The sequence below is a fragment of the Patulibacter americanus DSM 16676 genome (assembly GCF_000420025.1).
GTDB lineage: Bacteria > Actinomycetota > Thermoleophilia > Solirubrobacterales > Solirubrobacteraceae > Patulibacter > Patulibacter americanus.
On the sequence record NZ_ATUD01000009.1, the window covers coordinates 114,093 to 171,763 of the forward strand.

General features: G+C 75.6%; 47 protein-coding genes and 2 pseudogenes (2 of these 49 cut by a window edge). 23 read left to right on the top strand and 26 right to left on the bottom strand.

Annotation, left to right across the window (positions count from 1 at the left end):
- On the top strand, positions 1-87 hold the 3' end of the coding sequence (locus tag F593_RS25670) for a hypothetical protein (RefSeq protein WP_157251849.1). The gene continues 1,968 nt to the left of window position 1, outside the view; only the last 87 of its 2,055 coding nucleotides appear in the window; its start codon lies beyond the left edge, outside the window; the stop codon is at positions 85-87.
- Positions 88-138: 51 nt separating this feature from the next.
- Here the strand turns inward: F593_RS25670 and F593_RS0115075 are convergent, their stop codons facing one another.
- Genes F593_RS0115075 through F593_RS28550 form a run of 3 tightly spaced genes read right to left on the bottom strand, consistent with a single transcriptional unit; the run spans position 139 to position 4,407 of the window.
- Positions 139-1,647 (bottom strand): glycosyltransferase family 2 protein, encoded by a 1,509-nt coding sequence (locus F593_RS0115075; protein ID WP_022929584.1) that lies wholly within the window; start codon positions 1,645-1,647, stop codon positions 139-141.
- Between the two features lies 1 nt (position 1,648).
- Entirely contained in the window at positions 1,649-2,686 is a 1,038-nt protein-coding gene (locus F593_RS0115080; RefSeq protein WP_028721707.1) for a HEAT repeat domain-containing protein, read from the bottom strand.
- A complete protein-coding gene (locus tag F593_RS28550) occupies positions 2,683-4,407 on the bottom strand; it encodes a response regulator (protein ID WP_051160552.1) in 1,725 nt (574 codons plus the stop codon). Before F593_RS28550 ends, F593_RS0115080 begins: the two co-directional genes overlap by 4 nt.
- A 169-nt stretch (positions 4,408-4,576) precedes the next feature.
- On the opposite strand from F593_RS28550, the gene F593_RS0115090 reads away from it, so the two are divergent.
- Complete coding sequence (locus tag F593_RS0115090) at positions 4,577-4,954, top strand: FKBP-type peptidyl-prolyl cis-trans isomerase (RefSeq protein WP_022929586.1); 378 nt, start codon at positions 4,577-4,579, stop codon at positions 4,952-4,954.
- 215 nt (positions 4,955-5,169) lie between these two features.
- Here the strand turns inward: F593_RS0115090 and F593_RS0115095 are convergent, their stop codons facing one another.
- Positions 5,170-6,114, bottom strand: coding sequence for a quinone oxidoreductase family protein (locus tag F593_RS0115095; RefSeq protein ID WP_022929587.1), 945 nt, complete (start codon positions 6,112-6,114; stop codon positions 5,170-5,172).
- Between the two features lie 75 nt (positions 6,115-6,189).
- Between F593_RS0115095 and F593_RS0115100 the strand changes: the two genes are divergently transcribed.
- From F593_RS0115100 to F593_RS0115125, 6 genes are all read left to right on the top strand, one after another.
- A complete protein-coding gene (locus F593_RS0115100) occupies positions 6,190-7,074 on the top strand; it encodes a class I SAM-dependent methyltransferase (protein ID WP_084630098.1) in 885 nt (294 codons plus the stop codon).
- A complete protein-coding gene (locus tag F593_RS0115105; protein WP_022929589.1) occupies positions 7,071-8,060 on the top strand; it encodes a phytanoyl-CoA dioxygenase family protein in 990 nt (329 codons plus the stop codon). The genes F593_RS0115100 and F593_RS0115105 overlap by 4 nt, the downstream gene beginning before the upstream one ends.
- The gene (locus tag F593_RS28555) at positions 8,057-8,767 is read left to right on the top strand and encodes a class I SAM-dependent methyltransferase (protein WP_022929590.1); all 711 of its coding nucleotides are present in this window, start codon (positions 8,057-8,059) and stop codon (positions 8,765-8,767) included. The genes F593_RS0115105 and F593_RS28555 overlap by 4 nt, the downstream gene beginning before the upstream one ends.
- Before the next feature lie 761 nt (positions 8,768-9,528).
- Complete coding sequence (locus F593_RS0115115; RefSeq protein WP_028721708.1) at positions 9,529-11,208, top strand: DEAD/DEAH box helicase; 1,680 nt, start codon at positions 9,529-9,531, stop codon at positions 11,206-11,208.
- A 207-nt stretch (positions 11,209-11,415) separates the two neighbouring features.
- Positions 11,416-12,591, top strand: a complete 1,176-nt coding sequence (locus F593_RS0115120; protein WP_022929592.1) for an acyl-CoA dehydrogenase family protein — start codon at positions 11,416-11,418, stop codon at positions 12,589-12,591.
- A gap of 97 nt (positions 12,592-12,688) precedes the next feature.
- Positions 12,689-13,942: a hypothetical protein gene (locus F593_RS0115125; RefSeq protein WP_022929593.1), complete on the top strand. Its 1,254-nt coding sequence runs from the start codon at positions 12,689-12,691 to the stop codon at positions 13,940-13,942.
- A 76-nt stretch (positions 13,943-14,018) separates the two neighbouring features.
- On the opposite strand, the gene F593_RS0115130 is transcribed toward F593_RS0115125, so the two are convergent.
- From F593_RS0115130 to F593_RS25700, 10 genes are all read right to left on the bottom strand, one after another.
- Positions 14,019-15,464 carry a glycosyltransferase family 2 protein gene (locus F593_RS0115130; protein WP_022929594.1) on the bottom strand — a complete coding sequence of 482 codons (1,446 nt, stop codon included), beginning with the start codon at positions 15,462-15,464 and terminating at the stop codon, positions 14,019-14,021.
- Positions 15,464-16,507 (bottom strand): HEAT repeat domain-containing protein, encoded by a 1,044-nt coding sequence (locus F593_RS0115135; RefSeq protein ID WP_022929595.1) that lies wholly within the window; start codon positions 16,505-16,507, stop codon positions 15,464-15,466. Before F593_RS0115135 ends, F593_RS0115130 begins: the two co-directional genes overlap by 1 nt.
- Positions 16,504-18,741, bottom strand: coding sequence for a response regulator (locus tag F593_RS0115140; RefSeq protein WP_022929596.1), 2,238 nt, complete (start codon positions 18,739-18,741; stop codon positions 16,504-16,506). Before F593_RS0115140 ends, F593_RS0115135 begins: the two co-directional genes overlap by 4 nt.
- Complete coding sequence (locus tag F593_RS0115145) at positions 18,738-19,094, bottom strand: response regulator transcription factor (RefSeq protein ID WP_022929597.1); 357 nt, start codon at positions 19,092-19,094, stop codon at positions 18,738-18,740. Before F593_RS0115145 ends, F593_RS0115140 begins: the two co-directional genes overlap by 4 nt.
- Before the next feature lie 10 nt (positions 19,095-19,104).
- Positions 19,105-20,385 carry a CheR family methyltransferase gene (locus F593_RS28560; protein ID WP_022929598.1) on the bottom strand — a complete coding sequence of 427 codons (1,281 nt, stop codon included), beginning with the start codon at positions 20,383-20,385 and terminating at the stop codon, positions 19,105-19,107.
- A complete protein-coding gene (locus F593_RS28565; protein ID WP_022929599.1) occupies positions 20,378-21,541 on the bottom strand; it encodes a chemotaxis protein CheB in 1,164 nt (387 codons plus the stop codon). The genes F593_RS28560 and F593_RS28565 overlap by 8 nt, the downstream gene beginning before the upstream one ends.
- Positions 21,538-23,658, bottom strand: coding sequence for a hybrid sensor histidine kinase/response regulator (locus F593_RS0115160; protein WP_022929600.1), 2,121 nt, complete (start codon positions 23,656-23,658; stop codon positions 21,538-21,540). Before F593_RS0115160 ends, F593_RS28565 begins: the two co-directional genes overlap by 4 nt.
- Before the next feature lie 3 nt (positions 23,659-23,661).
- Positions 23,662-24,063 (bottom strand): chemotaxis protein CheW, encoded by a 402-nt coding sequence (locus F593_RS28570; protein WP_022929601.1) that lies wholly within the window; start codon positions 24,061-24,063, stop codon positions 23,662-23,664.
- Positions 24,060-25,463 carry a methyl-accepting chemotaxis protein gene (locus tag F593_RS0115170; RefSeq protein WP_022929602.1) on the bottom strand — a complete coding sequence of 468 codons (1,404 nt, stop codon included), beginning with the start codon at positions 25,461-25,463 and terminating at the stop codon, positions 24,060-24,062. Before F593_RS0115170 ends, F593_RS28570 begins: the two co-directional genes overlap by 4 nt.
- Positions 25,464-25,570: 107 nt before the next feature.
- A complete protein-coding gene (locus F593_RS25700) occupies positions 25,571-26,308 on the bottom strand; it encodes a DUF1707 SHOCT-like domain-containing protein (RefSeq protein WP_022929603.1) in 738 nt (245 codons plus the stop codon).
- A gap of 157 nt (positions 26,309-26,465) precedes the next feature.
- Between F593_RS25700 and F593_RS31220 the strand changes: the two genes are divergently transcribed.
- From F593_RS31220 to F593_RS25710, 4 genes are all read left to right on the top strand, one after another.
- Positions 26,466-28,016, top strand: a complete 1,551-nt coding sequence (locus F593_RS31220; protein ID WP_022929604.1) for a fatty acid desaturase — start codon at positions 26,466-26,468, stop codon at positions 28,014-28,016.
- Positions 28,017-28,026: 10 nt separating this feature from the next.
- Positions 28,027-28,647 (top strand): TetR/AcrR family transcriptional regulator, encoded by a 621-nt coding sequence (locus tag F593_RS0115185; protein WP_022929605.1) that lies wholly within the window; start codon positions 28,027-28,029, stop codon positions 28,645-28,647.
- Positions 28,640-29,638: an alpha/beta fold hydrolase gene (locus F593_RS25705; RefSeq protein WP_022929606.1), complete on the top strand. Its 999-nt coding sequence runs from the start codon at positions 28,640-28,642 to the stop codon at positions 29,636-29,638. Before F593_RS0115185 ends, F593_RS25705 begins: the two co-directional genes overlap by 8 nt.
- Positions 29,639-29,825: 187 nt before the next feature.
- Positions 29,826-32,945: an alpha/beta fold hydrolase gene (locus F593_RS25710; protein ID WP_022929607.1), complete on the top strand. Its 3,120-nt coding sequence runs from the start codon at positions 29,826-29,828 to the stop codon at positions 32,943-32,945.
- Positions 32,946-32,962: 17 nt separating this feature from the next.
- Here the strand turns inward: F593_RS25710 and F593_RS0115200 are convergent, their stop codons facing one another.
- Genes F593_RS0115200 through F593_RS25715 form a run of 3 tightly spaced genes read right to left on the bottom strand, consistent with a single transcriptional unit; the run spans position 32,963 to position 36,289 of the window.
- Positions 32,963-33,889 carry an alpha/beta fold hydrolase gene (locus F593_RS0115200; protein WP_022929608.1) on the bottom strand — a complete coding sequence of 309 codons (927 nt, stop codon included), beginning with the start codon at positions 33,887-33,889 and terminating at the stop codon, positions 32,963-32,965.
- 10 nt (positions 33,890-33,899) lie between these two features.
- Positions 33,900-34,592 carry a response regulator gene (locus F593_RS29385; RefSeq protein ID WP_028721713.1) on the bottom strand — a complete coding sequence of 231 codons (693 nt, stop codon included), beginning with the start codon at positions 34,590-34,592 and terminating at the stop codon, positions 33,900-33,902.
- Positions 34,592-36,289, bottom strand: a complete 1,698-nt coding sequence (locus tag F593_RS25715) for an ATP-binding protein (RefSeq protein ID WP_022929610.1) — start codon at positions 36,287-36,289, stop codon at positions 34,592-34,594. Before F593_RS25715 ends, F593_RS29385 begins: the two co-directional genes overlap by 1 nt.
- Before the next feature lie 174 nt (positions 36,290-36,463).
- Between F593_RS25715 and F593_RS0115215 the strand changes: the two genes are divergently transcribed.
- The 4 genes from F593_RS0115215 (at position 36,464) to F593_RS25720 (ending at position 41,323) form a co-directional block, all read left to right on the top strand.
- Positions 36,464-37,471, top strand: a complete 1,008-nt coding sequence (locus F593_RS0115215) for a Bug family tripartite tricarboxylate transporter substrate binding protein (RefSeq protein ID WP_022929611.1) — start codon at positions 36,464-36,466, stop codon at positions 37,469-37,471.
- The gene (locus tag F593_RS0115220; RefSeq protein WP_022929612.1) at positions 37,472-38,023 is read left to right on the top strand and encodes a tripartite tricarboxylate transporter TctB family protein; all 552 of its coding nucleotides are present in this window, start codon (positions 37,472-37,474) and stop codon (positions 38,021-38,023) included.
- A gap of 1 nt (position 38,024) precedes the next feature.
- Complete coding sequence (locus tag F593_RS0115225; protein ID WP_022929613.1) at positions 38,025-39,650, top strand: tripartite tricarboxylate transporter permease; 1,626 nt, start codon at positions 38,025-38,027, stop codon at positions 39,648-39,650.
- A gap of 197 nt (positions 39,651-39,847) precedes the next feature.
- Entirely contained in the window at positions 39,848-41,323 is a 1,476-nt protein-coding gene (locus F593_RS25720) for an MFS transporter (RefSeq protein ID WP_245540812.1), read from the top strand.
- 178 nt (positions 41,324-41,501) lie between these two features.
- Here the strand turns inward: F593_RS25720 and F593_RS0115235 are convergent, their stop codons facing one another.
- Together F593_RS0115235 and F593_RS31290 are read right to left on the bottom strand one after the other, a co-directional pair.
- The gene (locus tag F593_RS0115235; RefSeq protein WP_425415785.1) at positions 41,502-42,386 is read right to left on the bottom strand and encodes a helicase-related protein; all 885 of its coding nucleotides are present in this window, start codon (positions 42,384-42,386) and stop codon (positions 41,502-41,504) included.
- Positions 42,363-42,860: pseudogene (locus F593_RS31290) on the bottom strand (DEAD/DEAH box helicase); the annotation flags it as partial. The pseudogene F593_RS31290 and the gene F593_RS0115235, both read right to left, overlap by 24 nt.
- Positions 42,861-43,195: 335 nt before the next feature.
- Here F593_RS31290 and F593_RS25725 point away from each other — a divergent pair.
- Together F593_RS25725 and F593_RS28575 are read left to right on the top strand one after the other, a co-directional pair.
- Positions 43,196-44,290 carry a mechanosensitive ion channel family protein gene (locus F593_RS25725; RefSeq protein WP_022929616.1) on the top strand — a complete coding sequence of 365 codons (1,095 nt, stop codon included), beginning with the start codon at positions 43,196-43,198 and terminating at the stop codon, positions 44,288-44,290.
- Between the two features lie 133 nt (positions 44,291-44,423).
- Positions 44,424-46,772 (top strand): putative bifunctional diguanylate cyclase/phosphodiesterase, encoded by a 2,349-nt coding sequence (locus F593_RS28575; RefSeq protein ID WP_022929617.1) that lies wholly within the window; start codon positions 44,424-44,426, stop codon positions 46,770-46,772.
- A 358-nt stretch (positions 46,773-47,130) separates the two neighbouring features.
- Here the strand turns inward: F593_RS28575 and F593_RS0115250 are convergent, their stop codons facing one another.
- Positions 47,131-47,331, bottom strand: a complete 201-nt coding sequence (locus F593_RS0115250) for a hypothetical protein (RefSeq protein WP_022929618.1) — start codon at positions 47,329-47,331, stop codon at positions 47,131-47,133.
- A gap of 173 nt (positions 47,332-47,504) precedes the next feature.
- Between F593_RS0115250 and F593_RS0115255 the strand changes: the two genes are divergently transcribed.
- The 5 genes from F593_RS0115255 (at position 47,505) to F593_RS0115275 (ending at position 51,760) form a co-directional block, all read left to right on the top strand.
- Positions 47,505-48,002: an RrF2 family transcriptional regulator gene (locus F593_RS0115255; RefSeq protein WP_028721717.1), complete on the top strand. Its 498-nt coding sequence runs from the start codon at positions 47,505-47,507 to the stop codon at positions 48,000-48,002.
- Between the two features lie 115 nt (positions 48,003-48,117).
- A complete protein-coding gene (sufC, locus tag F593_RS0115260) occupies positions 48,118-48,906 on the top strand; it encodes a Fe-S cluster assembly ATPase SufC (RefSeq protein WP_022929620.1) in 789 nt (262 codons plus the stop codon).
- A gap of 175 nt (positions 48,907-49,081) precedes the next feature.
- Positions 49,082-49,918, top strand: a complete 837-nt coding sequence (locus F593_RS0115265) for an undecaprenyl-diphosphate phosphatase (protein ID WP_022929621.1) — start codon at positions 49,082-49,084, stop codon at positions 49,916-49,918.
- 12 nt (positions 49,919-49,930) lie between these two features.
- The gene (locus F593_RS25735) at positions 49,931-50,443 is read left to right on the top strand and encodes a MarR family winged helix-turn-helix transcriptional regulator (RefSeq protein ID WP_022929622.1); all 513 of its coding nucleotides are present in this window, start codon (positions 49,931-49,933) and stop codon (positions 50,441-50,443) included.
- Positions 50,444-50,509: 66 nt separating this feature from the next.
- Positions 50,510-51,760 (top strand): aminotransferase class V-fold PLP-dependent enzyme, encoded by a 1,251-nt coding sequence (locus F593_RS0115275; protein WP_022929623.1) that lies wholly within the window; start codon positions 50,510-50,512, stop codon positions 51,758-51,760.
- Between the two features lie 100 nt (positions 51,761-51,860).
- Here F593_RS0115275 and F593_RS25740 read toward each other — a convergent pair whose 3' ends face one another.
- The 6 genes and pseudogenes from F593_RS25740 to F593_RS31230 form a co-directional block, all read right to left on the bottom strand.
- A complete protein-coding gene (locus F593_RS25740) occupies positions 51,861-53,168 on the bottom strand; it encodes an esterase-like activity of phytase family protein (RefSeq protein WP_022929624.1) in 1,308 nt (435 codons plus the stop codon).
- 157 nt (positions 53,169-53,325) lie between these two features.
- Positions 53,326-54,498 carry an HtaA domain-containing protein gene (locus tag F593_RS28580; protein WP_022929625.1) on the bottom strand — a complete coding sequence of 391 codons (1,173 nt, stop codon included), beginning with the start codon at positions 54,496-54,498 and terminating at the stop codon, positions 53,326-53,328.
- Between the two features lie 71 nt (positions 54,499-54,569).
- The gene (locus tag F593_RS25750; RefSeq protein ID WP_022929626.1) at positions 54,570-55,427 is read right to left on the bottom strand and encodes an ABC transporter ATP-binding protein; all 858 of its coding nucleotides are present in this window, start codon (positions 55,425-55,427) and stop codon (positions 54,570-54,572) included.
- Positions 55,427-56,422, bottom strand: coding sequence for a FecCD family ABC transporter permease (locus F593_RS0115295; RefSeq protein ID WP_022929627.1), 996 nt, complete (start codon positions 56,420-56,422; stop codon positions 55,427-55,429). The genes F593_RS25750 and F593_RS0115295 overlap by 1 nt, the downstream gene beginning before the upstream one ends.
- Before the next feature lie 7 nt (positions 56,423-56,429).
- Positions 56,430-57,314 (bottom strand): ABC transporter substrate-binding protein, encoded by an 885-nt coding sequence (locus tag F593_RS31225; protein ID WP_342672897.1) that lies wholly within the window; start codon positions 57,312-57,314, stop codon positions 56,430-56,432.
- Positions 57,315-57,329: 15 nt separating this feature from the next.
- Positions 57,330-57,671: pseudogene (locus F593_RS31230) on the bottom strand (HugZ family pyridoxamine 5'-phosphate oxidase); its annotated part runs 462 nt beyond the window's last position; the annotation flags it as partial.

Consider the following 57,671-nt stretch of genomic DNA (forward strand, 5'->3'; position numbering starts at 1 on the left):
TTCCACGAGCGCCGCAAGGCCGGCTGGGGCGCCGTCCGGCGGGAGATGGCGACGGGCGCGGCGAAGGGCCCGGCCTCCGGAGACTGACGGCCCGGGCCCGAGAGGCCGATGGCCGTGGGCGGCTGCGCCGACCGGGCGTTACGGCCCCGCGGGTCCGGGCGGCTCCTCCTCGGTGGCGAACCCCTTGCGGGTCATGACGCCCCACTCCGTGTTGCCGCGGGCGTACTTCCACAGGCCCTTCAGGCGCCAGACGACCGTCAGCTGCCGGTAGCCGAGCGGTTCGATCAGCGCCCAACCGAGCAGCACGAGCGTCTCGCGGCCCCGCCCGTAGCCGCGGTACGTCCACTCCTCGAGCGCGATGGTCAGCACCGTCATGATCAGGCCGAGGCCGTAGGCGACGAGCAGGAACAGCGCGGCGAAGGGCCAGTTCACGGTGTCCGTCGCCAGGCCGATGACCAGGCCGATCAGGCCGATCGCCTCCACGACGGGGCCCAGCAGCTCGACGAGGACGAAGTACGGGTAGGCGACGAACCCCAGGCTGCCGTAGCGGGGGCGCAGGGCCACGCCGCGGTAGCGCCAGAGGACGTCGGCCAGTCCGCGGTGCCAGCGGTCGCGCTGGCGGCCCAGGACCTTCAGGGACTCCGGGACCTCGGTCCAGGCGACGGGGTCGGGAACGAACTCCACCCGGCCCGGGCCGCCGTCCTCGTACGCACGGCGGCGCAGGCGGGCCACGAGCTCCATGTCCTCGCCGACCGTCGCGTGCTCGTAGCCCTGGGCCGCCAGCACGGAGGACCGGCGGAAGAGGCCGAACGCCCCGGAGATGATGAGGTTGCCGCCCATCCGGTTCCAGCCCAGGCGGCCCGTGAGGTAGGCGCGGAGGTACTCCACGGACTGCACGCCCGCCAGGAAGCCCCGGGGCGTGCGCGGGGTCACCACGCGGCCGTGGTCGACGCTCGAGCCGTTCACCGCGCGGATCGTGCCGCCGGCCGCCACGATGTCGGAGCGCATGAGGAACGGCTGCACCATCCGCAGCAGCGCCTCCGGCTCGATCAGCGTGTCGGCGTCGATGGCGCACACGAGCTCGCCCGACGCCACGTTCAGGGCCGCGTTGAGGGCGTCGGCCTTGCCGCCGTTCTCCTTGTCGACCACGACGAGGTTCGGTGCGATCGAGGAGCGCTCCACGCCGACGATGGGTTGGTGCTCGACGGCGTGGCGGTGGATGGGGTGCTGGGGCTCGAGCGAGAACGCCCGGCGCAGCACGCCCATCGTGTCGTCCTTCGAGCCGTCGTTGACGAGGACGATCTCGAGGTCGGGGTAGCGCAGCGTGAGCAGGGAACGGACGCTCTCCACCACGGTCGCGGCCTCGTTGTAGGCCGGGGCGAGGATGGAGACCCGCGGCGCGACGTCCGAGCCGAGCACCCGCCAGCGGGACGCGAGGACCTCGGCGGCGCGCTGGCGGCGCAGCTCGACGGCCGCCATCGTCAGCAGGACGAGCAGGAACCCGTTCAGGGCGAGGAAGTAGCCGAGGATCACCCACTGCGAGTCGACCAGGATCCTGCGCCCGATCTCGCCGGCGGAGGCGGCCAGCGGGCCGAGGGCGAGCAGGGGGTGGTCCGGGAGCAGCGCGAGCGGTGGGACGGGCGGCACGTCAGACGCCCGCCGGGCGGCCGAGCACGAGGCGCGCCATGTCGCGCGCGTCGGGGTTCTCGTCCTCGAGCGCTCGGCGCAGGAGCAGGCCACCCGCCGGCCCGAAGCCCTCCAGGGCCAGGGCCGCGGCGCGGCGCACGTCCCACTCGGCGTCGCGCAGCAGGACGCGCAGGCGCGGCCCGGCCGGCCAGTGCTGCGCGCGGCCGAGCGCCGAGGCCGCGGAGGCGCGCACGCCCGGGTCGGGATCGTCGAGCAGCCCCGCGATCTCGTCCATGGCGTCGGCCCCGGCGGTGCGGCCGGCGAGGTCGGCCGCGAGCGCCCGCGTCGGCGGATGCGGGTCGTGCAGCAGCCGCAGCGCGGCCGGGCCGAACATGCTGTCGCCCGAGGGCGCGCAGACCTCGAGCAGCCGGGCGGCCGACGGGCCTTCGGCGTGGTCCAGCGCGTCCCGAAGAGCCGGCAGCGCGGTGCGCCCGGAACGCAGGAGCGCGTCCTGCACGGAGAAGCGGGACACGAGCTCGGGATCGTCGAGGTGGGCCACGAGACGGCGGGAGACGGCCTCGCCCGGCTCACGCGCAGCCCAGCCCGCCGCCTGGGCGCGGACCTCGGCACGCGGGTCGTCCAGCAGCCTCGGCATCGCGTCGGCGCCGCCGCCGACGGTCGAGAGCACCTGGGCGCCCCGGAGCCGGCGGGTCCAGCGGCGGCTGCGGGTGTCGCGCTCGGCCCGGGCGGTCACGCCGGCGTCGGCGGCGGCCCGCGAGAGCACGCCCCGGCCCGATCCGCCCAGGACCGGGGCGTAGGCGGCGAGGACGGCGACGGTGTCGCGGACCGGCAGGCCGCGCAGCGCGCCGGCCACGGCGGGCGCCGCTGCACCGTCGGCGAGGGCCTCCGCGAACGCCTCGCGGGCGCCGTCGAGCCGCCGCGAACGGCGGCCGTCGGCGGCGACGTGCCAGGCCACGTGGCCCAGCACGAGCGCGAGCGCGACGAAGAGCACCACCGCCTCGGCCAGGAGCGACCAGCGGAGCACCTCGAGCGCGCTCACCGCAGCATCGCCCCGCGGACGCGCTGCAGCAGCACGGGCAGGCTGAACGGCTTCGCGACGTGGTCGGTGGCGCCGGCCTCGAGCGCCTCGAGCACCTCGCGCTCGCCCGCGCGGGCGGTGAGCATGATCACCCGGCTGTGCTCGAGCGCGCCGTTGCGGCCCATCGCACGCAGGACCCGCAGGCCGTCGATGCCGGGGAGGTCCCAGTCCAGCAGGACGACGCGTCCGACCACGGTGGGGGCGTCGCCGGCCAGCGCCGTCGCGGCCTGCAGGCCGTCGCCGAGGTGCCGCACGGTCAGGCCCCGGCCGTCCAGGGCGTGCTCGAGGAGCGCGACGATCGAGGGGTCATCCTCCACGAGTACGACGTCGACGGTCGGTCGGACGCCGTCGTCGGCACCCGTCCCCTCGGCGTCGGCCGGGACCGCGGCACCGCCGAGGGCGGCCTCCTGCCCGGTACCGCCCGCCCGGGTGAGCGTGCGGACGCGGACCAGCCGGTTGCGCACGCGCCCGACGAGGGCCCCGGCCGGACCGGCGGGCGCCGTGGCGCTCCCGTCGAGGTGGTCGTCGGCCCCGGCGGCGAACGCCTCCTCCGCCGACGGCACACCGTCCCCCGCGACGGCGAGCACCGGCAGAGCGGACCAGCGCGGGTCGTTGCGCACCGTGCGGCAGCCGGCGAGGACCGCCTCGGCGGCGCCGGCGAGGACGAGCAGCTCGGGGCGGGCGCGGGCGAGGAGCGGACGGACGTCGCCGTCGTCGGCCTCGACGGTCAGCCCGGCCCGGCGCAGTCCGGCGACGATCGCCTCGCGGGCCTCCCCTGCGGGGGCGGACACGGCGACGGGCGTGCCCGCGATCCGCAGACGGTCGAGGAGGGCGCTGAGGGCCGCGGCGGTGGCCGGCACGTCGGCGTCCGACGGTAGGGGCCCGTGCGCCCGCCGGTGCGTCACGTCGTCGCGGACGAGCTCCTCGTCCTGGTCGACGACGAGGACGGGCAGCTCGTCCGCGAACTCGTCCAGCAGCTCGAGAACCGCCGTGGGACCGCCCGGGATGTGCGCGTCGAGCAGCAGGCCTCCCGGGACACGGTGATGGAGCGCATCGCGCGCCTCGGCCGGCCCGGCCAGTGCTTCGGCCCGCAGTCCGAGGGCGAGGAGCGCGTCGGCCAGCCTTGCGGCGCGACCCGGGTCGCCGCCCACGACCAGGACGTCGGCCGGGCCCGCGGCGGCCGACGGGGCGGAGGCCCCGGACGTGGCGCTGGGGGCGTCCGCGGTGGCCGTCGCCGACGGGGTCCCGCGCCCGGGGGACGCGGCCTGGTCGCTCGTCCCGGCCGGGGCCGACGCCGCCGAGCCCGGTGCGCCCCCGTCCTGCGGGGCCGGGTCGGCGTCGTCGTCCGGCGGACCCTGCACGTCGTCGCGCTCGAGCTCCGCACGCAGGTCCTGCGCGAGACCGGCGAGGCGCGGGAGGTCGCCGATCTGCGGCGGGCCGTCGCGCAACGCATGCTCCAGGGCCCGGGCGTGGACGGACGCGCTGTCGAAGCCGAAGGTGCCCGCCGACCCCGCGATCTGGTGGGCGGCGCGCTCGGCCTCCCCGCGCCCGGCGTCGTCCAGGGTGCCCTCGAGCGCGTCCGTTATCGCCCCCTCGACGACGGACAGGCGCTCGAAGATGCTGGGCCGCCGGCGGGCCCAGACGGCGCGGAGGGCGTTTTCGAGGTCGTCGTCCTGAGACATGCGCGTGCCACGGGTGGGGGATCCGGCCCGGCGGGGGCCGGGCGGTACCCGAGACCGTACCGCCCGCGCCCTGAGCCGGTGGGCGATCGCGACCTGCGACCCGGACGGCCGCGGGGCGTCGAGGCCCGCGGAGGACAGGGGCGCACCGCGACCGGCTAGCGTCCCCGGCATGAGCACGAGCGAGAAGCCGACCGTCGAGATCCCCGACGGCGCCCCCTCCTACCAGCTCGAGGTCGAGGACCTCGTCGTCGGCGAGGGCGAGGAGGCCAAGGCCGGCCACACCGTCGAAGTGCACTACGTCGGCCACTCCTGGTCGACGAAGGAGCAGTTCGACGCCTCGTGGGACCGCGGCGACACCTTCAAGTTCGGCCTGGGCAAGGGCATGGTCATCCAGGGCTGGGACCAGGGCGTCGAGGGCATGAAGGTCGGCGGCCGCCGCCGGATCACCATCCCGCCGATGCTCGGGTACGGCAAGCGCGGCGCCGGCGGCGTCATCGGCCCGGACGAGACCCTCGTCTTCGTGGTCGACCTCCTGGGCGTCCGCTAGGCGGCAGACCGGGTCCCGCCCCGAGCGTCCCGGGCCGGGCCGCGCAGGAGTGCGGCGCGGTTCGGGGCACCCGGAGGGGCCGGACCGGCGTCGCCCGCGAGCGGCGCTCCGGTCGTGCGCTGGCGGTCGCGGTCGACGGACCGGAGCGGGAGCGATGCGGCAAACCTCGGACGCAGCACCGGCCGGGAACCGCTGCCGGCGCCCGCCCCCCTCCCTCAGAACACGATGAGCAGGCGGCCGCGGACGCCGCCCGCCTCCATCCGCCGGTGCGCTTCGCCGACCTCCTCGGGCGGAAAGGTCGCCGACACGGGCAGGGGCAGGCGGCCGGCGCCGGCCAGCTCGCGGAGGTGCAGGAGCGCCTTCGTGTCTTCCAGGCGCTCGGCGACCCAGACCGCGTGGGGGACGATGCCGCGCTCCGTCTCGCCGCGGAACCCGCGGACGGCCGCGTAGCCGCCGCCGTCGCGGACCGCCGCGTAGATCGCGGGGCCGAGCAGCGCGGCGTCGAGCACGGCGTCCACGCCGTCCGGGACGAGCTCGCGCACACGGGCGGCCAGCCCGTCGCCGCGCTCGAGCACGTCGTCTGCGCCGTACCCGGCAACGAGGTCGCGCTCGTCGGCGCGGGCATCCGCCAACACCCGCAGGCCGCGCTCCTTCGCGAGCGGGATCGTCAGCGCCGACAGGTGGCCGGCGCCCCCCGTGATCAGCAGCGTGCCGCCGGACGGGATCGACAGCAGGTCGAGGGCATGGATCGCCGTCAGCCCGTTCATGGGCAGGGTGGCGGCCTCCTGCAGCGTGGCGCCCTCCGGGAGCGGCACGGCCGACGCCTCGGGGACCACGATGAGCTCTGCCTGCGCTCCCCCGTCGGGGCCGGGGCGCCGCGGCAGCACGGCGGCCATGACCTCGTCGCCGACCGCCAGTCGGGTCACGCCGGGGCCGACGGCGTCGATCGTCCCCGCGGCGTCCATCCCGGGGACGATCGGGAAGGGGATGTCGCGGTAGGCCGCCGCGGCCGTCCCGTCGCGGGTCGTGATGTCCGTCGGGTTGACCGCCGCGGCCGCGACCCGGATGCGGACCTCGCCCTCCCGCGGCTCGCGCGGCTCGCGGTCGAACACCTCCAGGACGTCGGGTCCACCGAACTCCGGGATGCCGATCGCGCGCATCCGACGACGCTAGCGGCTCGGCGGATCGTCGGCCGGCGGCATCCGATCGCCCTTCCGGCTACGTACTGAGAGGGAATGCCTCAGAACGACACCGCCGCTCGCAGCCTCGAGCACTGGAGCGAGGACGGTCGGCGCGGGATGGACGCGTTCTACGCCCTCGCGCACCTCGACTACCGCCTGCTGGCCAAGGCGCTCGACCACCCGCGGCTGTTCCGAGAGGTCCGTGAGCGCGCAGGGAACCCCGAGTCGCTGAGCCTGCTCGACGTCGCGTGCGGCTCGGGCAAGTTCCCCGCCGCCCTCCTGCGCGACACCGCGGTGCCCGCGCTCGCCGACGAGGGCCTACGGGTGGACTACGCGCTGCTCGACCCCTCCGCGTTCTCGATCGCGGAGGCCGCGGCGGAGCTCCGCCCCCCGTTCCACGAGGCCCAGCGGCTCGAGACGACGCTGGAGGACCTCGACCCGTCCGTCGGCCCGTTCGACGTCGTCTGGGCCACCCACGCGCTCTACGCGCTGGAGCCCGCGCACCTGCAGGCCGCGGCGCGCCGGCTCGTGGCGGCGACGGCGCCCCACGGCGTGGCGCTCATCGCCCAGGGCACCGCCGACGGTCACTACCTCGCCTTCTACCGCGCGTTCCTGGAGGGGGTGCGCGGCGGCGAGGGCACCCCGTACGTCTCGTGCGAGGAGCTCGTCGAGGCGATCGGGATCGCGGTCAAGGACGGGCCGCACGAGATCGTCGTGCGCCGGCTCTCCTACGACCACGTCGTCGCGCAGGACGACCGCGACGTCGTCGAGGGGTTCCTGCAGCGCTGCGCGTTCGACGACTCCGTCTCGCTGGAGCAGATGCTCGACGCGCCGGTCCTGGGCGACTACCTCGCGGGCTGCCGCGACGACGCCGCCGGCGTCTGGCGGTTCCACCAGGAGGTCGACCTCGTCCTCCTCACCCCGGGGGAGACCCGATGAGCACCACCGACCCGACCGCCGAGAACAGCCGCATCCTCTCCGCCGAGCACGCGCGGGAGTCGGGCGTCGACCAGCCGTGGGAGGCGTCGAACGAGGCGTGGTGGGACTGGTACCTGTCCCTCGCCGCGACGGACGGCACACCGGCCGAGCTCGTCCCCGTCGAGCCTCCGGAGGACGTCGAGCCGCTGACCGTCGCGGAGCTGGCCGAGGAGCTGCGCGAGCCCTACGTGCTGAGCGACGCCCAGGCCGCCGGGTTCGCCGCCGATCTCTACGCCAAGCTGCCCGGCGTCCTCAGCCCGCGCGCGCTGGCGACGGGACGTCGCGAGGTCGAGCGGCTCGCCGCCGCGGGCGAGGGCCCCGGATCCTCCGGATTCCTCAGCCTCGACCTCATGTGGCGCACGGACTCCGCGGTCCTGCGGCTCTTCGCCCTCTCGCCGCGCCTGGGCCGCCTGGCCGCCGACCTGCTCGGCGTCGCCGACGCCCGGATCTACCACGACAACGTGCTGAGCAAGCAGCCCGGCTGCGGCCGCACGCCGTGGCACTTCGACGCGCACCACTTCCCGATCGCCTCCCGCGACATCGTCACGAGCTGGATCCCCCTGCAGGCGATCCCGGAGCCGATGGGCCCGCTCGCCTTCGCGCCCGGCAAGGACACCTGGCGGCTGGCCGAGGACGTGGACTTCGACCGCGCGGGCGACGGCTACGACCGCGGGGTGGAGGCGGCGTTCCGCGAGGCCGGGGTGCGGGTCGACGACGCCCCGTTCGCCCTCGGCGAGGTCTCGTTCCACCACGCGTGGGCGTTCCACTGCGCGCGCGGCAACGGCACCACGCAGCCGCGGCAGGTGATGGCGACGACGTACTTCGCCGACGGCGCGCGGCTCGTGGACCAGCCCACGATGGTCTCGGGCGACTACGAGAAGTTCCTGCCCGGCGCGCAGCCCGGCGGGATCATCGACACGCCCCTGAACCCGGTGGTGTCGCGGTGAGCACGGCGGGAGAGCGCGCCCCCGGGAACGACACGACGTTCGTGGCCGGCGCGACGGCGGACGGCCTCGCGGTCGTGCCCGTCCCCGGCGTGGACTACTGGCGGCGGCGGGCGATCGCCCTGGGCGACCGCGCCGTCGTCAACCTCGACCACCCCGTCGACGGTGACCTCGACGCGGTCGCGGACGGGCACCGGGCGCAGCTCTTCCCGCTCCTGCGCGCCGAGCTGACGGGCGCGGAGCGGACCGTGCTCGACCTCGGATGCGGCACGGGGCGCCTGACCCCGGGCCTGGCCGCGCTGCTCGGCGGCCGCGCGATCGGGGTCGACCCGGTCGCGGAGCTCCTGGCCCTGGCACCCCCGCACCCCGACGTGGAGTACCGCCGGATGGACGAGGCGGTGCTGCCCGTGGGCGACGGCGAGGTCGACGTCGTCTTCACCTCGCTCGTCCTCGGCGGCATCCCGATGCCCGCGCTCGGCCGGACGATGGCCGAGATCCGGCGGGTGCTGGCCCCGGGCGGCCTGGTGTTCCTCTCGGAGTCGGTCTCGGACGGCGACGACGCCGCGCACTGGGCGACCCGCACCGCCGCCGACTACCGCGCGCTGTTGCCGTGGGCCGGGCTCCGCGAGACCGGCGGGTTCGACGACGCGGGCGACGCCATCGCCGTGCTCGTCGGCCGCGCGCCCGCGGACGGGGCGCCCGACCGCTAGGTCGGGTGCGCACACACGGGTCGTCCGCGGTGTGGCACGATTCGTCGTCGCCGCGGCGCACCGCGGCGCGTGATCGGAGCGACCCGCTCCCGTCGTACCCAGGACTCGATCAGTCGGACGCGAGCACCCGCCGGACCCTCGACCGCCGTTTGCGGGAGGGCCTCACCGGCGAGGGTGGGCAGGCCGTCACCGAGGCCGCCACCACCGAAGGACCCACCGTGAGCGAGAACGCTCCCGACGGCACGCCCGTCACCGATGACACGACGACCGCCCCCGCGCTCGTCGACTCCCCCGTGAGCGAGGCCCCCGAGGCCCCCGCCACCGACAGCACGACGATCTCGGCCGGCGACGCCGTCGAGGCGCCGGACGCCCCGGCCGCCGAGGCCGAGACCGCGGAGACCGAGGTCGACGCCCCGGCCGAGGTCGAGACCCCCGAGGTCGCGCCCGAGACCTCGGAGGCCGAGGTCGAGACCCCGGCCGTCGAGGCCCCCGAGGCTGCCGCCTCCGCCGACGCCGACGCTGAGACGCCCGACGCCGAGACCCCCGAGGTCGCCACCGCCGACGCGGCCCAGGCCATCGCGGACGACGCCGACGCCGAGGCCGCTCGCGCCGAGGCCGTCGCCCAGAAGGTCGCCGCCGACGCCGAGAAGGCCGAGCGCGAGCGGGCCGCGAAGTCCGAGGCCCGCAAGGCCGCCGACATCCAGCGCCTCGCCGACCAGGCCGCCGCCAGCACGGCCGCCGCGTCCGCCCGCGCGGCCGACATCAAGGCCGAGGGCGGCGTCACGTTCGCCGACCTGAACCTGCGTCCCGAGCTGCTCAAGGCCCTGACCGGCCTGGGCTACGAGGAGCCGACGCCGATCCAGCGCGAGGCCATCGGGCCGATCATCGCCGGCAAGGACCTCCTCGGCCAGGCCGCCACGGGCACCGGCAAGACGGCGGCGTTCGCGCTGCCGCTGCTGCACCGCCTGGAGCGCTCGAACCGCCAGGGTCCCCGCGGGCTCGTCCTCGTGCCGACGCGCGAGCTGGCGATGCAGGTCTCCGAGGCCATGTACTCCTACGGCAAGGCGCTCGGCATCCAGGTGCTGCCCGTCTTCGGCGGCCAGCCCATCGTGCGTCAGCTCAAGGCCCTGAGCCGCGGGGTCGACATCGTCGTCGCCACGCCGGGCCGCGCCATGGACCTCATCGCCCGCAAGGCGCTGAACCTCGGCACGATCGAGATGGTCGTCCTCGACGAGGCCGACGAGATGCTCGACATGGGCTTCCAGGAGGACATCGAGGGCATCCTCGGCGCCACGCCGAGCGAGCGCCAGACGGTGCTGTTCTCCGCCACGATGCCCTCCCGCATCGACAAGCTCGCCCGCAAGCATCAGCGGGACGCGGTCCGGGTGCAGCTCGCCCGCGAGGAGACGCCGGACGGCGAGGCCCCGAAGGTCCGCCAGAGCGCCTACGTCGTCGCCCGCCAGCACAAGGCCGCCGCGCTCTGCCGCGTGCTGGACCAGGAGCAGCCGTCCGCGGCGATCGTCTTCTGCCGCACGCGCGCCGAGGTCGACGAGGTCGCCCAGACGCTCAACGGCCGCGGCTACACCGCCGAGGCCCTGCACGGCGGCATGGACCAGACCCAGCGCTCGCGCACGATCGACCGCCTGAAGGCCGGGACGACCGAGCTCATCGTCGCCACCGACGTCGCGGCCCGTGGCCTGGACATCGACACGCTGACCCACGTCGTCAACTACGACGTCCCGTCGGCCCCCGAGGCGTACGTGCACCGCATCGGCCGCGTCGGCCGCGCGGGCCGCGAGGGCGTCGCGATCACGTTCGCCCAGCCGCGCGAGCACCGCAACCTGAAGAACATCGAGCGGCTCACGAAGCAGCAGATCACGGTCGAGCGCGTCCCGACGGTCGCCGACCTGCGCGCCCGCCGTCTCGACATGACGAAGGCCGCCCTGCGCGAGAGCCTCCTCGAGGACGACCTGTCGCTGCTGCGGCGCGTCGTCGAGGAGCTCGCGGACGAGTTCGACGTCATGGACGTGGCCGCGGCCGCGGTCAAGCTCTCCCACGAGGCCGGCGGCGCGCCGGTCGACGAGGAGGACATCCCCGAGGTGGCCGCCGGCCGCCAGAAGGAGCACCGCGGCACCGGGTTCCGCGAGGCCCGCGAGGGCTCGGCCGGTGCGGGTGGCAACCGCCGCGAGCGCCGCGGCAGCGGCGACGGCACCACGCGGATCTTCGTCGGCGCCGGCCGCGCGGCGCGGATGCGCCCGCAGGACCTCGTCGGCGCGATCGCGGGCGAGTCGTCCCTGAGCGGCCGCGACATCGGCTCGATCCAGATCAACGAGCGGTTCTCGCTCGTCGAGGTCCCCGACGCGGCGGCCGACGACGTCATCGAGGCCCTTCGCGGCACCACGATCAAGGGTCGCAAGCCCAAGATCCGCCGCGAGGTCTGAGCGGGGCCCGCCGCCCTGCGGCGGCGGTGACCGGCCTCCCGCTGGCGGCAGTCTGAATATGGAAGGTCTTCTTGCCATATTCAGAGCGCCGGTCGCGGAAGGTGGCGGTCGGGGTGCCGGACACGGGCCAGGTGGAGCCCCGGCCGGGGTCCGCGGTCGAGGCCGGGCGGTCGGCGGCCCGGAGCGGCAATTCGGCAGGATGCGGCCATGACCGCCCTGCCGACGCTCCGGTCCTCCTCCGACGCCGAGGCGCTGCGCGCGGCGGTGCAGGCGTTCGTCGACGACACGGTGCTGCCCGGCGTGGGGGAGTGGGACCGCGAGGACGTCCTGCCCGACGCCGTGTGGGACCGGCTCGTCGCCCTCGGGTTGCCGGGCGCGATGGTGGCGCCGCGGTTCGGGGGGCAGGGGCGCACCGTCTCCGAGCTCGTGCCCGCGTGGCGCGCGCTCTCCCGCGGCTGGATCTCACTCACGGGCGCCGTCAACCCGACGGGGCTGGCCACGGCGCTGCTGAGCACCCACGGCACGCCGGAGCAGCAGGAGCGGTGGCTGCCGCAGCTCGCGTCGGGCGCGACCCACGCCGCGTTCTCGATCACGGAGCCCGGCGCCGGCAGCGACCTCACCCAGATCACGACGACGGCCACGCGGATCGACGGCGGCCTGCGCATGGACGGCCGCAAGCGCTGGGTCGCTGGCGGGGTCACGGCCGGGGTCGTCTGCACGATGGCGCTCGTCGACGGGGCGCTCTCCTGCGTGCTGCTCCCCGCCGACGGTCGCGACTCGCCGACCTGGCGGGTCGAGGAGCTCGACAAGGTCGGGTACCGCGGGGTGGAGTCCGCCGCCTACGTCTTCGACGGCCACGAGGCGCCCGGGGCCGAGGTGCTCGGCGGGCCGGAGCAGGCGGGGAAGGGCGCGCGGCAGATGCTCGGGGCGCTCGGCGTCGGGCGCGTGAACGTCGCCTGCCGGGCGCTCGGGATCGTCGACCGGGCGCTCGAGGCCGCGCTCGAGGAGGCCACGCACCGCGAGGTCGGCGGCGGGGCGCTGGGGGAGCACACCCACGCGCAGCTGCGGATCGGCGAGATGCGGGCCCGGCTGCTGGCCGCCGAGGCGCTGACGCTCCGTGCCGCCGCGGCCGTCGACGCGGGGGCCGAGGAGGAACGCGACCTGACGTCGGCGGCGAAGGTCGTGGCGTCCGAGACCGCCGTGTGGGCCGTGGACCAGGCCGCCCGCCTGGCCGCCAGCCGCTCCTACCGGGCCGGCGACGAGCTCGCCCGCCTGCGCCGCGACGCCCCCCAGACGCAGATCGGCGAGGGGGCCAACGACGCGCTGCTGCTGGCGCTCGGACGCGGCCCCGTCGAGGCCGCGGGGGACGACGACGCGGGGTGAGCGCCGCGTCCCGGGCGGGGGGTGCGGCCCACGACCGCGGTCGCCTTTATGCTCGCCGTTCCAGGAGACCGCCCCACGGGGCCGAAGTCGAGGGTGAATGCAGAGGATCGTGCGGGACACGTGGGCGTGGCGGGGGGCTCTGGCCGCCGACGAGCTGCGCTACACGCCGGTCCTCGCCGACGCCATGTCCGGGCCGATCACCACGCCGGCACGGACCGGGTGGCCCGTCCTCACGTCGCAGCTCGAGGCCGCGTGGGCCGTGCCCGGGGCCGAGGGCCACGGCATCCACGCGCTGACGGGGCCCGCGGCGGCGCACCTCTCCCTCGTCGCGCGCACCGGCGGCTACCACGCGGTGATCCCACGCGACGCGCCCGAGATCCGGGCCCCGTTCGAGGTCATCCGCGGCCAGGACGAGGACGTCCCGACGCTCGAGGAGGCCCTGACGCTGCTGGAGTCCGGGGGCGTCATCGAGCGCACCGCGACCCGGCTGGCGCTCCTGCGTCCCACGCCGCCGTCCGTCGAGCGGATGCGCCTCATGCGCGACCGGCTCGACGACCACGACCACGACGCCCCGGACGACCCCGTGACCAACCGGCTGCTGCGCGCGGTGTGGCGGCAGACGTACTCCGGGATCGGGACGGGCCGCTTCCGCGAGCTGGCCCGGCACGGGCGCCTGCGGGCCAGCCTCGACCTGCGGCCGCGCGACGAGCCCGCGGACCCGTTCTTCGAGGTCGGGGTCGCATCGCTGCCGGCGCTGCACGGCGAGCTCACCGTCGACCGCGACCAGCCCTACCCCGAGCGCAGCTGGATCCCGCTCTCCCACATCGCGCTGGAGGCCCCGGACGGCGCTCCGGTGCCGCTGCTCTCCACGCGGGTCGAGGTCGGCGCGCTGCTGCTCGGCCGCGGCGAGGGGGCCAACGCGGTCCGGCGCGCGGTCCGCGGCACGATGGTGTGGCAGGCCCTCGCCCGGCGCACGAGGTGGATGACGGGCCCCGTCCGGGTCTCGACCGCCACGCTGGCGGAGGAGCTGGCGGGGGTGCTCGGCCTGAAGGCCGGAGCGGACCACCGCAAGCTCGTGCGGGCGCTGCTCGGCGACCTCGAGCGCGCGGGCCTCCTCGGCCGCGACCGCGAGACGGACGGCCCCGTGCTGCTGCGTCCGCCGGCACCCGACGCCGCGCTGGCCCGGCACGCGTTCGACGCCTACGCACTGTGGCGGCCCAGCATCTCGGTGGATCCGCCCGCGCCCTTCAGCGAGCTGCTCCGCGAGCACCGCGACGACGGCGTCCGCGCCCCCTGGGCCCGGGCGTTGGAGGAGCGGCGCGTGCGGGTCGAGGTCCTGCCGGAGGAGTGACCGGGCCGGCGCCGGTCCGTCTGCCCGCCGGCTGCGCACCCAGGCCGCCTGCGGCCCTCCAGGGTTCCCGCGAGGCTCAGGCGCCCTTCGTCGCGAAGCCCTTGCGGGTCATGACGCCCCAGTCCGAGCGGCCGCGGAGGAACCGCCAGATGCCCCGCAGCCGCCAGAGCACCGTGAGCTGCCGGTAGCCGAACGGCTCGAGCAGCGCCCAGCCGACGAGGACGAGCGTGTCGCGCCCACGGCCGTAGCCGCGGTAGGTGAACTGCTCGAGAGCGATGGTCGCGAGCGTGAGGAGCAGCCCGAGCCCGTACGCGACGAGGAAGAAGAGGATCGCGAACGAGCCGTTCAGGGCCCCGACGGCGAGGCCCAGCCCCAACCCGACCAGCCCGAGGACCTCGACCACGGGCCCGAGCAGCTCGACGAGCAGGAAGTACGGGTAGGCCACGAAGCCGAGGCTGCCGTAGCGGCGCCGGAACGCCATCCCGCCGTGACGCCGCAGCACGTCGGCGAGCCCGCGGTGCCAGCGGTCGCGCTGCCGTCCGAGCACGCGCAGGCTGTCGGGGACCTCGGTCCACGCCACGGGGTCGGGCACGAACTCGACGCGGCCGGGTCCGCCCTGCTCGTACGCGCGCCGGCGCAGGTGCGCCACGAGCTCCATGTCCTCGCCGACCGTGTCGTGCACGTAGCCGCCCGAGGCGAGCACGGCGTCGCGCCGGAAGAGCCCGAACGCGCCCGAGATGATGAGGTTGCCGCCCAGCCGGTTCCAGCCCAGGCGGCCGGTCAGGAACGCGCGCAGGTACTCCACGGCCTGCATCCCCGCGACGAGCTGCCGCGGGGCGCGCGCCTCCACCACGCGGCCGCGCTCCACGCGGGAGCCGTTGGCCACCCGGATGGTGCCGCCGGCGGCAACGGTGTCGGAGTGCAGCAGGAACGGGCGGACCATCCGCAGCAGCGCCTCCGGCTCGATGACCGTGTCGGCGTCGATCGCGCAGACGAGGTCGCCGGTGGCGACGTTCAGGCCGGCGTTCAGCGCGTCGGCCTTCCCGCCGTTGCGCTTGTCCACGACCACGAGGTTCGGCGCCGTCTCGGAGCGGTAGAGCGCCCCGATCGGCTGGTGGTCGAGCACGTGGTGGTAGACCGGGTGCAGGCCGCGCAGGGCGAAGTCCCGGTGCAGGACCGCCATCGTGTCGTCCGTCGAGCCGTCGTTGACGACCACCAGCTCGAGGTTGGGATAGCTCATCGTCAGCAGCGAGCGCAGGCTCTCCGTGACGGTCAGCGCCTCGTTGTAGGCGGGGGCCACCACGCTGATCCGCGGCGCGACGGCGGAGCCCAGCAGGCGCCAGCGCGACTCGAGAGCGGCGGCGCGGCGCTGGGCCTTCAGCTCGAGCGCGGCGGCGCCGAGCAGCGTGAGCAGGAACCCGTTCATCACGACGAAGTACGCGAGCACGGCGACCTGCGAGGCGAGCAGCCCGTCGCGGATCGTGTCCGCGACCGCGGAGAGGGGGAGGAGGACCGGGGGCATCACGCGAGCCCGCCCGTCGGCAGCTCGAGCATCCGGCGGGCCATGTCGCGGGCGACGAGGGCGTCGTCGTCGAGCGCCCGCTTGAGCAAGAGCGTCCCGGGGGGTCCGAGTCGCTCGAGCGCGACGGCCGCGGCGTGGCGGACCTCCCACGCGTCGTCGCGCAGCGCCCGGCGCAGGGCACCGCCGGCCGGCCAGTGCTGCGCCACGCCGAGCGCCTCGCACGCCGCCGCACGGACCGCGTCGGACGGGTCCTCCAGCAGCGCCAGCAGCTGCTCGGCGCCCTCGTCGGCGGCGGTGCGGGCGACGAGGGGCGCGGCGAGCACGCGGACGGCGGGGGAGGGGTCCTGCAGCAGGCGCAGGGCCGCGGGGCCGAACGCCCGGTCGGCGAGGGCGACGCACACGGCGAGCAGGCGCTCGGCGTCCTGGCCCTCCGCGCGATCGAGCGCCTCGCGCAGCGCGGGCACCGCCGCGGGCCCCATCCGGATGAGCGCGTCCTGCACGGAGAAGCGCGACGCCGGCCGGAGGTCGGTGGCGTGGTCGACGAGGCGGGCGATGACGTGGTCGGACGGATGGTCCATCGCCCACGCGGACGCCTGGGAGCGGACCCGGGAGGACCGGTCGTCGAGCAGCGCCGGCATGACGCTCTCGCCGCCCCCGACGACCGTGAGCACCCGCGCGCCCTCGAGCCGGCGGCCCAGACGGCGGGACCCGACCCGTCGCACCGCGTCGGCGGTGAGGCCGGCGGCCGCCGCCGCGTGCGTCAGCACGGTGCGGTCCGCGCCGGCGAGCAGCGGGGCGTACTCGGCGAGGATCGACAGCGATTCGCGGCGCCGCAGACCGCGCAGCGCGGCGGCCACGGACTCCGGGTCCGCGCCGTCGGCGAGCGCCATCGCGAGCCGCTCCCGGGCGGCGGCGAGCCGCCGCGACCGCCGCGGGCTCAGGACGGCGCCGCGGAGGACGTCACCGCCGATCGCCAGGAGCACGAGCGCCACGAGCACGGCCTCGAGGAGGACCGCCCAGACCAGGGCCTCGCGCGGGATCACGCGTCGAGTGCCCGTCGGACGCGGCCCAGCAGCACGGGGACGCTGAACGGCTTGGCGACGTGGTCGCTGGCGCCGGCCTCGAGGGCCTGGAGGATCTCGTCCTCGCCGGCACGGGCGGTGAGCATGATGACCTTCGTGCGCTCGAGCGCCCCGTGCTCGCGCATGGCCCGCAGCACCGCGAGTCCGTCCACGCCCGGCAGGTCCCAGTCCAGGAGCACGACCCGGGCCGCCACGTCCGGTGCCCCGCCGCCGAGCATCGTGCGCGCGGCGTCGCCGTCGTCGACGTGGAGGTAGCTGTAGCCGCGGGCCTCGAGCGCGTAGCGCAGGAGGGCGGCCAGGGTCTGGTCGTCCTCCACGAGCACGACGTCGGTGGTGGAGACGTCGAGGTCGGCCCCGCCGGCCGAGACGATCCGCCCGCCGCCCGCGTCGGACGCCTCGCGGCTCGCGCGCTCCGCGGCGCGCAGGAGCGCGTCGACGGTGTCCCCGTCCCGGCCCGCGACGGCCAGGCCGACGCTCAGGGAGCGCGGCGCCGTGTCGCCGGGGACGACGGACCCACCGCCCCGCACGGCGTCGAGCACCCGGGCCAGGCGCTCCCGGGCGTCCGCCGGCGTGGTGCCGGCCATCGCGACGACGAACTCGTCGCCGCGCCAGCGCACGACGACGTCCTCGCCACGGAACGCCCGGCGCAGCACGTCGGCGCTGGCCCGCAGCGCCGTGTCGCCCGCCGCGTAGCCGTGGCGGGCGTTCAGGCTCTGGACGTCGTCGGAGTCCAGGTAGGCCAGGCAGTAGGGCGCACCGTCGCGGATCGCGAGCGCGTGCAGGTCCTGCAGCAGCGCCTGCCCGCGGTCGGGGCCGACGAGCCCGGTGAGGGCGTCGCGCTCGTGGATCTCGCGCAGCAGCCGTGCACGCTCCAGCCGGTTCTGGATGCGGACGACGAGCTCGGGCCCGACGAACGGCTTGGCGACGTAGTCGTCGGCGCCCGCGCGGAAGACGGAGAGCACGGTGTCCGGATCGGTGGCGGCGGACAGCACGATGACCGGGAGCGCACCGCGCCGGGGATCGGCGCGCACCGCGCGGCAGAGGTCGATGCCGCTGTGGCCCCACGGCAGGTCGATGTCGACGAGCAGCAGGTCCGGCTCGAAGCGGTCCAGCAGCATCCAGAGGTCCTCGGACCCGTCGGAGACGGCGACCTCGAGGCCGGCGTGCTCGAGCACCAGCCGCACGGCGGCGCGCATGGCGACGTCGTCGTCGATCGCCAGGACGCGGGTGCCCGAGGCACGGGTGCGCTCCCGCAGCTCGAGGACGGCGTCGACCGTGTCGGGCACCGCGCGGTCCGCGCCCACGACGGAGCGCACGCCGGCCTGGGCGATCTCGAGGCGGTCGATCCCGGCGCCCTCGTCGACGATGGCCACGGTGGTGGCGTGGGCGGCGGCCTCGGCGAGGAAGGCGAGCGCGGGGCCGGGGCCGTCGGGGCCGGAGAGGTCGACGAGCACGAGCCGGGCGCCGTCGGCGCCGAGGTACGCGCGCGCCGTGTCGAAGCGGTCGTGGGCGCGGGCGCGCAGGCCGCGGCCGAGGGCCTCGTCGGCCAGCCGGCCGGCGCGGCCGGCGGGGCCGCCGACGACGAGCAGCTCGGGGCGGGCGAGTCCGGTGGCGGGCGCGACGGGGGCCGGAGACGACGCGGGCGCGGGAGGCGTGGCGAGGGCGGCGGCGGAAGCGGCGCCGACGGCGCGAGCGGCGCCGGCGGTCGGCGCGGAGTCGACGGCGGGACCGACGGAGGACGACTCGGGCGGGGCGGCGGCGTGGCCGCCGCCGGAGAACGCGAGGACGGCCGGGGCCGGGGTGGCCGCGTCGGCGTCGAGGACCGCCGGCTGTGGTGCCGTCGGCGTGGCGGGACCGGCGTCGGGGGGCACGTCGCCCCGCTCGAGCTCGGAACGCAGGTCGACGACCAGGCCGGCCAGGCGGGGCGGCTCGTCGGCCGGGAGCGGGACGACCGCGAGGGCGTGCTCCAGCTCGCGGGCGTGGGCGGACGCGGCCAGGAACCCGAAGGTGCCGGCGGAGCCCGAGATGGCGTGGGCCGCACGCTTGGCGGCGAGCTGGACGTCCTCGGCGAGCGTGCCCTCGAGGGCGTCCGTCAGCGCCGACTCGATCACGAGCACGCGCGCTTCGATCTCCGGCCGCCGCTCACGCCAGATCTCGGCCATCGCCTCCAGCAGCTCGGCGTCCGGGTCGGTCACGGTGCCCAACCGAGCTCCCCGCGCACCAGGTCGGCGATGGCCAGCGGGGAGAACGGCTTGGCGATGACGCCGTCGGCGGGCTGCTGGGCGGCCTCCTCCGTGCTGGCGGTCATGAGCACGACGGGGACGGCGGACGCGGTGTCGGCGCGCAGGCGGCGCAGCACCTCGATGCCGTCGATGCCCGGCATGGTGAGGTCCAGGAGGATCGCGTCGGGTGGATCGGCGGCGACGGCGGCGAGGCCGGTCTCGCCGTCCACGGCGGTGTCGACGGCGAAACCGCCGCGGGCGAGGCCGAGGCGGGCGGCCTCGCGGATGAGCTCTGAGTCGTCGATGACGAGGATGCGCTGGGGCATGGTCGGGGTCCTAGGTCTCGGGGAGGGCATGGAGCCGGGCCTCGCAGGCCGCGGCGACGTCGGTGGTGGCGGCACGGCCGCGCAGGATCTCGGGGCGCCCGCCGGTGATCTGGTGCAGCACGCCCTGGTAGGCGCTGCGGGCGCCGCGCACGTCGCCGGCGGCCTCGTGGGCGCGGCCCAGGTGCAGGCCGGCCTCGACGAGGTCGGCGTCGAGGTAGCGGGCGCGGCGGAACGCGGCGACGGCGGCGGGCAGATCGCGACGCCGCAGGGCTTCCAGGCCGGATTCCAGCGCGACGACGGCGGCCTCGGCCGGCGTCTCGGAGGCGTCTACCGCGCCGGGGGGCCCGGGCGAGGGAGCACCGACGGTGGACGACATCTTCGTCCCGGCGGCGCCGGACGTCGCGGCCACCGCACGCGCGGGCGCGGCGGGGGCCGCGGGCGCCGCCGCATCCCGCGGGGCAGTGGCCCGCGGCGTGACGGCGGCAGCCCGGACGGCGCGGCGGACCGCGGCGTGCGGGACCGCTGGGCGTCCGCCGCCGGGCGGCAGCGCCCCGCGCAGGGCCAGGCGGTCCGCGGCGCCGACGATGAGCGTGCCGCCGGGGCGCAGCGCGCCCTGCAGCCGATCGAGGACGCGCGCCGCCGTCGCGGGGGCGAAGTAGATGAGGACGTTGCGGCAGAGGACGACGTCGAACCCGGGCGGTGCGACCGCGGGCGCCGCATCACGCACGAGGTTCTGCTCCGCGAACGTCACCGCCGAGCGCAGGGTCGCGCCGGCCCGCAGACCGGCGGGGTCACGCACGAACCAGCGGCTGCGCTGTTCGGCGGACAGGTGGCGCACCGCCCGGGCGCCGTAGACGCCCTCGCGGGCGCGGGCCAGCGCGTCGGGTGCGAGGTCGGTGCCGATCACCCGCAGGGGCGGGTCGGGCGTCCCGAGGGCCTCGGCGGCGCCGATCACGAGCGAGTAGGCCTCCTCGCCCGTCGAACAGCCGGCGCTCCAGGCGGTGAGACCCGTCCGGCCGGCGTCGCGGGCACCCAGCAGTAGCCTGGCCCAGTCGATGCGCGCGAGCTCGTCGGGGTGGCGCAGGAAGAAGGTCTCGTGGACGAGCACCTCGCGGGCGAGCGCGTCGACGAGCAGGCGGCGCCGCCGGAGGTCGGAGACGGCGTCCTCGGGCGTCGTGCCCGGGGCCAGCCGCTCGAGCGCGGCGCGCAGGGTCGCCAGGCCGGGACGGCCCAGGCGCGAGCCGCCGACCTCCTCGACCAGCGTGGCCAGGCGGGAGAGACCGTCAGACACGGGAGGTCCTCCGGTTCAGGGCGGCCAGGCCGGCGCCGATGCCGGCGAGGGAACGCGGGTCCGCGCCCGCCTGCACGGCCGCGGCGGGCATGCCCCAGACGGCCGACTCGGCGGGGCGTTGGGCCCACGCGTCGCCGCCGGCGCCGACGATCGAGGCCACGCCACGGGCGCCGTCGCGGCCCATGCCGGTCAGGACGACGCCGAGCGCGCGGGAGCCGGCGGTGCGGGCGAGGGAGTCGAGCAGCACGTCGCCGGAGGGCCGGTGCGGACCCGGGGCGTCGCGCTGGTCCTGGGCCAGCCGCCCGTCCCCCTGCAGCACGAGGTGCGTGCCGGTGGGCGCGATGACGACGCCCGGCGCCAGCGGCTCGCCGTCGCGGGCCATGCGGACGGGCACGGCCACGACGTCGGCGAGCCAGTCGGCGAGCCCCTCGGCGAAGCCGTCCGTGATGTGCTGGACGACCACGACGGGGACCCCGAACTTCGGGGGCAGCGCGGAGAGGACGGAGCGCAAGGCCTGCGGGCCGCCCGTCGAGCTGACGATGCCGACGACCTGCGCGCCGGCCGGGCCGCCCGACCGACGGGCCGGGGTGATCCCCCCGGACGCGCGGACGCCGTCCCCCAGATCCGGGGACGCGAAGGCGGGGTCGCCGGCACGCGGACCCGTCGCGGCACGCCCGGAGGCCGTCCGGCTTCGCGCCGCCCGGGCCTTCGCCGCCCGCGCCGCCACGTCGGGGGCCGCGGCCGGGGGCACGCGCTCGCCGCGCGCGATGGCGACGAGGCGCCGCCGCAGCGCCGCGGCGTCGTCGGCCCCGGAGGCGCCGAGGTGCACGTCGGACTTCGAGATCGCCTCGACCGCGCCCGCCGCGAGGGCGTCGACCACGATCGGGGGGCGCCGGCCCGCGTGGGCCGAGAGCACGACCACGGGCACGGGGTACGTCGCCATGATGCGCCGGACGGCCGCGGCGCCGTGCAGGCCCGGGCCGAGCTCCAGGTCCATCGTCACGAGGTCCGGCCGCGCCGTGGGCAGCGCGCGCAGCAGCGTCTCCGCGTCGGACGCGATCGTGACCACCTCGAACGCGTCGTCCTCCTCGAGCAGTCGAGCGATGCCGCGGGCGTACGCCAGGGAGTCCTCGCAGATGGCGACCCGGAGGGTCATGCGCGATCCACCAACCGGCCGACGGTCTCGAGCAGCGACGCCTGATCGAACTGGCCCTTGAGCACCCACGCGTCGGCGCCGGCGTCGGCGCCGCGCTGGCGGGCGCGCTCGTCGTCGCGGGAGGACACGACGACGACCGGCAGAGAGGCCAGCGCCGGTCGACCGCGCACGCCCTCGAGCACGCCGAAGCCGTCCAGGCCGGGCATGTCGATGTCGGTGATGACGCACGCAATGTCCTGCTCGCGGTCGAGCGTCGCCAGGGCCTCGTGTCCGTCCTGGGCCACGCGCACCCGGTAACCGGCCGACGCGAGGATCGTGCGCTGCAGCTCGCGGACGGTGAGCTGATCGTCGACGACGAGGACCTTCGGCGGCTCGACCGGCGCCGTCGCCGGACGCCGGGCGGTGGTCCGCCCGCGCCCCGCGTCGCGCACGAGGTGGGCGGGGTCCAGCAGCAGCGCGATGGCGCCGTCGGGCATGACGCTGCCGCCGAGGTAGGCGGGGAGACCCGCCAAGAGCGGCCCCAGCGGCTTGACGACCGCGTCCCGGTCGCCGAGCAGGCGGTCGCAGATGATGGCCGCGCGGGTGTCGCCGGAGCGGACGATCAGGACGGGGGCGCCGTCGGCGGGCGCGTCGGCCTCCTGGCCGATCAGGTCCGCGAGGTCCGAGAGGGGGAGCGGCTCGCCGCCGTGGCGGACGAACCGGCGGCCCTCGAGCTCCTGGACGTCGTGGCCGAGGACCGCTTCGTCCACGCTGTTGAGGTTGAGCCCGAACAGCTGGCCGCCGCGCTCGACGACGAGCACCTCGAGGACGGCGAGGGTCAGGGGCAGGACCAGACTGATCGTCGAGCCGCGACCCGGGTCGGAGCTCGCCTCGAGCCGCCCGCCGAGACCCTCGACGTGGCGCTTGACCGCATCGAGGCCGACCCCGCGACCGGAGAGCGCGGAGTCCGCGCCGCCGGTGGACGTGCCGGCCTCCGCCAGGATGTCGGCCAGGCCCACGCCCTCGGCCTCGGCCCGCAGCACGAGGGCGGGGGAGACGCCTCGCCCGTCGTCCGTGCAGGACACACGGACCTCGCCGCCGTGCTGGGCGGCGTGGAGCAGGATGCGGGCGGTGCGCGGCTTGCCCGCGGCCTCGCGCTCGTCCGGCGCCTCGACGCCGTGCGAGACCGCGTTGCGCAGCAGGTGCACCAGCACCTCGGCGATGCCGTCGAGGACGGAGCGGTCCAGCGGCGTGTCCATCCCCTCGAGGTCGAGGCGGACGTCGCGGTCGGTGGCGGCGGCGATGTCGCGCACGGCGCGGGGGAGCACCCCGGTGATCGTGCGCAGCGGCAGGGTGCGGAGGTCCAGGACGCTGTCCTGGAGGTCGCCGACGAGCGTCTCGCCGTGCTCGAGCTCCTGGCGGACGGCCTCGTCCTCCAGCGCTACGCGCCGGAGCAGGTGCTCGAGGCGCCCGCGGTGCAGCGCGGCCTCGCCCGTGGCGGCCAGGAGCGCGTCGACCTTGCCCGCGTCGACCCGCATCGTGCGGGTGACGGGGGTCGTCCCGGTCCGGTCGGCGCGCGAGGGCTCGCTCGTCGCGGGGCCCGACGGGGCGACCGGCGTGCCGTTCCTGGAGGGGGAGGCCGCGTCGGGGCTCGGCACGTCGGGTGCAGGGACGGAGGTCTCCGGCATGGAGGTGGGCACCGCCGGAGCGGGCGCCTGCGGCTGCGGACCGTCGGTCGGCCGGTCCGCGGAGGCCGGGGGGCCGGCGTCTGGGGCCGGATCGGGGGCCGCGGACCGCGTCAGGGCCTGGCGGGCGGGTTCGAGCCCGGACTCGTCGCCGTCCAGGGCGGCGCGGATCGCGTCCGCGGCCGCCAGCAGGCCGGGGGTGTCGGCGGTGAGGATGCGGCCCGCCTCCCGGACGCGCACGAGGACCTCCTCCATCGCGGTGGCGAGATCGCCGATGGCGTCGAAGCCGAACATCCCGGCCGAGCCGCGGATGGAGTGCGCGTCGCGGAACAGCGAGGCGATCTCGTCGCCGTCGCCCTCGCCGGCGCGCTCGACGGCGAGCAGCGTCCCGGCGATGCGCTCGATGCGCTCGACGCTCTCGTCGCGGAAGATCTGCAGGAGCGCGTCGTCCACGGCTCAGCCCTGCTGCGTGGCGGCGTCGAGCGTCGCCGCGATGTCGAGGATCCCCACGAGGTGCTCCGCGCCCACGACCGATCCCGTGGTCAGGGGCGAGGCCCCGGGGGTGATCTGCGTCTCGTCCACGAGCTCGATGTCCTCGACGCGGTCCACGGCGAGCCCGGCGCGGCGCAGCCCGTCCTCCACGACGACGAGCCGGGACGGCGTGCCGCCGCCGACGCCAAGCATCCCGGCCAGCCCGATGACGGGCAGCAGCTCGCCGCGCAGGGAGCGCACACCGGTCACGTGCCGGCCGGCGCCGGGGACGGGGGTCGGCACGCCGAGCAGCTCGACCTCTCGCACCTGGTGCACGGAGAGGGCGTAGCGCTCGCGGCCGACGACCACGCGCAGGTGCCGGTTCACGCCCGGCGCCCGCCGCTCGTCACGCCGTTCTTCTCGAGCAGGGCGTCCAGGTCGGACGCGAGCGCCTCGACCTGGGCCGTCGTCTCGACGCGGGCCGACTGCTCCGCGGAGAGCTGCTCGATCGCGCTGCGGATCTCCTGCAGGGCGGCGGCGACCTGCTCGGCCGCCTCGCGCTGCTGCTCCGTCGCCTGCAGGCTGTCGTCGAGCTCGGGGATCGACGCGTGCATGAGCTCGGAGATCAGGGCCGCCTGCTTCGTGCCCTGCTCCGTGGCGAGGATCGTGGCGTTCGTGCCGTTCTGCACCCGCGAGACGATCTGCTTGATCGACTCCGTGGAGCGGCCGGAGCGCTCCGCGAGCTTGCGGACCTCGACGGCGACGACGGCGAACCCGCGGCCGGCCTCACCGGCGCGCGCGGCCTCGATGGCGGCGTTCAGGGCGAGCAGGTCGGTGCGCTCCGCGATCTCCTCGAGCAGGTCGAGGATCTCGCCGATCTCCTGGCTCGCCTGTCCCAGGTCGAGCGTGCGGTCGGCGATCGCGTCGACCTGGGCGCGCATCTCCTCGACCGTCTGCACCGTCTGGGCGGCGGCGCCGGAGGACGTCTGGGCGGCGGCCGCGATGGACGAGGCCGTGGCGCTGAGCTCGTCGACGCTCGCGGCGAGCTGGGCGATCGCGGCGGACTGCTCGTTCGTGGCGGCAGCGGACTGCTGCGTCGCCGAGCGCATGGCCAGCGTGGCGCCGCTGAGCGAGCGCGAGGTGCGGCCCACGCGGTCGAAGAGCCGCGCCAGCAGCCGGACGACGTAGGCGATGAGGAGCAGGATCACGAGGCCGGCGACGACCGCGATGACGATGGCGGCGGTGCGCGCCTGGTCGGCGTTCTTCTGGGCGGCCGCGATGACGCGCGGCACCTCGGCCGCCTCGCCCTCGCCGAAGCGGGCCAGCAGGCCGCGCAGGCGCACGACGTCGCGGGTCGACTGGGCGAGCGCGGCGGAGTCCTGCGCGGCGTTGCCGGCCGCCAGCGCCGAGCGGCGCGAGGCGATGGCGGTGAGGTTCGCCTGGCGGATCGTGTTGAGCTGGGCCTGCTCGGGGACGTCGATGTCGCCGTCGCGCTCGAGCTCCTCGAGGAGCGGCTCGAAGCGGTCCTGCTCGGTGCGCAGGCGCTGCAGCGACGCCGGCTCCTTCGTGTTGATGTACGCGCTGGCGTACTGCATCCGGTTGAGCAGGTTCGCCGTCAGCGAGACGAGGACCCGCTGGGTCTCGGCCTGCTTGGCCACCCGGTCGTACTGGCGTTCCGCGGCGCCGAAGCGCCAGACGGACACGGCGACGGTGACGGCGAGCAGGGCGACGACGACGACGCCCGTCAGGGCGACGGTGCGAGAGGGTCCGGGGAGACGCGAGAACACAGTGCCCGGGTCATCGGCCGGACGTCCAGGAACTTGGACGGGCGGCCGCGCCCGCCCGCGCCGACCGTCCGCTGGTCGCCGCGCGTCCGCTGGTGGCCGTGCGTCCGCTAGTGGCCCGGCGGCAGGTGCCCGTGCCCGTGGTGCGGGCGGCCGGGGTCCGGGGTCTCGACCTCGGGGCGGGGCGGCCGGCGGTCCCGGCCGGAGCGCTTCGGCCCGCGCTTGACCCCGGCGCCGCCCATCACGGAGACGAGGTGGAGGTGCAGCACCGGGCCCCCGGGGTCGGGCTCGTCCGCGCCGATGCGCACCTCGTGCCCGCCCATGAAGGCGAACTTCGAGACCCGCACGTTCATGTGCTCGGGCACGCGGATCTCGGCGCCGCCCATGATCGAGATCACGTCGAGGTGGACTTCGTGGGCGTCGAACTCGACCTCGCTCAGGTCGAGCTCGGCGCCGCCCATGATCGAGATAGCTCGGCAGCGCCGGCCGAGCCGCCAGCGCCCGCGGCGCTGCGTCCCGCCCATGATCGCCACGAGCCAGTGGGTGCCGTCGTCGGCGTCGCGCACCGCGACGCGGCCGGGGGCCTGGGGCCGCTGCGCCGGGTGGACCGGGCGTCCGCCCGCGGGGACGAGGTCGGTGGTCAGCCCGGCGAGCTCGTCCAGCGTGACCGCCGCGTAGGTCGTGTCCAGGCGCTCGTCGAGCTCGAGGGCGGTCAGGCGCCCGTCGCCGCAGGCGGTGCGCAGGATCTCGGCCGTGCGCTCCCGGTCGGCGTCCGAGGCGCGCAGGGCGGGCGGCCCGGCCGCGGGGCGGGGAGCGGGCGCGGAGGGGTCGGGGTCCGGGGCGGCCATGCCCGCACCGTAGCGGCGGGGAGGGCCGCCGACGAGTCGCCCGCGCGTACGTCGGCTTGACACGTCGTCGAAGATTCTCCCCGCCGCTTTACACCTGCGCTACCTTGTGTCGAGTCGCTGTACAGCGATCGCCATGATGTCAAGAACGGAGCGGGTCATGGGTACGACCGCCGTCCCCCGGACGGGCGCCGCCGGCGCCGACCAGCAGCACGAGAACGACCACGGTCACGGGCACGACCACGGCCCCACGGCCGACGTGCCCGTTCCCGGGTGGAGCGACGGCAAGCGCTACGCCTGGCTGCTCGGGCTCATCGTCCCGGCCTCCCCGTTCCTCGGCTGGGGGCTCGTCGAGGCGACCGGCCTCGGCGTCTTCTGGTGGCTCGGGCCGATGCTCGTGTTCGCCGTCATGCCGATCCTCGACCTCGTGATCGGGACGGACGCCGAGAACCCGCCCGACCGGGTCCTCGCCTGGCTCGAGCAGGACCGCTGGTACCGGTGGTGCACCTACGCCTACCTGCCCCTGCAGTACGGCGGCCTCGTCCTGGCCTGCTCCATGTGGGCGTCGGGTGACCTCTCGCTCCTCGAGCAGCTGGGCCTGGCGATCACCGTCGGCTGCGTGTCGGGGATCGCGATCAACACGGCCCACGAGCTCGGCCACAAGCGCGACAAGGCGGAGAAGTGGCTCAGCCGCGTCGCGCTCGCCCAGTCGGGTTACGGCCACTTCTTCATCGAGCACAACCGTGGCCACCACGTGCGCGTCGCCACGCCGGAGGACCCGGCCAGCTCGCGGCTGGGGCAGAGCTTCTACGCGTTCTGGCCGCGCACCGTCTCCGGGAGCCTCACCTCGGCGTGGCACCTCGAGAAGGAGCGCCTGGCGCGCAAGGGCAGCGGCCCGTGGACGCTGCGCAACGACGTGCTGAACGCCTGGGCGATGAGCGTCGTCCTCTTCGCCGGGCTGCTCGCCGTGTTCGGCCTCGGGGTCGCCCCGTGGCTGCTGCTGCAGGCCGTCCTCGGCTTCTCGCTGCTCGAGGTCGTCAACTACCTCGAGCACTACGGCCTCGTGCGCGGCCGGCGCTCCGACGGCCGCTACGAGCGCTGCCGCCCCGAGCACTCCTGGAACAGCAACAACGTCGCGTCCAACGTCTTCCTCTACCACCTGCAGCGCCACTCGGACCACCACGCGCACCCCACCCGCCGCTACCAGGCGCTGCGCCACTTCGAGGAGGCCCCGCAGCTGCCCTCGGGCTACGCGACCATGATCCTCGCGGCCCTGATCCCGCCCGTCTGGCGTCGGGTGATGGACCCGCGGGTGATGGCCCACTACGCGGGAGACGTCGGGCGCGCCAACGTCCACCCGCCCGCCCGGGAGCGCGTGCTGCGTCGGCTCGGACCCGGCACCCCCGCCGCGATCGAGGGCGCCCGCGTGTTCGCCGAGCGCGAGGCGGCCGACGCCCGCGCCCGTGCCGCCGCCGAGGCGGAGGAGGCCGCCGAGGCCGCGGCCGCCCTCGCCGCGGTGGAGGCCCCGGCTCACCGCTGCCCCGTCTGCGGCTACGTCTACGCGGACGCGGCGGGTGACCCGCACGAGGGACTCAGGCCCGGCACGCCGTGGAGCGCGGTCCCCGACGACTGGTCGTGCCCGGACTGCGGCGTGCGCGACAAGGTCGACTTCGTGCCGGTGCGGGAGGCGGAGGGTGCCCTGGGCGGCTAGCGTGGGGGAGGTGTCCGCCGACGACGCCTCCTCGTTCGCCGACGTCTCGCGCTCGCTCCTGCGGCGCACGCTGCTCGAGGCCGCGCGCGACCTCGCCGCCGACCGCCCGTGGAAGGCCGTGACGATGGCGGCCGTCGCGGCGCGCGCCGGCGTCTCGCGCCAGACGGTCTACAACGAGTTCGGCTCGCGGCCGAACCTCACACAGGCCCTCGTCGTCCACGAGCTCGAAGAGTTCCTGGCCGCCGTCGAGGGGGCGATCCGCGAGCGGGCCGACGACCCCGCCGCGGCGGTCGCGGCGGCCGTCGACGTCTTCCTCCGTGCGGCGTCGGAGGACCCGCTCGTGGCGGCGGTCGCGGGCGAGGACGGTCGCGACGAGCTGCTCCCGCTGGTGACCTCGCGCGGCGAGCCGCTGCTGCGCCTCGGCCGCGAGCGCCTGGCCACGATCATCGGCGAGACGTGGCCGACGGTCGCCCGCGAGGAGTCCGAGTTCCTTGCGGAGACGATCATGCGCCTCGGCCTCAGCTACGTCGTCCTGCCCATCCCGCCCGACGCCACGCGCGTCACCGCCGAGGGGGTCGCGCGCCTGCTGCGCCCCTACCTCCGCGGACTCCTGGAGGTCACCGATGTCTGACCAGCCCGCCCCGCCGAGCCCCGCGACGGGCCCCGGCAGCCCGCCCGCCGGACCGTCCGACGCCGCGGGAGCGCCCCGCCACCGGCGCGTCCTCGCGACGGACGGCGTCTCCCTCGCCGTCCGCGAGCACGGGTCCGCGGAGCACCCGACGGTCGTGCTCGTCCACGGCTACCCCGACACGCAGGAGCTGTGGGACGGAGTGGTGGGGCGGCTCGTCGCCGACCACCACGTCGTGACCTACGACGTGCGCGGCGCGGGCGAGAGCGGGCGGCCCGACGGCCTCGCGCCCTACGCGCTCACGCAGCTCTCGGGCGACCTGCTCGCCGTGATCGAGGCCACCGTGCCCGACGGGCGCGCCGTCCACCTCGTCGGCCACGACTGGGGAGCGGTCCAGAACTGGGAGTCCGCGGCCCGGCCGCAGACGGCGCGGCGGATCTCGTCGTTGACCGCCGTGGCGGGCCCGAGCCTCGACCTGACCGCGCACGGCAGCCGCGCGCGCGGCCCGCTCGAGGGGCTCCGCCAGCTCGCGAAGTCCTGGTACATCGTGGCGTTCCACCTGCCGTTCGCCGCGCCCGCGCTGTGGCGCACGGTGCTCGGGCGCCACTGGGACGTGAGCTTCCGCCGCACGGAGGGCGTGGCACCGCCGCCGGGTCACCCCGCGCCGACGATCACCGCCGACGGCGTGGACGGGATCGCGCTCTACCGCCGCAACGTGCTCGAGCGGCTGCTGCGCCCGCGCTACGACCGGGTCGACGTCCCGCTCGTGCAGGTCGGGATCACGCTGGGGGACGCGTTCATCGACCCCGTCCTCTACGACGATCTGCCCGGGCGGATGCCGGAGCTGTGGATGCGCCGTGCGCCCGTGACCCACTGGGCCCCGCTGCTGCACCCGGACCTCGTCGCGGGCTGGGTTCGGGACGCCGTCGCCGCCCGCGAGCACGGGGCGGCGCCGCCCGAGGACGCGGAGACCCACCGAAGCTACCCCCGGTAGTATCGACGGGGGTGCCGGGGTGGTCGCGGTGGGGACCGCGGGAGGACCACGCCGGCCCGAACGTCCCCGCCGCCGGCGGGGCGGTGTAGGTTCGCTCGCGGATGAGGACGACGATGGCGCCACGGGGCACGCAGGGGACGACGGCGGGCGCGGCCGACGCGCCACGCCGGCACGCGGGGGCGTGCCGATGAGCCTCGTGCCGCGCGGGGTCACCCGCCGCGCCAACCGCCTCGGCGTCGTCGCCCAGAACGCGCTCGAGGTCGTCCTGCTCGGCGGGCTCGAGACGGGGGAGCGTCCCGCGCCCTTCGAGGTCGTCACGGAGCAGCGGATCTACCGCCTGCGCCACTACTTCGCCGACGGGGGCTCGGGCGCGACGCGCGCGGGCGACGGGCCCGTCGACCCGGCCGTCCCTGAGGCGGTGGCCCCCGACGCGGTGGCCGCCGCCGACGGCGGGAGCCCGGACGGCGCGGCGGGCGAGGGACCGGCGGCCGAGGGCGAGGCCGTCGACGACCGCCCCGTCGTGCTGCTCGTCCCGCCGATGATGCTGGCCACGGAGGTCTACGACGTCTCGCCCCAGGCCAGCGCGGTGACCGAGCTCCACCGGCTCGGCATGGACCCGTGGGTCGTCGACTTCGGGGCCCCGGAGCACGAGGAGGGCGGCCTGGAGCGGACGCTCACCGACCACGTGCTCGCGGTCTCCGACGCGATCGACCGGGTGCGCCGGGCCACCGGCCGCGACGTGCACCTGACGGGCTACAGCCAGGGCGGGATGTTCTGCTACCAGTGCGCCGCCTACCGGCGAAGCGACGGCATCGCCTCGATCATCACCTTCGGCAGCCCCGTGGACTTCAGCGGCAAGCTGCCGCTGGGCCTGCCGAACGCCGCCACGCACCTGGCGCACTTCCTCGCCGACGAGGTCTTCGCGGAGCGCGCGCTCCCGGGCTGGGCGAGCTCCACGATCTTCCGGATGATGGATCCGGTCAAGACGACCCGGCAGCGGATCGACTTCCTCCGCCGGCTCGGCGACCGCGAGGCGCTCCTGCCCCGCGAGGGCCAGCGGCGGTTCCTCGAGGGCGGCGGGTTCGTCGCGTGGTCGGGGCCCGCGATCGCGGAGCTGCTGCGCCAGTTCGTGGCGCACAACCGGATGATCTCGGGCGGCTTCGTCGTCGAGGGCCGGCTCGTCACCCTCGCCGATCTGACCTGCCCGATCCTCGTCTTCACGGGCGACTTCGACACGATCGCGATCCCGGAGACGGTGCGGGCGATCCAGCGCGCGACGCCGCACACCGCCGCCTACGAGGTCCGCGTGCCGTCGGGCCACTTCGGGATGGTCGTCGGCTCGTCCGCGGGCGAGGTCTCGTGGCCCACCGTCGACGCCTGGACGTCGTGGGTGCAGCGCGGCAGGCCCGCGGGCGAGCCGGCCCCGGAGCGCTTCGAGCGGATCGTCGACGACGGCCCGCGCGAGCTCGAGGGCGGGCCGACCGTCGTGGCCAGCGTCGAGCTCGCCGCCACGGCGAGCATGGGCCTGGCGCGCTCCGTCGTGCGCACCGCGCGCCGCTCCGGCCGCGCGATGTTCGGCCTGGCGACGGAGGCCGCGGCGCAGCTGCCGCGCATCTTCCGCCTGGAGCAGATCCAGCCGAACACCCGCATCTCGATGGGGCTCCTGCTCGACGAGCAGGCCCGGCGCGCCCCGGAGGACGTGCTCTTCCTGTTCGAGGACCGCGCGATCACCCACGCGGCGGCGAAACACCGCATCGACTCCATCGTCCGCGGCCTCATCAGCCTCGGCGTGCGGCAGGGGCAGCACATCGGCGTGCTCATGCAGCCGCGCCCGTCGGGGCTCTCCGCCGTCGCGGCCCTCAGCCGCCTCGGGGCGGTCGCCGTGCTCATGCGGCCCGACGGCGACCTGGAGCGCGAGGCCGAGCTGGGCCAGGTCGAGGCGGTCATCGCCGACCCGGAGCTGGCGTCCGCCGCGGCCGAGGCGCTCGACGTCGAGGTCTTCGTCCTCGGTGGTGGCTCGGATCCGCGCGATCTCGGTCCGCGCGTGATCGACATGGAGCGGATCGACCCCGACGTCGTGCAGGTGCCCGCCTGGTACCGGCCGAACGCCGGACGCGCCGCGGACCATGCGTTCGTCGTCTTCTCCGGCGAGGGGGCGGGCACGCGGGCGAAGCGGATCACGAACCACCGCTGGGCGCTGTCGGCGTTCGGCACCGCGACGGCCGCGTCGCTGTCCCCGGCCGACACGGTCTACGCGGTCACGCCGCTGCACCACCCGTCGGGCCTCCTGACGACGGTCGGCGGCGCCGTCGCCTCGGGCGCCCGCATCGCGCTGGCCCGCCAGTTCGACACGGCCACGTTCTGGGACGAGGTCCGCCGCTACGGCGTCACCGTCGTCTCCTACACGTGGACGCTGCTGGGCGAGCTCGTCGAGGCGCCCCGGCACCCGGCCGAGACGCACAGCCCGCTGCGCCTGTTCATCGGCTCCGGCATGCCGCGTGGCCTGTGGCTGCGGGTGCTCGACCGCTTCCCGCCCGCCCGCGTGCTCGAGTTCTACGCCTCGACGGAGGGCGACGCCGTGCTCGCCAACGTGTCGTCCCGCCCCGGCTCTAAGGGCCGGCGGCTCCCGGGCTCCGCCGAGGTGCGGCTCGCGCGGTGGGACGCCACGACGGGCACGCTGCTCGAGGGCGCCGACGGGTTCGTCCTCCCGGCCGACCACGGCGAGATCGGCATGCTGCTGGCCCGGGTGCGCACCTCGGTCGAGGTCGCACCCGGCACCCCGCTGCGCGGCGTCTTCGCCCGCGGCGACGCGTGGCACGTCACGGGGGATCTCTTCCGCTACGACGACCGCGGCGACCTCTGGCTCGTCGACCACGCGCAGGCGGCGATCCACACCGCGCGCGGCGTCGTCTACGCGTTCCCGATCCACGACGCGCTCGGCGGCCTCCCGGCCATCGATCTCTCCGTCGTCTACGCGATCGACGGCCCCGAGGGCGCGCTCGCGGTGGCGGCCGTGACCCTGCGCGACGGCCACGAGCTGACCCCGGCCGACCTCACCGCGACGCTCACGGGGCTCGACGCCGGCTGCCGGCCCGACCTCGTCCACGTCGTCGACGAGATCCCCGTGACCACCTGGTACCGCCCGATGATCGGTGCGCTCCGCGAGGCGGGCGTCCCGAAGGTCCGCCGCCCCGCCCGCGCCTGGGCGCTCGATCGCGAGCGCGACGCCTACGTGCCGCTCACGGCCGCGGCCCGGCGCAGGCTCGAGGCGAGCCCGGCGCAGGCCGAGGCCGCGGCCGCCGACTGAGCGGGCGGGGCGAGGCCCTACGCGTCCGCCGGCCGGTCCCGCAGCAGCGCCCGGAACCGCTCGGGGTCGGCGGTGGCCGGCTCCGTCTCGTCGAGGAACGCCCGCAGCTCGCGGGTCAGCTCGTGCGGCGCCTCGAGCGGCGGGAAGTGGCCGACGCCGTCGAGCACCACGAGCCGGCTGCCGGGCATCGCCGCGTGCGCGCGCCGCCCGTGGCCCACGGGGATCATCGGGTCGCGGGCGCCCCACACGATCAGCGTGGGCATCGCCGCGGCGAGGTAGAGCCGGTCGCCCGCGAACACGCGCTGGCCGACGGGCCCCACGACGGCGCGCAGGGTGGCGAGGAACGCGGCGCGGGTCTCGCGGTCGGCGAGCGAGGCGACGCTGCGCCCGAGCTCCCGGGCGGGCGCCGATACGCGCTCCGGGCGCACGATCCGCAGGGCCCGCAAGGCCCGGCCGCCGCCGACGGCCGCGTGCCCCAGGCCGGCGGTCACGAGCTCGGCTCCGGGCAGCGCGGCGCTGCGGAGGACCAGGTTCACGCTCCGTCCCAGGCCACCGCTCGAGACGAGCACGAGCCGCTCCGCGTGCTCCGGGAAGAGGTAGGAGTACTGCATCGCCACCCCGCCCCCGAGTGAGTGGCCGACGACCGTCGCGCGCTCCAGGCCGAGTGCGAGCAGCAGGTCCCGCAGGGTCGCGGCGAGGGCGCCCACGGAGTAGTCGCCGGCCGAGCTGCCCGAGCGGCCGTGGCCGGGCAGGTCCGGCGCGATCACCGTATGGGTGCGGGCGAGGTCGGGCAGCAGCGCGTCCCAGACCGCGTTGGTCCCCAGGATCCCGTGGACGAGCAGCACGACGGGGCCGCTCCCCGCGCGGCGGTAGGCCAGGCGGTGGCCGTGCAGGTCGATCGTCGCGTCCTCCACGTGGACGGTGGGGCGGCGCGGCGGCGTCATGCCTCGCAGCCTACGCGCGGTGCTCGCCGGCGCCCGCCAGGCGGTAGAGGTGCTCGGGCCGCCCCGTCGCGCCGTAGCGCAGGTCGAGCGCCACGGCGCCGCTGCGGGTGAGCGTCGACAGGTGCCGCTGCGCCGTGGCGCGGCTGACCCCGACGGCGCGGGCGACCTCGCTCGCCGACTGCTCCCCGGTCGACGCCTGGAGCGCGTCGAGGATCCGCCGCGCGGTGGGCGGCGCCTCGTCGCGGGCCCCTCCGGCGTCGTCGCCGCCGTGACGCAGGGCGAAGAGGCCGTCGATCTCGCGCTGGTCGACCTCGCCCGCGCGGCGCAGCCGGCCCTGCAGGCGGGCCCACGCCTCGAGGTGGCCGCGCAGGACCGCGAAGTCCACGGGCTTGAGCAGGTAGTGGACCGCGCCGGCCGAGAGCGCCGCGCGGACGGACGCGAGGTCGCGCGCCGCGGTCAGCATCAGCACGTCGGGCGCGCCGTCGCGGGGCTGGCGCAGCCGCCGCAGCAGGTCGATCCCGTCCGCGTCGGGCAGGTAGCGGTCCAGGAGGACGAGGTCGGGCCGGTGGCGCGCGGCGGCGTCGATCGCGGCGGTGGCGGTGTGGACGGACGCGACGACCCGTAGGCCGGGCACGGCGGCCACGACCTCGGCGTGCAGCGCGGCCACGCGGAAGTCGTCGTCCACGACGAGCACGTCGAGCATCAGGGGCGCCTCCCGGCGGTCGTGGTGGGGATCGAGTCCGGCCCGGTCGCGGGATCGGTGGCGGGCGCTGCGTCCGTGGGCCGGGCCCCGTCCGCTCCGCGGACGGCGCCGGGCAGCCACACCGTGAAGACGGCGCCCGCGGGGCCGTCGTCGTCCTGCTCGGCCGCGGCCTCCACGGTGATCTCGCCGCCGCGGCGCACCACGAGCTGGTGGACGAGCGAGAGCCCGACGCCGCGGCCGCTGGCGGCCTTCGTGGAGAAGCCGGCGCGGAAGACGTCGTCGCGGTCGCCCTCGGGCACGCCCGGGCCGCTGTCGCGCACCCACACGAGCAACGCGTCGGCCTCGGCCGCCACGCCCAGGAGCACCCGGGGCGGCTCGCCCGGTCGCGGGGCGGTGGCGGCGGCGTCGATGGCGTTGTCGACGAGGTTGCCCACGATCGTCAGCACCTCGCGCGGGTCGAGCAGGTCCTCGTCCAGGCGGCTGTCGGGGGAGAGGTCCAGGATGACCCCGCGCTCCGCCGCGATCGTCGCCTTCGCGAGCAGCAGGGCCGCCACCCGCGGCTCGGCGATCCGCTCGGCGATCTCGTGCCGTAGACCGACGTCGGCGTCCGTCGCCTCCGCGATGAACGCCCGCGCCTCCTCGTGGTGCCCGAGCGCGAGCAGCCCGGCGAGGGTGTGCAGGCGGCCGGCGAACTCGTGGGCCTGGGCGCGCAACGCCTCCGAGAGCCCGCGGACGGAGTCGAGCTCGCGCACCAGGTCGTCGAGCTCCGTGCGGTCGCGCAGCGTGGCGACGGCGCCGAGGTCGCGGTCGTCGCGCCGCACCGCGATCCGGTTGGCGACCACGATCCGCTCGCCGTGCAGGAGCAGCTCGTCCGTGCCGGGGGAGTCGCCGCGCAGGAGGGCACGCAGGGCGCCGTCGGGCACGACGTCGTCGACCGGGCGGCCGACGTCGGCCGCGCGCAGGCCGGTCAGGCGCGTGGCCTCGTCGTTGACGAGCCGCAGCCGCCCGTCCGCGTCGAGCACGACGACGCCCTCGCGGATGCCGTGGAGCATCGCCTCGTGCTCCTGGACGAGCGCGCGCAGCTCCCGCAGCTCGAGTCCGTAGGTCTGCCGCTCGAGCCGGCGGGCGAGCAGGTACGAGGCCAGGACCCCGATGAGCAGCGCGACGGAGAGGTAGAGCGCCAGGCCGGGCGCCAGGCTGCGCAGCTCGCGGTGGAGCGCCCGCTCGTGGATGCCGACGGAGACCTCGCCGACGATGCGTCCCTCGTGGCGCAGCGGGATCTTCGCCCGCGCCGAGCGCCCGAGCGTGCCGGTCTCGATCGCCAGCACGGTCTCGCCGCGCAGCGCGGCGGACGGGTCGGTCGAGACCCGCCGGCCGATGCGTCGCGGGTCGGGGTGGGAGAAGCGGATGCCGCGCTCGTCCGTGACCACCACGAACGTCGTGCCCGTCGCCCGGCGGATGGCCTCGGCACGGCGCTGGACCTCGCCGTCGCGGTCGTCGCGCACGACGGCCCGGGCGACCTCGGGCGTGGCGGCCACGGACCGCGCGACGAGCAGCGCGCGGGCCTCGTACTGCTCGTCGAGCCGCGACTGCGCGGACGCGACGGCGAGGGCGAAGCCCGCCAGCAGCGTGACGGCCAGGATCACCAGCTGGAACGCGAGGATCTGACCGGAGAGCCGGCGGGGGCCGCGGTGCACCCGTCGATCATGGCAGGCGTGAGCACAACGCGCAGAACGTGCGAAGCGCGCAGATCGCGCGCAGCGCGCGCAACGCTTGCGTGACGCCGGCCACAGACCTACGGTGGCGCTTTACGGACGGGGACCCCTGCGCGCAACCGGCGCGCGGACCGGTCGCCGTCAGGAGGAGGAGAGATGTCGACGACCACCACGAGGTGGGCGATCGGAGGCGTGCTCGCCGTGTTCTGCCTGATCGCCGTCGCCTTCCCGGGCGGCGAGACGGGCGGCGACGACGGGCCGTACCCGGACCGCCGCGTACAGATCATGGCCCCGGCCGACCCCGGCGGCGGCTGGGACTCGACCGCCCGCGCCCTGCAGGCCACGATCCGCTCCGCCTACCCGAAGGGTCCGGGCGCCGAGGTCTACAACGTCGGCGGCGCCGGCGGCACGCTCGGGCTCTCGCAGCTCGTCTCGAAGGACGCCGGCGACCCGTACCAGCTCATGGTCATGGGCCTCGTGATGCTCGGCGCGATCGAGACGAACCGCTCGCCGAACACGATCGACGACGTCGTGCCGATCGCGACGCTGACGACGGAGACCGAGGCGATCGTCGTCCCCGCGAAGTCGCCGCTGAAGACGCTGGACGACCTGGTCGCGAAGCTCAAGCAGGACCCGAGCTCGATCTCGTGGGCCGGCGGCTCGGCCGGCGGGACGGACCAGCTGCTCGTCGGCGAGCTCGCCCGCACGATCGGCGCGGACCCGCGCCGCACGAAGTACATCGCGCACTCCGGCGGCGGCGAGGCCAACACGGCCATCCTCTCCGGTGCGGTCGACGTCGGCGTGTCCGGCATCGGCGAGTTCACGAGCCAGCTCGAGGCCGGGAAGATGCGGCTGCTCGCCGTGTCCTCACCGACCACGACGAAGGTCAAGGGCACGCAGGTCCGCACGCTGAAGGAGCAGGGCGTCGACCTGGAGCTCACGAACTGGCGCGGCATCGTCGCCCCTCCGGGGATCGACGACGAGGAGCGGAAGAAGATCACCGCCTGGGTCTCCGGCGTGCTGAAGACGCCCGCCTGGCAGGAGAACCTGAAGCGCTTCGAGTGGACGCCGTTCGTCCGCACGGGGCCCGCGCTCGACGCCTTCGTCGACAGCGAGCAGCGCCGCGTCAAGCAGGTCGTGCGCGACCTGGGACTGGGGGAGTAGATGAGCACCGAGATGCAGCCGGCGTCCGCGCCGGAGCCCGCGGGGTCCGCGTCGCGGGCCCCGATCGTCGAGCGCCACGTGCCCTGGATGGGGCCACGCCTCGTGGGTCTGGCCATCCTCGCCCTCGGCATCGCCGCGCTGGCGGCGACGACGACCATCCGCAGCGCCGAGCTCGGCTGGTCCGTCGAGGGCCCGCGGTTCGCCCCGGCGGTCGCGTCCGTCGCGACGATCGTGCTCTCCCTGCTGTTCCTGTTGCGCACGGTCTGGCGCCCCGACGTCGCGCTCGCGCGCTTCGCCGCGGACGAGTCGGAGCAGACCACCTGGGAGACCCCCGGCGGCCTCATCGCCGCGCTGCTCGGGTACGCCCTGCTGCTGACGGCGTTCGGCTACGCGCTGGCGACGACGGTCTTCATCTGGCTCGTGGCCTGGCTGCTCGGCAGCACGAGCCCGAGGCGCGACGCGATCGTCGCGGTCGTCCTCGGCGTCGGCGTGTCCTTCGCGTTCTCGCGCCTGCTCGGCGTGCGGCTCCCGACCGGCCCGTGGGGCGTCTGACATGGACCTCTCGCTCCTGTCCCTCGTGGACCCGGCGCTCGCCGCCAACCTGCTGGACGGCTTCGGCAACGTCCTCTCGCCGGAGAACCTGCTGCTCGCCGCGGCGGGCGTCACGCTCGGCACCCTCGTCGGCGTGCTCCCGGGCATCGGCCCCGCGCTGACGATCGCGCTGCTGCTGCCCCTGACGTTCAACTTCTCGGACCCCACGGGCGCGTTCATCCTCTTCGCCGGCATCTACGCCGGCGGCATGTACGGCGGGTCGACCACTTCGATCCTGCTGAACACCCCGGGCGAGAGCTCGTCCGTGGCCACCGCGATCGAGGGCCACCAGATGGCCCGGAGGGGGCGAGCGCGTGCAGCTCTGGCGACGGCCGCGATCGGCTCGTTCGTCGCGGGCACGATCGGCATCGTCCTCCTCACCTTCGTGGCGGAACCGGTCGCGACGCTGGCGGTGAAGTTCCGCCCCGAGGACTACTTCATGCTCGCGCTGATCGCGTTCGCGTCGGTGACGACGCTCGTGGCGCGCTCCATGATCCGCGGGCTGCTGTCCCTCTGCCTCGGCCTGCTGATCGGGTTCGTCGGCCTCGACGGCCTGACGGGCCAGTCGCGCCTGACCTTCGGCGTCGCCCAGCTCGGCAACGGCGTCGACATCGTGATCGTCGCCGTCGGCCTCTTCGCCGTCGGCGAGGCGCTGCACATGGCCGCGAAGCTCCGCAAGGGCGGCGGGGGCCAGGAGGAGATCATCGACCCCGACGCCCAGGACGACGGGGGCGACGGCGCGGCGCCCCGCGGGCGGTTCGGTCGCAAGCGCAACCCCTGGCTGACGAAGGCCGACGCGCGACGTTCCTGGAAGCCGTGGCTGCGCGGTGCGGCGATCGGGTTCCCGTTCGGCGCCCTGCCGGCCGGTGGTGCCGAGGTGCCGACGTTCCTCTCCTACGCGGCCGAGAAGCGCCTGACGAAGCACCCCGAGGAGTTCGGCAAGGGCGCGATCGAGGGCGTCGCCGGCCCGGAGGCCGCGAACAACGCGTCCTTCTCCGGCACCCTCGTGCCGCTGCTGACGCTCGGCATCCCGACGTCGGCGACCGCCGCGATCATGCTCTCGGCCTTCCAGGTGTTCAACCTGCAGCCCGGCCCGGAGCTGTTCGAGAAGCAGAGCGACCTCGTGTGGACGCTGATCGCGTCCCTCTACGTCGGCAACGTGCTGCTGCTGCTGCTCAACCTGCCGCTGATCCGCGTGTGGGTGAAGGTGCTCGAGGTGCCGCGGCCGCTGCTCTACGCGGGGATCCTGGCCTTCGCCACCCTCGGCGTCTACTCCCTCTCCGGGAGCACCACCGAGGTCGTCGTGATGTACGTCATCGGCATCGTCGGGTTCTTCATGCGGCGCTACGACTTCCCCGTCGCGCCCGTCATCCTCGGCGTGATCCTGGGCCCGGTCATGGAGCTCCAGGGCCGCCGCGCCCTGGTCGGCTCGGGCGGCGATCTCTCGATCTTCGTGAGCCGGCCGCTGACGGTCGTGCTCCTGATCGTGGCGATCCTCGCCCTCGTGGTGCCGTACCTGCCGGCGATCGTCGCCCGCCTCCGTGGCCGCAAGGACGGGCACAAGCTCGTCTTCCACGACGAGGACTAGCGGCGCTCGGCCGCCCGCGTCCCCGGCGGCCGCCGGGGACGCGGGCGGCCAATCGACAGGACCGCGGCGAGTTGCATCATCGGACCGACTCGCCGCGAGGTGTATAGGGTGCGTCGCATGAAGCGACTCACTCCTCCCGATCCTCCCGCCTGGACGGCGCGCCCCGAGCACGCGGCGTGCGCCCCCGCGGGGTCGGCGTGAGCACGCCCGCCGGGGCCCCGGCCCCCGTCGCCGCTCCGGGCCGGGTCCTGCTCGTCGTGGCCGCTGCGGTCTTCCTCGCGAGCCTCGACCTCTTCATCGTCAACGTCGCGTTCCCCGACATCGCGGCGAGCTTCGACGGCGCCTCCGTCTCCTCCCTCTCCTGGGTGCTCAATGCGTACGCCATCGTGTTTGCGGCGCTCCTGGTGCCCGCCGGGCGCTTCGCCGATCTCGTGGGTCGCCGCCGGGCGTTCCTCCTGGGCCTCGGGGTCTTCGTCGGCGCGTCGGCCCTCTGCGCCCTGGCGTGGTCCGTGCCGTCCCTCGTCGGCTTCCGCGTGCTGCAGGCGCTGGGGGCGGCGCTCCTCATGCCCAGCTCGCTGGCCCTGCTGCTCGACGCCTACCCGCCCGCGGGCCGGGCGAAGGCGATCGGCGCGTGGGCCGCGGCCGGCGGCGTCGCCGCGGCGCTCGGGCCGCCCGTCGGCGGGGTGCTCGTCGAGCTCTCGTGGCGCTGGGTGTTCCTCGTCAACGTGCCCTTCGGCGTTGCGGCCGTGGTCGCGGGCGTGCGGATCCTGCGTGAGTCACGGGACGAGCTCGACCGCCGGCGGCCCGACCTCGTGGGGGCCGCGGTGCTGGTCGCCGGCGTGGGGCTCCTCTGCTGGGGGCTCGTCGACGCCCCCGACGACGGGTGGGGCGATCCCCGCACGCTCGGGCGGCTGGGGGTCGGCGTGCTGATGCTCGTCGCCGTGGTCCTGCGGTCCCGCACCGTCGACGGCCGGCGGGCCCCCGTGCTGGAGCTCGCCCTCTTCCGTCAACGCCCCTTCGCGCTCGCGACGCTCAGCGCGCTGCTGTTCTCCGTGGCGTTCGCGGCGATGCTGCTCAACCACGTGCTGCTGATGACGGGCCCGTGGCGGGCGTCCGTGCTGACAGCGGGCCTGTCCCTGGCCCCGGGGCCGCTCATGGCGGCCGTGTTCGCCACGTCGTCCGGCGGGCTCGGTGACCGCATAGGACAGGGCCGGCGCGCCGTCCTGGGCAACCTGGTCTTCGCGCTCGGGTGCGCCTGGTGGCTGTGGCGGGTCGGCCCGGAGCAGCGCTACGTCACCGAGGTGCTCCCCGGGATGCTGCTGTCGGGGATCGGCGTCGGCCTGTTCCTGCCGAGCGTCTCGACCGCCGTGGCCGCGACGCTGACGCCGCAGCGGCTCGCCTCCGGCTCCGCCATCCTCAGCGCCGCACGGCAGCTTGGGACCGTGGGCGGGGTGGCCGTCCTCGTGGCGGTCCTGGGGACGGGGGCCGCCTCCGGCGGCATCGAGCCGTTCCGCGACGGCTGGACGATGATGCTCGCCGCCGCGCTGCTCGCCGGCGTGGCGGCCGCGGGCATCGGGCCCGACCCGCACCCGGCGTCCTCGGACCCGGAGGGGCGGACCGGGGGCGACAGGGCCGGAGTGGCCGCGGGGCCGGCGGCCGTCGCGGCCGGCTGATCCCGCGGGGACGGCGGCCGCGACGGGCGCAGGCCGTCACGGCCGGGCCGCCGGCAGCCGGCGCCGCCCGCGCACCCGCGCCCGCGCGCGACCCCCAACGCACCGCGGCGCCCCTGGGGGCGCCGCGGTCACTGCGTGCTGCTGGTCCCGCGGCGAGCGCCGCGGGGGAGGGTCTGGCTCAGCGCCCGCCGGAGCGGCCGCCGGAGCGCCCGCCCGAGCGGCCGCCGGAGCGCCCGCCGGCGCCGCCGCGGCCACCGGAGGACTCGCCACCGCGCTGACGGCCGCCGAAGCCGCCGCCGCCCTGGTGGTCGGAGCGGCTCTGGCCCTGACGGCCGCCGCCGTGGTCGCCGCCGCGGCCGGGACGGGCCTGGCGCGGGGCCTGCTTGCGCTGGACGCCCGGGCCCTTCTCGCCCGGGGCGCCGACGCGCAGACCCGCGGCCTCGAGCTGCGTGCCCAGGTTCAGGTCGCGCGCCATGACGCCCATGTCGAGGCGCTCCTCCGGCTCGACGAACGTGACGCCGATGCCGGTCTTGCCCGCGCGGCCCGTACGGCCGATGCGGTGCGTGTACGTCTCCATGTCGACGGGGATGTCGTACTGGATGACGTGGGTGACGTCGTCGACGTCGAGGCCACGGGCGGCGACGTCGGTGGCGACCAGCGTCGTCACCTGGCCGTCCTCGAACGCGGCGAGGGCCTTGCGGCGCTGCGCCTGCGAGCGGTTGCCGTGCAGGGCGACGGACTCGACGCCGGACTGCGCGAGCTTGCGGACGAGCTTGTCCGCGCCGAACTTCGTCTTCACGAAGACGACGGCCAGGCCGCGGTCGCGGTCCTTGAGCTGGTCGACGAGGTGGTCGATCTTGTCGTCGCGCGTCACCTGGCGGAAGCGATGCTCGATGTTGCCCTCGTCCTTCTTCTCCCCGGCGAACTCGATGAGCTTCGGGTCACGCGTGTAGGCGCGGGCGATCTCGCCGACGCGGCCGTCGAGCGTGGCGGAGAGGAAGAGCGTCTGGCGGTCCGTGCGGCACTGGGACACGATGCGCTTGACGGCGGGCTGGAAGCCCATGTCGAGCATGCGGTCGGCCTCGTCCAGGACGAGCATCTTCACGTCGGCGAGGGAGACGGCGCGGCGCTGGAGGAGGTCCTCCAGGCGGCCCGGGGTCGCGACGAGGATGTGCGAGCGCGTGGCCAGGCGGGCCTGCTTCTCGATGCCGGCGCCACCGAAGACGGCGGTGACGGCCAGCGCGCGGGAGTGGGCGATCTCGCGGATCTCGTCGACGATCTGCGTCGCGAGCTCGCGGGTCGGCACGAGCACCAGGGCGCTCGGACGGGGATCCTCGGCCTCGATGCCCTCGACGAGGGCGACGCCGAAGGCGATCGTCTTGCCGGAGCCGGTGGGGGACGCGACGAGGATGTCGCGGCCGGAGAGGGCGTCCGGGAGCGCGAGCTCCTGGATGGCGAACGGGGACTCCATACCGCGTTCGGCGAGTGCCGTCGAGACGGCGTTGGACACGCCGAGGTCGGCGAACGTCTGGGACATGGTGCTCCTCTGAGAGGACGTGGCGAGCTGCGATGCCGGCCGGTGGGAGCGCTCTAGCTACCGGCCGCGATCGTGCCCGTCCAGGTGAGGAGCGGGGCGTCGCGCGTGGAGAGAACGCGGGAACATGGTGGGCACCGGGCAGCCGCGAAGGAGAACCAACGGCAGCGGCGCTGATGCGCACCAAGTGAGGACTCTACAGCGCCCCGGGTTCCTGTGCGTGACCACGGGCACGCAGCGGCCCCAGGATCCCCGCGGCTTGCAGGGGAATCCTGCGCGCCCCCGCGGGGCGGTCGCTCGCCCGGCGCCCACGCCCGTCCTTCGTTACGGTCGAGACCGTGAGTCTCGTATCGAACGCGATCGCCGCCCCGATCCTCGCCGCCGCCTCACGGACCCCGGAGCAGGTCGAGGCGGCACGGAAGCGTCTGGACCGCGTCTGCGGCGACGACGGCTCGTGGCAGGACACCCTCTGCCGCTCCATGTACGACGGCTACGTCGGTACCACCCAGCAGGCGCTGAACCGCTACGCGGCTCAGACGGTCCACTGGTTGACGACGGGGTTCCTGAAGATCCTGTTCATCCTGGTCGTCGCCTGGGTCGTCAATCGGCTCCTGCGCCGGCTGGTCGTGAAGATCGGGCGGCGCAAGGGCGGAGGGCGCCTCACCCGCGGCCTCTCCGTCGTCCGCCGGATGACCCCGAGCGCGCTGCTCGAGACCCAGGAGATCTCCGTCCGCGGCGAGCAGCGGCGCGAGGCGGTACTGGGGATCCTCAAGAGCATCATCAGCGGCTTCGTCTACGCGACCGCGATCTTCATGGCGCTCGGCGAGGTCGGCATCGACCTGGCCCCGCTCCTGGCCGGCGCCGGCGTGGTCGGCGTGGCGCTCGGCTTCGGCGCCCAGACCCTGGTGGGCGACTTCCTGTCCGGCATCTTCATCCTCGTCGAGGACCAGTACGGGGTGGGGGACGAGGTGACGTTCCGGCCCAAGTCCGCCGCGGGCGAGCCCGTCGTCGGCACCGTCGAGGCCCTCAGCCTGCGCAACACGCGCCTGCGGGCGCTCGACGGCACCGTCTGGCACGTGCCCAACGGCGAGATGCGCGCGGTCGGCAACCAGAGCCAGCACTGGTCCCGCGCCGTCCTCGACGTGCCGGTGGCGCACGGCACCGACATCGCGCGCGCCAAGGAGGTCATCGCCCGGGTCGCCGAGGAGCTGCGCGCGCACGACCCCAGCGTGCTCGAGCCGCCCGAGGTCTGGGGCGTGCAGGCGCTCAACGCGAACGGCATCACGGTGCGGCTCGTCATCAAGACGACCCCGTCGCGCCAGTGGGCGGTCACGCGCGCGCTCCGCGAGGCGCTGCTGAAGGCGTTCGCCGAGGAGGGCATCGCGATGCCCGTGGCGGACAGCCCGGTGGGCGACCCGCTCGCCTCGACCTGAGCCGGGGCACCCGGATCCGCGGCGACGCGGGAAGGACCATCGGGGGCGGACGGCGAACACTGTGAGCCTCGTGCCCCGACGTGCAAGTCCGATTGTCCCCGCAACCGTCTCCTCGGGGTACCATCGCGGGCGAATGGACACGGTGGCATCAGCGGGCACGCAACCAGCCCGCACCCCGACGCCCCGTTGGCGGCGTGCCCTCCTCGGCGCGATCGTGGTCCTGGCCGTCGCCTCGGTCGGGTTCACGCTCCTGGGGTCGGACGGGGCCTCGGGGGTCATCGAGGACCGCGGCCTGCGGCTCGCCCAGGCGCTCCTGGCCGTGATCCTCGTCGCGGGCGTGCTGCGCAGCTGGCGCACCGGCGCGACGGCCGCGGAGCGCGGCGCCTGGCTGGCGATGTCGCTCGCCGCCTCCATCGTCTGCGCCGTCCTGATCGCCTTCGTCGTCGACCCGACCCTCGGCGGCCGGCTCCACGGGCCCCAGGTCACCACGATCGCCCAGATGCTCGTCGCGCCACTGGCGGTCTCCGGGCTGCTGGTCTTCGCGCCCCCGTTCGAGCACCGGGCGCAGGCCTACCGGGTCGTCATGGACGGCGCCGCGATCGCGAGCTCCACCGTCGTGCTCGGCTGGTACGTCGCGGTGCGGCCGCTGCGCGACGCCGTCGGCACCACCGACGTCACGACCGCCGCGGCGCTCTCCTACATCACCCTGGACGCCGTGGCGTTCGCGCTCGGGCTGCTCGCGGTCTCCCGCACCCCGTACGCGCTGCGGCGGATCGTGGCCGTCGCCACCGTCGGGCTGGCGCTGCTGCTCTTCGCCGACGTCACGCGGATCGTGCACGACCTGCCGGTGCAGAACGCCTCGAGCACCATGAGCGAGCTCGGCTGGATCGCGGCCCTCACGTGCTTCGCCGCCGCCTCGTGGATCCCGCGCAGCGCGCCGCGCGCCGACGGCGACGACGAGCCCGAGGGCTGGCCGTGGTGGCTGACGATGCCGTACACGTTCCTCATCCCGGTCGCCGCCGTGCTGCTGATCTCGGCCCAGCGTGGCGACACGGACGGCCCGATGGTCGTGGGCGCGGCGGCGATCATCATCGTCCTCGGCTTCCGCCACGTCTTCGCCGTTCGCGAGAACGAGGCGCTCACGGGCCGCCTGCGCCGCTCCGTGCACCAGCTCGAGTACCGCGCCGACCACGACGAGCTCACCGGGCTCCTCAACCGTCGCGGGCTCATCGACCGTCTGGACCACCTGCGCACCGAGCCCGGGGCCCCGGCCCGCCCGCTCGCCCTGCTGTTCATCGACATCGACCGCTTCAAGGGCATCAACGACACCCTCGGCCACGCCGTCGGCGACGCCGTCCTGCACGCGATCGGGGGTCGACTCCACGGGCTCCTGCAGCACGAGGACGGCCTGGCCGCGCGCTTCGCCGGCGACGAGTTCGTCCTGCTCTTCCCGGGGATGGACTCCGAGCACGACGCGCTGCGGATCGCCCAGGACGCGCTCGACGTCGTGGAGCGCCCGATCGAGCTGGCCGACGGCGGCGAGGTCGTCGTCACCGCCTCCGCCGGCGTCGCGATCACGAGCGAGCTCGGCGACGGCGAGACCATCGTCCGCGAGGCCGACCTCGCCATGTTCGAGGCCAAGTCCGGGGGACGCGCGCGCGTCGAGCTGTTCGAGGACGACCTGCGCGAGCGCAGCGAGGACCGCATGCGCATCGAGCAGGAGATGCGCCGCTCCCTGCAGGAGGGCACGCCGTTCGAGGTCCACCTCCAGCCGCTGGTGCTCCTGCACGAGCAGGACCGCCTGTGGGGCGCCGAGGCGCTCGTCCGCTGGCGCCACCCGACGCTGGGCATGATCCTCCCCGGCCGGTTCCTGTCCGTGGCCGAGGAGAGCGGCATGATCGTCCCCCTCGGCGAGGTCGTCCTGGCCGAGGCCTGCGCCGCGGCCGTCGCGGTCCCCGGACTGATCGTCTCGGTCAACCTCTCGCCGCGCCAGATCCACGACCCGATGCTGGTGGCCACGGTGCGCCACCAGCTCGAGACCCAGGGGCTGGCCCCGGGCCGCCTCTGCCTCGAGGTCACCGAGGACGTCCTCGTGGACGCGCGCACGATCTCCGTCCTCGAGGACCTGCAGGCCCTCGGCGTGCGCGTCGCGATCGACGACTTCGGCATCGGCGCCTCGTCCCTGCGCCAGCTCCGCCGGATCCCCGGAGCCATCGTCAAGATCGACCGCTCGTTCCTCGAGCGCATCGACGGCCCCAAGGGCGGCGACGACCGCGTCATGGTCAAGGCCCTCGTCTCCATCGCCGCGCAGCTCGAGCTCGAGGTCGTCGCGGAGGGCATCGAGCGCCAGTCCCAGCTCGAGATCGTCCGCGACCTCGGCGTCACCATCGGCCAGGGCTGGTTCCTCGGCCAGCCGCAGCGCTGCGCCGCGTTCGTGACGGAGCGCGGCGGCCGCCCGCTCGTCCGCCGCCGCCTCCGCTGAAGGAGTGGGTGCGGGCCCCGGCCCGTGCTTCTCGGGTGCGGAGCGCGCCGGACTGCGGCGAGGCACGGTCCACCCGCAAGGGGGGGCGGGCCCCGGCCCGTGCTTCTCGGGCGCGGGGCGCGCCGGACTGCGGCGAGGCACGGTCCACCCGCAAGGGGGGCGGGCCCCGGCCCGTGCTTCACGGGTGCGGAGCGCGCCGGACTACGGCGAGGCACGGTCCACCCGCAAGGGGTGCGGGCCCCGGCCCGTGCTTCTCGGGTGCGAGGCGCGTCGGGCGCCCGGGAACGACGAAGGGCGGCCCGTGGCCGCCCTTCGCTCAAGCTCGGGTGCCGGTCGCCTTCAGGCGCCGGCGGGGCCCTCAGGCGTCGAGGACGACCTTGTCCGCGTCGTCCGCCGGGCGCTCGCCGCGGGCGAAGGCCTGGTTCTCCTTGCGCTCGCCGGCGACCTGGGCCAGCGCGTACATGACCGGGAGGATCGCGAAGGTCGGGATGATCACGACCCAGAGGAGGAGCAGCCACACCGTGTAGGTGGTGGCCCCGGTGGTGGCGAGGAGGTTCATGACCCGTCCAGCATATCCGACCGGCTGACCTCATGGCACGCGGCGCGACCCTGCGGGTGGACCGTGCCTCGCCGGGGTCCGACGCGCTCCGCCCCGAGACGCACGGGCCGGGGCCCGCATCGTTCTCCCGCTCCTCCCCGGCCAACCCGACCGCGCTGGTAGGCTTTGAGGCCGTGATCTTCACGACCAAGGCCGAGTACGGCGTCCGGCTCATGGTGCGGCTCGGGCAGCTGCCGGGGGACGAGCCCGTCTCCCTGAAGTCCGTGGCCGAGACGGAGCGGCTCCCGCTGGCCTACCTCGAGCGGATCGTCGCGCTGCTGCGGCGGGCCGACCTCGTCACGAGCACCCGCGGCGCGCACGGCGGATACCGGCTCGCCCGTCCCGCGTCCGAGATCCGCATGGACGAGGTGATCCTGGCGCTCGAGGGCGCCGTCGCCCCGATGTCGTGCTTCGTCGACGACCGCGAGGGCGAGAAGGACCGCGTCCTCTGCTCGCACCTCGAGGACCACGGGACCGGGTGTGGCACCAAGCTGCTCTGGACCCGCGTGCAGGGCGGCGTGTTCCGTGCCCTGCAGCAGACGACGCTCGCCGAGCTCGTCGGCTTCCAGGCCCCGGGCCATCAGGCCCCGGAGCCCGTCCTGGCCCTGCGGCCCCCCGCCGCGGCCGTCTGACCCACCCGGGCCCCGCCGCCGGCCGTCCGTCGTGACCGCCGGGGGACGCCCACGGCGCGCCGCGTCGCCCGCCCAGCACCCCCTTCACCCAAACCCCTGACACACCGGAAGACCCATGGCTGACCTCGAGATCAAGAACCTCCACGCATCGGTCGGGGAGAAGCAGATCCTCAAGGGTCTGAACCTCACCGTGAACCGCGGCGAGATCCACGCGCTGATGGGCCCCAACGGCTCGGGCAAGTCGACGCTGGCCAACGTCATCATGGGCAACCCGCAGCTCGACGTCACCGAGGGCCAGATCATCTGGAAGGGCGAGGACATCACCGAGCTCGACCCGGACGTCCGGGCGCGCAAGGGCCTCTTCATGGCCTTCCAGTACCCCGTCGCCATCCCGGGCGTGACGATCGTGAAGTACCTGCGCATGGTCCTCAACGCGCACCGTGAGGAGCGCGGCGAGGCCGAGATCTCCCTCAAGGACTTCCGCAAGCTCGTGCAGTCCGAGATGGAGCGCACGAACGTGCCGAAGGAGTTCGGCTCGCGCTACCTCAACGACGGGTTCTCCGGCGGCGAGAAGAAGCGCCTCGAGATGCTGCAGCTCGCGCTCCAGCGTCCCGACGTCGCGATCCTCGACGAGACCGACTCCGGGCTGGACGTCGACGCCCTGAACACCGTCTCGCAGGCCGTGAACGCGATCCGGGCCGAGTCGCCGCTCGGGGCGCTCATCATCACGCACTACCAGCGGATCCTGCACCTCATCACGCCGGACCGCGTCTCCATCCTGGTCGACGGCCGGATCGTGAAGGAGGGCGGCCCCGAGCTCGTCACCCAGATCGAGGAGCACGGCTACAAGGCCATCCGCGCCGAGGCCGAGGCCGCCGGCGCCTCGACCGCCAACGTCGTCTGACGTCCCGCGGCGGGGCGCCGGACGCCGCCCCGCCGCCCCTTCCTGGGCGGCACCCGTCGCTGGCCGCTGGCGCACCCGCGACATGACCCGGTCCCGTGACGCGGGTCACGGCGCCGCGGGAGCCGCGGCGCGTGTCGCCGGGTGACCCGGCAGGATGCCCTGCGTGGCGACTGAGATGCACCTCTGGGAAGCCGTCCTCCTCGGCGCGATCGAGGGGTTCACGGAGTTCCTCCCCGTGTCGAGCACCGGACACCTGACGATCACGGAGAAGCTCATGGGCTACTCCATCGACGATCCGGACATCACCGCGTTCACCGCGATCATCCAGAGCGGCGCGGTGCTCGCCACCGTGATCTACCTGCGGGGCGACCTGATCTGCCTGCTGCGCGCGTTCTTCGCGGGGGTCGGATCGTCGAGCGCCCGCCGCGAGCGGGACTTCCGCTTCGCGCTCTTCGTCCTCGCCGGGTCCATCCCCATCGGCATCGTCGGGCTGACCTTCAAGGACGAGATCGAGACCACGCTGCGCAGTCTGTGGTTCGTGGGCGGCGCGCTCATCCTCTTCAGCGGGGTGATGTGGTGGGCCGACCGCGTCGGCACCCAACGCCGCCACGAGGGCGACATCACGCTGCGCGACACGATCACCATCGGCATCGCGCAGTGCCTCGCGCTCATCCCGGGCGTCTCGCGCTCGGGCGCGACGATGTCGACCGGCCTGCTGCTCGGCATCGACCGCGTCGCCGTCACGAAGCTCTCCTTCTTCCTCGCGATCCCCGCGCTCGTCGGCGCGACGATCCTCCAGACGGTCTCGGAGTTCGACAACATCGCCAACGGCGTGGGCTGGGCGCCGACGATCACGGCCACCGTGGTCTCGTTCGTCGTCGGCTACGCCGCGGTCGCGTGGCTCCTGAAGTTCATCGCCCACCACGGGCTGGGGATCTTCATCGCCTACCGGCTCGCCCTGGGCTCGCTCGTCCTCATCCTCGTCGCCACGAACACCATCTCCGCCACGTAGGGAGCCCCGCGGATGTCCGACCAGCCGCAAGAGGACGCGCCGCCCACGCCGACCCCGCAGGCCGCCCCCGTCAGCGCGGCGATCTACCGGCTGGCCCGGCTGCACCGGGTCCTGGCCGCGCAGCTCCTGCGAGACCTCGAGCTGCACCCGGGGCAGGAGGTGCTGCTCATGGAGCTCGACGGCGTGGACCATCGCTCCCAGTCCGACCTGGTGCGGACGCTCATGCTGGACCACTCCACGGTCGCGAAGTCGCTGCGCCGGCTCGAGATCGCGGGCTTCGTTTTCCGCCGGCCCTCCGGGACCGACCGCCGCTCCGTCGACGTCTCGTTGACGCCCCGCGGGGCGGCGCTGCTCGCGGACGTGCGCGCGGCGTGGGAGCGGCTGGAGCGCGAGACGGTGCGCGGGCTCTCGGCCGCGGAGCGCCACGCCGCGCTCCGGACGCTCGAGGGCCTCGAGGAGGCCGCCCGGAACGGTCTCGCTCTTCCCGGAGACGCCCGACCGGGAGGCCCGGACGGCGGCGCCTGACGGCGACCCGGGCCTGCGTGACGCGCCTCTCGGCCTTCTCCGTCCGCCGGAGTAGGATTTATCGGGATGTCCGACGTCGCCGCCCCCAGCACCGCCACCTCGCTCGACGTGCAGGCCGTGCGGGCGCAGTTCCCGTACCTCGAGCGTCCCGAGGGCATCGTGTACCTCGACTCGGGCGCGTCCGCGCAGAAGCCGCGCCCGGTGCTCGACGCGATGTACTCCTTCGCCGGGTTGCACTACGCCAACGTCCACCGCGGCGTGCACCGGCTCGCGATCGAGGCGGACACGGCCTACGACGCGGCCCGCCGCACGGTGGCCGCGTTCGTCGGCTCCACGGCGCGCGAGACGATCTTCGTCAAGAGCATCACCGAGGGCATCAACCTCGTCGCGCACACCTGGGCGGAGCAGCACGTGGGGGAGGGCGACGAGGTCGTCATCACCCACATGGAGCACCACGCCAACGTCGTGCCCTGGCAGCAGCTCTGCCTCCGCAAGGGCGCGACGCTGCGCTACCTCGAGCTCGACGAGGAGGGCCGCATCGACCTGGCGCAGCTCGACGGGTTCCTCGCCGCCGGCCGGGTCAAGCTCGTCGCCCTCGCGCACGTCTCGAACGTGTTGGGCACCCGCAACCCGGTGGCCGAGGTCGTCCGCCGGGCGCACGAGCACGACGCCCTCGTGCTCGTCGACGGCGCGCAGGCCGTCCCGCAGGAGCCCGTGGACGTCGCGGCGCTCGGCGCGGACTTCTACGGCTGGACCGGCCACAAGCTCTACGGCCCCACGGGCATCGGCGTGCTGCACGTGCGCCGCGAGCTGCTGGCCGACATGCCGCCGTTCCTGACGGGCGGCGACATGATCAACGTCGTCGACTTCCAGGAGACGACCTGGGCGACGGGCGTGCAGCGCTTCGAGGCGGGCACGCCGCCGATCGTGGAGGCCGTCGGGCTGGCCGCCGCGTGCGACTGGGTCGACGCGATCGGCGGGATCGCCGCCGTGCACGCCCACGAGGAGGCGATCACGGCCTACGCGCTCGAGCGCCTGGCGACGGTCGAGGGCCTGCGGGTCGTCGGTCCACGCGACGCGGCGGGCCGCGGCGCGCTCACCTCCTTCGCCTTCGCCGGCGCCCACCCGCACGACGTCGCCGAGATCCTGGCCCGCCGCGAGGTCTGCGTCCGCGCGGGCCAGCACTGCGCGGAGCCGCTGCACCGCGCGATGGGCATCCCCGCGACGACCCGCGCGAGCTACGCGGCCCACACGACCCGCGAGGAGATCGACGCCCTGGTCGACGCCCTCGGCGAGGTCGCGCGCATCTTCGCCTGAGCGGGCGGGTGCGGCGAGGCGCCCGCCCGCTACCGGCGCCGGGCTCCCCGGCGCCCGCCCGCCACCGGCGTCGGGCGCCCCGGCGCCCGACGGCCCGGTCCTAGCGCCAGCGGCGCAGCGCCGGGACGTCGATCTGGATCAGCTCGGTGTCGTCGGCCTTGCCCGGCTGACGGCCCGCGTCGTTCGGGAAGTTGTTGTCGTTGGCGACGAGCACCCGGCCGCCGCCCAGGTGCAGGGCGGACTCGACGGAGACGAACGGGAACTTGAACGGCTGGCCGAGCCCGTAGGTGCCCGGCAGCTCCTGCGTCACGCCAGGGTTGCGCAGGTTCAGCAGGTCGGCGACCTCGGTCTTGACGAGCGCGCCCGTCGCGTCCGTCTTGCGCAGGTCCACGACGTAGAGCTTCTTGATCTGCGCCTGCGGACCGCCGAAGTTGTCGCGCTCGAGCACGAGCAGACGGCGGTGGTCCAGCGCCTGGGCATCGGCGACGAACGTGTCGGGCCGCTCCGTCCGGTACGTCCAGGTGCGGCCGGTGTAGCGGCTGCGGCGGGCGTCGAACTCCTGCACGAGGTGCCGGGTCTGGTCGGCCTCGGTGGTGAGCGCCTTCTCCAGGATCGGCAGCAGCGTGCGGCCGCCCGGCATCGCGGCCATCGCCTCGTAGCCGCCGCTGGGCGGCAGGTTCGGCGTCTCGCCCGCGGCGAGCTCGTTGCTCTGGGGGCTCTTCACGCCGGGGAGCGGCACCGGCGCCTCGAGCACCTTGCCCGTGCGGTCGACGTGCAGCAGGTACGGGCCGAACTCCTCGCCGATCCAGAACGAGCCGCGGTCGCCGCGCTGGATCGACTCGACGTCGAAGTCGGCGCCGGTCAGCCGGCGGTCCTCGCGGGTGAGCGCGAAGGGCACCTTGCGGTCCGGGTCGCGCAGGGCGATCGTGTCGCGGACGGCGATCGTGCCGGCGCCGCCGCGGGCGGTGCGCCAGTCGGCCTTCACGCGGTGGATGGCGAGCAGGAAGTCGGCGGAGTTGCCCTTCGTGCCGAAGCCGTTGTCGGGCAGGCCGAGCACGGTGCCGTCGCGCTCGGTCAGGACGCCGGAGAAGCCGGGGATCGGCTGGCCGGGGAACGGCGGGGTGACGCCGTTGAGCGTCGTCGGGGCCAGCGCCGTGCCCGAGACCGGGCCGGGGAGGTAGGTCGTCGCCGACAGCGTGGCGCGCGCGAGCAGCGTCGGCGCGGCGGGCTGCGTGCCGGGGTGGCCGGGCTTGCCGGGGTGGCCGGGCTTGCCGGGCTTGCCGGGGTGGCCCGGCTTCCACGGGTGGTCGCCGTGGCCGTGGGCCTGGGCGCTCGCGGCCGGCAGGGCCAGCACGGACGCGGCGGCGAGGAGGGGGAGGGAGCGGAGGATGAGTCGGGGGGAGCGCATCGACCCGGAGCCTGCCGGGCGGGGGCGCCCGCCATGTCACCCCCGCGTGAAGTGCGCCGCGCGTCCGCCGCGTGTCCTCGGCGGCCGTCGTCCGCCCCTCGGCGTGCCGCTCGCACCCGCCGCCGGGCCGATGCCGCCCCGCGCGCCGGGAGCTCGGTCAGCCCGTGGTGACGGAGAAGCTGATCGGGTCGAGCTCGGTTCCGGCCCCGTAGAAGCCGGCGAAGGCGGGGGCGCCCGCCTCGGTGAGCGTGGCGGGGATCGCCGTCCACGTCACGGTGCTGTCCGTGGCCGTGCGGCTGCCCTTGGTCAGGTCGAGCTGCGCCAGCGCGACGTTGGGGTAGTCCACCACCCGCGCGGTGGCCGAGTCCTTGCTCGAGACGTCGGCGTGGAGCATCGCGACGGTGCCGTTGAACACCACGCGCGGGTTGCGCACCCAGAGCCGGAGCGCGGCGCTCTCGCCCGACCCGTGCTTCTCGAAGTAGACCTGGCCGCGGAACGCCACGTCGAGGGCGCCCGTGGCGCGGTCGACGGTGCCGGTGCCCGCGCCGAAGCCGAAGGTCCCGTCGGGCACGCGTGTGGCGCCGTCGGAGACCTCGATCTTGCCGGTGGCGCCGCCGGAGGCGCTGCCGACGTAGTTGCGGAACGAGGTCTTGACGCCCCACCCGGCCGTGCCCGCGACGACGCGGGGCGCCGGGCCGCCGGGGGCCGGGGCGGCCGGACCCGGGGCGGGAGCGCCCGGCGCGGGCGGGGCGCCGGGCTTCTGCAGCAGGGCGGTCAGGGACGTCGTGGCGAACGCGCCCGCCCGCAGGTCGCGCACCCCGAGCTCGCGGCGCAGGGTCCGCGCGGCCTTGGCGCTCAGGCGCCAGGTGACGTTGCGGCGGGTGGCCCGGCCGCTCGCCGCCGTGCCGGACAGGCCCGACGCCTTCAGCACGAACAGCGTCGAGGCGGCACCGCCGTCGACCCGGCCGGTGACGCGGGCGGACCGGCCGAGGCGGACCCGCAGACCGGTCAGCCGCACGGCGTCGTCGCGACCCTGGAGCTGCAGGCCGTCCGTCGCCCCGTGCTCGAGGACGGTGACCCGGCCGCGCTGTCCGCCGGTGACGGGCAGGACGAAGCGCGAGCCGCTGGCCCGTGCGTCGCCGAGCGAGCGCACGCGCACCCCCGCGCGGGCCAGGGTGCGGTACGCCGGGCCCGCGGGGCGCAGCGTCGTCGCCCCGCCGGTGACGACCGTCGGCGCGGCGGCCTGGGCGGCCGTCGCCGGCATGAGGAGGGCGAGCGTCCCTGCGGCGACGAGGGTCGTGCGGGCGCGGCGTGAACGGGTGCGGGTCATGGTGCTCCTCGGGGTCGGCGGCCCGGGGGCCGCGCGGTCTTCGGGCGCCCTAACGCAGGCGCCCGTCCAGGCTAGCCGAGCGGTCGCCCGGGTGCGTCGTCCAGGGCGCCGAGCCACCCCACGTGCAGGGCGGTACGGCCGGCGTCGTCCGTCCGCAGCGCCGCGTCCACGCGCCAGGTGGTCGCGAGGCGCTCCGTGCTCAGGACCTCGACGGGCGGGCCGGCCGCGACGGTGCGGCCGTCCTCGACGACGACGACCGTGTCGGCGATCGCGCACGCGAGCGCGAGGTCGTGGACGACGAGCAGGATGCCGAGGCCGTCGTCCGCGAGGGACCGCAGGAGGCGCGCCATCGTGGCGGTCGCGCCGAGGTCGAGCGCCGAGGTCGGCTCGTCCGCGATCAGGGCGGGGGCGCCCTGGGCCAGGCCCACGGCGAGCTGCACGCGCTGGAGCTCGCCGCCCGACAGCGTCACGAGCTGCCGCTCGGCCAGGTCGCCCGCCGCCGCGCGCTCGAGGGCGCGGTCGACGGCCGCGCGGTCGGCGGCCCCGGGGCGGCGCAGCGCTCCGACGTGGGCCGAGCGCCCGATCGTGACGGCCTCGTGGGCCGTGATGCCGGCGGGCACCTGCGGGCGCTGGGGGACGAAGGCGCGGATCCGTGCCAGGCGGCGGGCGCCGACGCGGCGCACGTCCGTGCCGTCCCACTCGGCGGTCCCCGCGGCGGGCCGCAGCAGGCCCGAGGCGGCGCGCACGATCGTCGACTTGCCGGCGCCGTTGGGGCCGACCACGGCCACGAGCTGCCCGCGGTGCAGGTCGAGGTCGGCGTGGCGGACGATCTCGGTGCCGCCGAGGCGCACGGCGAGGTTGCGCACGCGCAGGAGCGGGGCGCCGTCGACCGAGGAGCCCGTGCGGGCGGCGTCGTGGTCCCGGGCCATCACACGGCCTTCCGCAGCAGCCAGAGGAACAGGGGGACGCCGAGGACGACCATGAACGGGCCGACGGGCAGGTCGAGCGGCGCGGCGACGCGGCGGGCCGTGGTGTCCGCGACGAGCAGCAGGGCCGCGCCGGCGACGGCCGACGTCGGCACGACGAAGCGGTGGCTGGCCGTGCCGCCGGCGAGCCGCACGGCGTGGGGGACGACGAGGCCGAGGAACCCGAGCAGACCGGCGAGCGCGGCGGCCGCGGCGGCGAGCAGCGCCGCGACGCCCGCGGCGACCAGGCGGACGAGCCGCGGGCGGACGCCGAGCGACTGCGCGACGTCGTCGCCCAGGGCGAGCCGGTCGAGCGGGCGGATGAGGAACGCGGCGGCGACGAACCCGACCGCGAGGTACGGCCACACGTCCTGCAGCACGCGCCAGCCGTCGTAGCTCAGGTAGCCGGCGACGAAGAAGATCGCGGACGACACGCGGTCCGGGTACGCCGTCATGAGCGCGGTCGTGCCGGCGGTGAAGACCGCGGAGACCGCGATGCCGGCGAGGATCAGCCGAGCGATGCTCCCCCCGCCGCGGCCGGCCCAGGCGACGGTGAAGACGAGCGCGGTCGCCACGAGACCGAAGAACAGCGCGGAGAGCGGCACCAGGGCGATGGCGCCGGGTGCGGCGAGCAGCAGCAGCATCGCGCCGAAGCCCGCGCCGGCGGTCACGCCGACGACATCGGGGGACGCGAGCGGGTTGGCCAGCGCGCCCTGCAGCAGGGCGCCGGCGATGCCGAGGGCCGCGCCGACGAGGATCGCGGTGACGGTGCGGGGGATCCGCAGCCCGTTGATGATCTGGTCCGTGGCGCGGTCGACGCCGCCGCCCCCGACCACCGGCAAGGCGTCGAAGACGTCCCGGAGCGGGATCGTCGTCGAGCCGAGCGAGATCGAGGCCAGCGCGGCGATCACCAACACGACGGCCGCCGTGCCGAGCACGGCGGCCTGGCGGAGCGTCACCCGGAGCTCAGCGGTTCTTCAGCAGGTCGCGGCGGACCCACTCGATCACGGCGCCGGGGTTGTCCGACGCCTGCAGGAGGCGCTCGGAGTCCACGATGTGCAGCTGGCCGCTCTGCACGGCGCGGGTCGAGGCCCAGCCCGGACGGTTGGCGAAGGTGTCCTTGGCCTGCTGGATCTGGTCGTCGTTGCCGTGCGGCACGACGATGATGACGTCCGGGTCGCGGCGCAGGACCTCCTCGTCGCTCAGCGGCGCGAAGCTGCCCGGGGTGCCCTCGGCGAAGCCGGCGCGCAGGCCGGCGGTCACGAGCGTCCCCCCGGCGTAGCCGACGATGTCGCCGCCCCACGAGTTCGGGAGGAAGGCGGTGGTGTTCGTGCCGACGCCGAGGACCATCAGGACCTTCGGGCGCTTCGTGATGCCGGCACGTGCCTTCTTGATGCCGGCGTCGATCGCCTTCGTGATCTTGGCGGCCTTCGCGGTCTTGCCGAGCTTCTTGGCGATGCGTCGCACGGCGGGGGAGACGGTGTTGACCCGCAGCGGCTCCCAGCCGTCGATGACCTCGATCCGCTGGCTCCGGATCTTCGGCGTGCCGGTCCGCCAGTTCGGCGAGGAGAGGACGAGGTCCGGGTCCAGCCGGATCAGCGTCTCGATGTCCGGGCCGTTCGGGTGGCTCATCGGGAGCCGCCGGACGCCCTGCAGGCCGGGGGCGGCCCGCATCATGCTGCCCTTCTCGCCGACGGGGGCCGCCGCGATCGGCCGGACGCCCAGCCGTGCGGTGATGTTCGAGGTGAAGGGCGTGAGGGTCACGACGCTCTTCGGGGCCTTCGCGGCGTCGGCCGTCCCCGTCAGCGGTCCGCCGGCGAGTCCGAGCGCGACCGCGACGGCCACGAGCACGGCGGCGACGCCGCCGCGGGCGCGCTTGGCCAGCGCGACGGTCGCGGCGCGCAGCCCGCCGGCCTCGTCGAGCCGCTCGTCGTAGGCCACGCGGGCGGTCGCCTTGCCGCGCGGGGTCTCGACGCCGAGGTCCAGGCCGTAGCGGTCGGCGCGCACGCACTTCGCAGCGGTCGCGTCGCTGTAGCCCGCCAGGCTCTGCGCCATCGCCAGCAGGGCGTCGGCGTGGTCGGCGTTCAGGTGGTCGATCGCGCCGGCGGCCTTCGGCACGACGGGGTCGGGCGCGGCCGCTGCGTACTCCGCCGTGGTCACGCTGTCCATCCGGCCGAAGCCGCCGACCCAGCGCACCCGGTCGACGCG

Coding starts and splice junctions, on each gene's coding strand:
- F593_RS28550 (WP_051160552.1), bottom strand. CDS start 4,407: ATGTCTCAGGACGACGACCTCGAAAACGCCCTCCGCGCCGTCTGGGCC.
- F593_RS0115090 (WP_022929586.1), top strand. CDS start 4,577: ATGAGCACGAGCGAGAAGCCGACCGTCGAGATCCCCGACGGCGCCCCC.
- F593_RS0115095 (WP_022929587.1), bottom strand. CDS start 6,114: ATGCGCGCGATCGGCATCCCGGAGTTCGGTGGACCCGACGTCCTGGAG.
- F593_RS0115100 (WP_084630098.1), top strand. CDS start 6,190: ATGCCTCAGAACGACACCGCCGCTCGCAGCCTCGAGCACTGGAGCGAG.
- F593_RS0115105 (WP_022929589.1), top strand. CDS start 7,071: ATGAGCACCACCGACCCGACCGCCGAGAACAGCCGCATCCTCTCCGCC.
- F593_RS0115120 (WP_022929592.1), top strand. CDS start 11,416: ATGACCGCCCTGCCGACGCTCCGGTCCTCCTCCGACGCCGAGGCGCTG.
- F593_RS0115125 (WP_022929593.1), top strand. CDS start 12,689: ATGCAGAGGATCGTGCGGGACACGTGGGCGTGGCGGGGGGCTCTGGCC.
- F593_RS0115130 (WP_022929594.1), bottom strand. CDS start 15,464: ATGCCCCCGGTCCTCCTCCCCCTCTCCGCGGTCGCGGACACGATCCGC.
- F593_RS0115145 (WP_022929597.1), bottom strand. CDS start 19,094: ATGCCCCAGCGCATCCTCGTCATCGACGACTCAGAGCTCATCCGCGAG.
- F593_RS28565 (WP_022929599.1), bottom strand. CDS start 21,541: ATGACCCTCCGGGTCGCCATCTGCGAGGACTCCCTGGCGTACGCCCGC.
- F593_RS25700 (WP_022929603.1), bottom strand. CDS start 26,308: ATGGCCGCCCCGGACCCCGACCCCTCCGCGCCCGCTCCCCGCCCCGCG.
- F593_RS31220 (WP_022929604.1), top strand. CDS start 26,466: ATGGGTACGACCGCCGTCCCCCGGACGGGCGCCGCCGGCGCCGACCAG.
- F593_RS25705 (WP_022929606.1), top strand. CDS start 28,640: ATGTCTGACCAGCCCGCCCCGCCGAGCCCCGCGACGGGCCCCGGCAGC.
- F593_RS25710 (WP_022929607.1), top strand. CDS start 29,826: ATGAGCCTCGTGCCGCGCGGGGTCACCCGCCGCGCCAACCGCCTCGGC.
- F593_RS0115200 (WP_022929608.1), bottom strand. CDS start 33,889: ATGACGCCGCCGCGCCGCCCCACCGTCCACGTGGAGGACGCGACGATC.
- F593_RS29385 (WP_028721713.1), bottom strand. CDS start 34,592: ATGCTCGACGTGCTCGTCGTGGACGACGACTTCCGCGTGGCCGCGCTG.
- F593_RS0115215 (WP_022929611.1), top strand. CDS start 36,464: ATGTCGACGACCACCACGAGGTGGGCGATCGGAGGCGTGCTCGCCGTG.
- F593_RS0115220 (WP_022929612.1), top strand. CDS start 37,472: ATGAGCACCGAGATGCAGCCGGCGTCCGCGCCGGAGCCCGCGGGGTCC.
- F593_RS0115225 (WP_022929613.1), top strand. CDS start 38,025: ATGGACCTCTCGCTCCTGTCCCTCGTGGACCCGGCGCTCGCCGCCAAC.
- F593_RS0115235 (WP_425415785.1), bottom strand. CDS start 42,386: ATGGGCTTCCAGCCCGCCGTCAAGCGCATCGTGTCCCAGTGCCGCACG.
- F593_RS28575 (WP_022929617.1), top strand. CDS start 44,424: ATGGACACGGTGGCATCAGCGGGCACGCAACCAGCCCGCACCCCGACG.
- F593_RS0115250 (WP_022929618.1), bottom strand. CDS start 47,331: ATGAACCTCCTCGCCACCACCGGGGCCACCACCTACACGGTGTGGCTG.
- sufC (WP_022929620.1), top strand. CDS start 48,118: ATGGCTGACCTCGAGATCAAGAACCTCCACGCATCGGTCGGGGAGAAG.
- F593_RS0115265 (WP_022929621.1), top strand. CDS start 49,082: ATGCACCTCTGGGAAGCCGTCCTCCTCGGCGCGATCGAGGGGTTCACG.
- F593_RS25735 (WP_022929622.1), top strand. CDS start 49,931: ATGTCCGACCAGCCGCAAGAGGACGCGCCGCCCACGCCGACCCCGCAG.
- F593_RS0115275 (WP_022929623.1), top strand. CDS start 50,510: ATGTCCGACGTCGCCGCCCCCAGCACCGCCACCTCGCTCGACGTGCAG.
- F593_RS25740 (WP_022929624.1), bottom strand. CDS start 53,168: ATGCGCTCCCCCCGACTCATCCTCCGCTCCCTCCCCCTCCTCGCCGCC.
- F593_RS28580 (WP_022929625.1), bottom strand. CDS start 54,498: ATGACCCGCACCCGTTCACGCCGCGCCCGCACGACCCTCGTCGCCGCA.
- F593_RS25750 (WP_022929626.1), bottom strand. CDS start 55,427: ATGGCCCGGGACCACGACGCCGCCCGCACGGGCTCCTCGGTCGACGGC.